The sequence below is a fragment of the Adhaeribacter pallidiroseus genome, assembly GCF_003340495.1.
GTDB classification, from domain to species: domain Bacteria; phylum Bacteroidota; class Bacteroidia; order Cytophagales; family Hymenobacteraceae; genus Adhaeribacter; species Adhaeribacter pallidiroseus.
In genome coordinates, this window is the sequence record NZ_QASA01000001.1 from 2,708,514 (window position 1) to 2,766,184 (window position 57,671).

Below are 57,671 nucleotides of genomic sequence, written 5' to 3' on the forward strand. Positions count from 1 at the left end.
CCACCATTAAATGAATATCATTATTGTAGATGTCTATGGCTACCGCTTTTTGCGCGGAGTCTGGAGTACCGTAGGTAGATACCGTAATGGCATCGTGAAAGTAGGCTACCGCGTTATGGCAGATAACATGACCAGAACCATACACTTTTACCGCAAAATAACTTTTTAGCGGGGTAGGTGCGTACAAACCTGGGTTCGCCCATCCTACTAAATAATGCCGGTCATCACGGCCCAGAATAATATTATCGGCTATGTAAAAGTTTTTGGAACCGGCGTATTCGGTGGTGAGTGCTATACCTACATCTTCTATCCGGCAATTTCGCACGGTTAGGTCGGTAGCACCCAGCACTTCTTTCTGGCCGGCGGCAAAAGCCACATCGGTGTTCCGGATTGTTAAATTTTCAAAAATATGATAAGCGGTGGCCATTACATCGAAAAGTTGGTGCGCCCCTGCCCCATCGAAAATAGCCGCGCCATCACCGGCTCCCCGAATCACAATGGGTTTATCGGCAGTTCCTTTGGCGGTTAAAACGTAGGTGCCATCAAACGGAATCCCATGCGGCTCCACGTAATTTAATCGATCGGCTTTATACAAACCGGCGTGCACCAGTATAATATCGCCAGGTTGTACTTTGCGCTCACTCACTACCGACCAATCTCCAAGTCCGGAACCGTAGTAGGCGGCTTTCAGTCCCAGAAAAGAAGGTTCTTGTTTTGGCCCTTTCCAGTCCGGTGGGTACACGTGCAGCACCCGTCCGACTGTGGCAGCTTTAGGCTCAATTCGGGTTCTTACTTTTACCACCTGCACTGCGGTGCCTTGCACGCCATCAGGGTCCAGCATGGTTAAACGGCATTCGTACTCCGTACCTGGCTCCAGGTCCAGGATACTTCCGGCAAATCCATTAGGTACCGTATAATCCAGAAACTCCGTTTCGCGAATAACGCGTTCCCCACCTATGCGCAACAGCGGCAGCGCGTCCAGCCAAATATTAGTGCCGGTTTTTCGAAAAGCTACCTGAACGGTTGCATTCCGGTTATTATCGCCATTAATAGACCAATCAAAACCTAGATTTAGTAAAGTAGGAGGTTCTACGGTTAACTGACCCGGAACTACGGCGTTTTCCGCTTTTAAAAGTACCGGAAACAAAAGCAAACCGAACAAACAAACAATGTAATGGCCAAACCAAAGGTTGGGTCGGATTAAGAAAACGTAAAATTTCTGCATGACAAGTGGGCGCGAATAATTATTGCGGTGAAAGCAGGCTAAATACGTAATGGTTCGTATTAACTGCCTCTAACGAATATAAGAATCCGTGTAATTTAAGAAAATGTCCGATTTTAATGCTTTGCCAAATCAAAAATTAGAAATTATGAATTTGAAATTCAGGCCTAAATAGATTTCAAGCGACGAGCAATATTCATCCTATTTTTACAAAGTAAATTTGGCGATGCACTGGCAAGTATGTTAAAACGATTTTATGAAGCTTCATTCGGTTTATTAAAGTTATTTTGTACAAATCATATCAGTAAGTAACCGATAAGATGCTAGCGGCATGACTGAATAAAGTGAAATAGCATCATCCAAATAACACCACAACTAATCTCAATTTAATGGAAAATAGAAAGCCGCTGCTGGGCAATCCTGCTGCGGCTTTTTTTAAAATTATTGTTTATTAGCTTCTATTTCCTTTTACTTACCGGTTAGCTGTAAGCGATTTATAACCGATCATTTTGTTGGCCCACGGAATAAAATACTTAATGTTAGGCGCATCGGTATGGCCACCATCGTGCTGACGCCAAGCGAGTTCCCCCTCCAGCATATCCACGTTTACGCCCGGCATTTTGGCCGTTTTGTAGCTTTCCGTTACTCCTAAATCTCTTGCTCCTAACAACTTAAAAACGGGTCCGGCGGCTACGGTGGCCATGTAGCTGCCTTGCTGATCGAGCCATTTAGAATCGCCTTTTTCCGGGATACCGTAACTAATAAAGGTTGGCCGCGGCGCGCATAAAGCTATTAATTGGTGGGCGTCCACGGGAATATCGTGGGCGTTTTTACTCCCGAAAGTAGCCTGGGAAGCCCCGTATTTTAAAAAATTACCGGCCATCCAGTGGTACTCGCCGCTGCCGGTTAAACTTTCTACCGCCTCGCCAAAATTACGTCGGTGTAACTTGGTGCCGCCCTCACCCGCCGAACCAATTAAACCTAAAGCAAAGCGCTGGTCAAATGCTTGGGTCACCAAAGCTGCTTTCCCGTACCGCGAAACTCCTTCAATTCCTACGCGTTTAGCATCTACAGCAGGATCCGTTTCTAAATAATCTAAGCCCCGCGATGCTCCCCAGGCCCAAGCGCGTAAGGCTCCCCAATCATCGGGTTTGCGCGGCTGTCCTTTGTTTACCAATCCAATGATCCCCTTCGTTAAACCCGCCCCATTATCGGCCTGAATACTGCCGGGTTCTATTAACACGTAACCCCAACCAGCCGCTAATAACTGATTAGGCGTAGGTGGATCGCCAACAGGCGCACCCATCGGGAAGGTTGTTGGCGCAGCCGGAATGGGTGTATAAGCCGGAAATTGCTCGAAAATAGCTTTTAAAGATGGATCATTTTTAACAAGTAAATCCTTTAAAGCATTATTAATTTTTTCTAGGCTTTCCTTGGAAGGTTGCGCTGGAGCCGGCAAAGCACTGCGGCTAAACATCATGAGAACCGGTACCGGTCCTTTGGCATTGGCGGGTGTTACTACCGTCATGGCCATATTAACTTCTAACTGCGGGTACTCGCTATTATCTACCTGGCCCACTAACTGCTTGGCTATTACGGGTGTCCACCCTACCATTTCCCGTTCGTTGATCAACACTTTCCAGTTTACTTTCGGCACTTGCTTCGGTACCCGCCCCACTACTTCTTTTTCAAAATCCTCGATAATTTCGGGGCGCCGTTGCTTCCACCATTGCTCAGGCGTGGTTACTTTTTTGCCGTTTTTTAAGGTTAATACTTCTGGTAAGTTTGGGTACGGATTTGCCAATGCCTCATCGTAGTTTGCGTGGTTTGGAGCTGTTTCATCCCCGCTTGGTCCGGGCCGCAAAGATTTAATGCCTAACTGCTGCATCATGTTCTGATGATCCTGCTCCGTGGTAAAACTTACTGGTGCAGGATTTTTTTTGTCAGCCGAAGGTGTATGCTGGGCCAAAGCCGTGGAAATAGTTAAAACGAAAAGTAAAAAACCGACTTTTTTCATAAACTTATTTTATATGTAAAGCACCTGATTCGTGTAAAAACAAGACTTTCGGTAATAATTATGCCTTTTCTAATTTAGCGTTTGGCCTTGGATTACAAAACAGTTCAAACAAGCATTAAAGGCTTCTTAGAAATTAAAATTTTTAAAATCTTCTTTTATTTGTTTGAATTAGCGGGCTTGCTTATAGAAGCTTAGGTTCCAAAACGAAAGACTGTGAAGATAATTTAATTCTGAAGATTTTCAGAGGTTTTAACTTTTTATAAAGCCGCTGATTCGTAAACAAAAGTTATAGAAAAGTAACTAATGTGCGCTGTTCAACTTTTTTAAATTTTAGACTTGATAGCAACAAAAAAAGCCCTGAATAAATCTCCAGGACTTTTTTGTTAATTAGAATTTTAAATTTTTCACCTATTCCGTACCACCATCCCACCAAACTTTGGTAGTGTAAGTATCGGGTTTAGTTGCGCCGGTTAAGTAATTTTGATTACCAGCAGCTTCTGTAGCCGGGTATTTCAACCGTACCGGAATAGTACCATTCGTTACATTGCCTTGGTAATTAACCGGGGTTAACTGCGGCGTGTCGGTTCTTCTCCAATCCGACCAGGCTTCCCACCAGTTAAAGAATTTGTTTACCCATAGTTGCTCGTAAATCATAGGCAAGGCTGCTTTGGCTACGCCGTAGGGGTAAGTAGTTAAGTAAGTAGCCACTGCTGCGTCCGAAACAGTGAGGGAAGCATCGTAGGGTGTATACATTTGCATAGAGGCTTTAACCCCGGCATTGTAATGATCTGCGGCTGTACCGGTAATTCCTGTGCCAATGCCTCTTTCCAGTGCTTCGGCTAATAACAGTTCAACCTCGCCGTAGTTCATCACCATGTAAGGCTCGTCCAGTTGCAGCATCAGGAAATTGATCCGGGAGTACGTTTTGCTTTGATCAACTGGTTTACCTTCCAGAGCATCCAAGCCACTCTGATCGAAACCATTGGGCATGCCTTTTTGAGCTAACGGATCGATGTTTATTGGTTTCCATTCTGCCGCGGACCAATCAGCAATACCGCCACTTAAAATCATTAAGCGAGGATCGTCGTCGGTGCTTATGCCGGAGTTAGCGCCTTTCAGAAAATCAACCAAGGTTTTACTCAAGTAAGAAGGCTGTCCACCATCACCAGGATAAAATGCCCGGGAAATACCGTTTTGGTTAGTCCATTGACTAGGACCGGCCGCCATTTTTACCCAAACGTTATCGGCGTTGCTGGTAAATACGCCACCGGCCACTGCTTTGGTAACATATTGCTTCGCTAAGTCGGGGTTTACATTAGAAACCCGCATGGCTAAGCGCAGCATAAGCGAATAACCCCATGTTTTCCATTTAGCTACATCACCGTTGTAGATAAAGTCCGATTTAGAAAAGCCTTCGTCCGGATTGGCAGCGTTTAAAGCCGCTGAAGCTTCATCTAATTCTTTCAATAAATCAGCATATATGGCTGATTGCTTATCGTATTTTGGAAAGAAAATAGTTTCCATACCTTGATTCGCTTCAAAGTAAGGCACATTCCCGTAAAAGTCCGTTAACCGGTGAAAGCTGAAAGCCTTTATAATCCGGGAGGCATTGCGCAAATTCTGGTACTTGCCTTCGGCAAATCCGCCGGGGTTGGTTTGTTTTAAAATCTCGGCAATGTTTTTTAACTGGTCGTTGTAGGTAAATTCAAAAGGCGCGGCTGCCGTTTCAAAGTTATCCTGATACTTATCGCCCGGTGCAATACCGCCGCCCGCATTCGCCAAGTGCTGAATAGCATAAGCGGTCATACCAATGTTGGTTCGCCAATCAATAAACCGGTTATCACCAGCTGAACCGTTCGAACCAATGCCTAACTCGGCGGCCGTAAAGAGGTAATTTAAATCGATTTGATTAACGGCCTGCGGGTTTACATTTAAATTATGAAGTTCATCCGTATCGCAGCCGGCCAGGGGAAGTGCCATCCCGAAGGCCCCTAATAGTATTTTATGTATGTATTTCATTTTCGTGTTTACATTTAAATAGATCAAAATCCTACCCGTAAGTTAAAACCATAACTGCGTGTACGCGGCATACCAAAGTAATCCAAACCCTGGCCATTACCGCTGGAATAGCTTGATTCCGGATCGATGTTATCGGTATTTTTCCAAAGAATGGCTAGGTTACGGCCGACAAAAGACAAGCTCAAAGTTTGGAAAGGAGTCTTTTTCAGGAAGCTTTGCGGAACGTTATAGCCGAAAGTAAGTTGGCGCAGTTTCGCAAAAGAAGCATCGTACACAAAGCGATCTTGGGCTCTTTCGCCTAGTTGGTTCCAGTAGTTTTGGGCTTCCTGGGGGGTTAAGGTTTTATTGAATTCCGCATAGATTGGATTTCCACTGGCATCTTTGCCATTTTGGGTTACGCCGGATACTGTTAAGGGCTCTTGACCTTCGCGCCCAATTAAAGATTGCTTGTGCAAGCCCCACTGGGTTAGGCGTACGTTGGTACCGGAGTAAATTTCACCGCCTAATTTAAAATCAACCAAGAAATTCAAATTGAAGTTTTTAAAAGAGAAAGAGTTAGTTAAACCACCAGTCCAATCGGCTAAGCCATTGCCAATAATCTCCATTTTATCGGATTGTACGGGTGCCCCATTGGCTTCAAACACTAACCGTCCATCAGGAGCTTTTTTCTGTACCCAACCGGTTAATTCGCCGTAAGGATGACCTTCAATGTGTTTTACAAACACGGTCCGGGTGCGTGGCTCTTCCACAATAAGTTCCGGATTACCTTCAATCAGTTTAATTACCTTATTGCGGTTGCGGGCTACGTTTAAAGAAGCATCCCAAGTAAAGGCCCCTCTTACCGGCGTAGCAGTTAATAAAATTTCTATCCCTTTATTTTCCAGTTCGCCAATATTTACCAAAGTTGTGCCGAAGCCAGAGGCCCGGGAAATAGTAGCATTGAGAATATCATCAGTAGTTTTCTGGTGATAATAAGTAAATTCTAAGCCCAAGCGATCTTCCAAAAACCGCAACTCGGTTCCAAATTCAAGCTCTGTAGAAGTTAAAGGAATTAAATTTGTATTGGGGATTAAGCCGTTATTACCACCCGCCGTCGAGAAAGAGGCCATGGGGCGACCCAGATGAGTAGCTCCTAAAAGCGAATAGGTGTTATTCGTTTGGTAGGAATCTACTGAGTTGGCATCTCCTACTTGTGCCCAGGAGGCCCGCACTTTACCAAAGCTTAACCATTCCGGCATCGTACTAAACGACTCTGTAAATACATAGCTAGCCCCAATCGAAGGATATACAATATCGTTAATTGCTGGGTTTAAAACAGAAAACCAGTCTTTACGCAATGTTCCGGTTAAAAACAAATAATCATTATAACTAACCTCAGCCGAGGCAAATACGGAATTAATTCCTCTTTCCCCGTAAGCATAGTCGAAAGTACGGGTAGCGGCATTATTAATAAATTGCTCGAAAGGTACGTTAAAACCATTGCCATTTAAATTAAGGCGCTCATTGCTCCGGCGCATGCGGTTAGCCCCCACAAAAGCATTTACCCCAATTTTACCGAAGGTTTTATCAATTCCCAGAATAGATTCCATGTTTATTTCCCGAACGCGGTCTTCACCTTCGTTCATAGAACCGCTTCGGGTATGGCCGGTTCCTTGAGGAGTAACTTGCTGGTCGCGCCGCGTGAACCAATCCATACCCATCCGGCCGGAAAGGTATAAGTAATCGGTGATGTTGTACCGCAATTGTGCCGATGGTATAATTCGATCCCGCACGTCATCAACCGAAGTTTGATAGGCTACCCAATACGGGTTTTGCCCCCAGGGATTGTTGGATTGCTGGAATTCTTCGCCCACGGTTTTACCCCAAATACTTAAGAGAGCCGGATCGGTATTAGCCGCAATGGCCCCTGGCTTATTCGGATCGCCTTTATAATCCAGTACATTATAATTACCCGGCATCCGGTAAATAGATTGAAAAGCGTTGTTAGGAGAATCGGATAAGAAAGGACGGTTTTTGGCATCTTCGTGGGAGTACAATATTTTGGCATTGAAAGTAACTTTTTTGCCAAATCTACCATCAGTAGCTAGAGACATGTTCATCCGGTCGAAGCCAGAATTTGGCATAATGGATTTACTGCGTAAATCAGAAACAGAAAAACGGAAGGTCTGATTTTCGCCGCCACCCGTTAAAGCTAGCGTATTGGTAAAAGCGGTACCCGTTTCGTAAAAACGTTTCCAGTTATCACCGGTGTAGGAATATGGCCGCGTTACGCCATCGAACTGAATAACCGGGCTGCCATCAAAACGGGGTCCCCAGGATACATCGCCCCAGTTATACGCTTGTAAAGGACTAGTTGGTTTAGCCGCTACAAACGGCGAAGTGGGATCGGTGGGATTAGAACGAACGTAGTTACCACTGCCGTAATCTTTTTGTAAATCAGTTTGATTATTCAAGGTTTCAAATACAAAATTAGAATTATACTCAACGCCTAGTCCTTTTCTTTTGGAACCTTTTTTGGTAGTAATGTTGATTACACCGTAAGCGGCGCGGGACCCGTAAAGTGCAGATGCTGCTCCTCCTTTTAAAACCGTAATAGATTCAATATCATCGGGATTGATACTGGCCATGCCATCACCTCTATCTACGCCACCCCATACGCCAGCCTGCCCAAAATTAGAGTTGTCCATCGGTATACCATCCACCACGTAGAGTGGTTGGTTAGAACCTTTTAGCGATTTGTTCCCTCTGATCACTACCCGCGAAGAACCAGCGGGTCCGGAAGCTACTCCGCTTACGTTTACCCCGGCTACTCTACCGGATAGTGCATTGGCTAAGTTATTTTCGCGCGCTTGGGTCAGATTCTCCCCTTTTACTTCGGATATAGTATAACCTAAAGACTTCTTCTCCCGCTGAATACCGAGAGCGGTTACTACTACCTCGTTTAACTGTTTGGTATCTGCGTCCAGGGTAACGTTAATAGTTGACTGGTTGTTGATGGCTACATTTTTGGCGGTATAGCCAATGTAAGAAAAAACCAAAGTGCCGGAAGCAGGAGCTTGTAAGGTATAGTTACCGTCTACATCGGTGGTGGTACCTTGGTTGGTGCCCTGAACTAGAATGCTAACTCCCGGTAAGGGCTCATTACCAGCAGCAACTACTTTTCCTTTTATAGATACCTGAGCCAGCACGTTTACCGTGAGCCAGCACATCATAAAGGAAATAAGAAGTAATTTTTTTCTCATTGCTTTAATTGTTTGGTGATTAAAATTTTAAAATGTGTTACAATAGTCGTGTTTGTTTCAACTTCCTGAAACTCTACCATTTTTAAAATGGTCGTAAGGGGCTCGTACAAAAAGGGAGATTAGCTATTATGGTTATAAATTTAACATTTAATTTGGCATGCCCTATTTAGTTTGAAAAATTTTAATAATTAGTTGAATTATACTCATAACCTTGAAAAAAATTTAAATATTCAGGTATATAGTTATATATTATCAAATTGTTTATAATAACTACTGGGTAATAGCAATCTACCCGGATTTTGCTTGTGCGCTTACTGCAATAAATTAAATAATAATTACAAAAAGCACCCCACAGTGCGCAACCCAATTTAAATGGCAACAAGGTAGATTTTCAGCTATTTAATAGAGCACATTTAGGATAAAAGATACTCTAAAATTTTAAATTTTTAATATTTTTTCCGCAGTAGCTTAATTATTCTTGCTTTAACTTTTGTAAGACATACTGCCCGATTTGCTGGCCCTGGCTAAAACCGTTATCAATGGCGTCACGGAAGTGAATGCCGCCGTACAAACGGGAGAGAGCCGCTTCCTGGGCTGCTTGCTGAAAAGAAGTAAAAGACCGCGCGGGTAGGCCAAATTCCACTTCTACCGTATCCGTATAAGAAAATTTATCGCCTAAAAGTGCAGTGAGTAAGGTAGCAACTGCCGCTGATACCACACTGTGGCCACTGGTATATTCCGGAAAAGGCGGCGTTTGCAGCAAAGCCCGCCAGTTGCGGTCGAGGTGGGTGTTAATAAACGTTTCGGGCCGGATGCGGTTACTCCGGTATTTCTCATTCCAGCAAGAAATAAAAGCATCGGCCATGGTAATACTCACCAAAGCATGACAGCGAATAGTTGCCGCCAGATTAAGTTGTTTTTGCATACAAGCAATACCGGTAATGCCCATCCAATGCCCGCCCGGCGAAATCTTTTTGGTACCATAACTCACGTGCCCTTGCTGCACCAGAAAAAAAGGATTGCAATCCCAGAAGTTAGCAATATTGCGCTGTTCGGGGCTCATAGTTTTGCCTATATTGTACACCTCGCGGGCTAAATTATAAAAAGGCGTACCGTCCTGTTCGTTATAAGCTACTGCTGGAGTTGGTTTAAACTGAGCGGCACTATCCAGCAAAAACGGCCGCAGCGTTCCCCAATGAGGTTCGTAAGCTTCCTGGTAAGCCGGCGGGGTGGGCTGCCAGTGGCTACTTTGTTTTAATGGTGTATACCGCAGATAACCCGTTGTTTTTAAATAGCCGTCTTTTGCAGCATACTGCAGTAAATGCTTAACGATTTGGTCGGCGTAAGCTACGGAACCGTCTAGTTGTGCTTTACTCAGGCGGTGCTTTTTAACGGCTTCCAGCAGTAATTGCCGGCGCGACTCTTCCAGTAAATAACCGGATGGCAATAATTCTTCGCCCATGCGGAGCAAGGCGTACAAACTGGCAAAGTTGGCATTAACAGCGGGATTTGCAGCAAGATTAAATTCCGGATAGTCGCGGATAATTCCCCGGAAAGACGTATACTGGACCGGAGGAGCCTGTTGGTTTTGTACTTCGTAGGCGGCCAGGTTGGCATAAGCATAATAACGGGCGGCGGCACAAGGCCCGGTTACATCCTGCACCATTACATCCGTTAATTTCTTTAAAATCTGAACATAGGTTTTTGCATCGGCGGGGTAACTGGCCGGCGTGGCATTGCTTGTAGCTCTTATACCCAGTACCAGTAGCACCAGCCAAATTGCTCTTTTCATAAACCAGGAATGTTAAGGATATAACCTTGCGTGCTTTGATTATTCCGGCCGAATAGCAACAAGGTAGAACTGCCTTTTTTAATAACCGCAATATCCCGGACATCGCCTTTTACCTGTAAGCCGCTCTGCCACTGGGGCACGTACGTAAATTTAAGTTTTCCCTGATTACGCAGCACCATGCCATAATTGGCATCCATTTTTCCAATTTTTAACCGGGTGTAAGATTGATTGCCGCCCAGAATAATATCCTTGAAACCATCGTGGTCTACGTCCACGAGGGCAATAGCATACACGGGTGCAAACTGGGCTTCCAGCGGTAATTCCTGCATCGCAAAAGTGCCGTCGCCTTTGTTTTCCAGGATAACCGATTGGAAAGTAGCGGCTTGCAGAGTTTGAGCCTGTTGCTGTTGCTCCGGGGTTAAAATATCAGTTATGGTGGCATTAGCGTACGCCCGGTAACTGGTAAACTTCTTGCGCAGCGGAATCATTTGATTTAAAGCTTCGTCGCGGCTAACTAATGGATACGATTTACCCTGGATATAATAACACAGAAAAGGATCAATGGCTTCGTTCTGATCAAAATCGCCGTAAACTATTGTAACCGGCTCTTTTTCGGTAGGTTTTAATTGCGTATTCTGCCCAAAGTTGCCCGCTACCAGATCCTGGTCGCCGTCTTTATCTAAATCTTCTAGGGCCAAACGGTTCCACCAGCCGGTAGTACCCGGGCCAAGCACCGCTTTTTCAGATTTTTTTAAAATTCCTTGCTGGTTCAAGATTACGGTGATGGGCATCCACTCACCCGCAATAATTAAATCGGGCCAGGTGTCTTTGTTTACGTCCAGCACTACGGCATCGGTTACTAAGCCTATTTTTGCTAAAAAAGGCGCCCGTTGTACGGTTTCTTCGGTAAACTTGCCTTTACCATCGTTGAGTAAAATGCGGCTACTGGCGGGCTCGGGGTATTTGCCCGGAATTACCCGCCCCCCACGAACAAGTCCAGGTCTCCGTCTTTATCTATATCCAAGGTTGTAACACAGGCATCGCTGCTGCTTTCGTAAGGAATATTACCGTGCGCCCGCGAAAAATTACCAGTGCCATCATTTAAGTACAACCGGTCTTGCAGCAGCATGTCTTTTTCCAGGTACGCATAGCCGCCGCTTACCACGTATAAATCCGGATCACCGTCCTGGTCCGCGTCAAAAAAGACGGCGCCGGTATCTTCAAACATAAAATCGTTTACAAAAGCCGGCGGGTTACTAGCTTTCCAGGACCCGTTTTTCTGCTGCAAAAGCAAGGTACCAGCCTGCCCTTTGGCACCAGCTGCGTATATATCCGTTAGCCCGTCTTTATCAACATCGGCCTGCGCGAGGCGAGGCCCCTGGTACGACAACATGTTGGGCATTAATAACTGCCGCTTAAAATCATTATATTCGTCTTCTTGATGCTCGTAGGGCAAAGTATCTTTACTTACCGCGGTTAAAAGCGTTTTGACCCGTGTTACCGGCAACCCATTTTTGATAGCTCCCGAAGGTTCTAAAATTATTTTCTGATCGGCTTTTACCTGCGTTAAAGTTTGCTGCTTACCATCGGGCCATACCACGCGCACGCTATCGGCAGCAGTGGCCGTACCTAAACCAAAATGTAACGGCTGGTACATACTCGACTGAAAGCCGCGCGAAGGGTAAAATTCCTGATATTGCTGGGTGCCTTTGCTGTACACCCAGACTTTGGTTCCTAAAGCTTTGGCCAAATATCCGGCCCCGCATTGTACTTGCAAATAATGTGCGGTAGCAGGGCGCGCTTCGTTGCGGTAAATAGCAACTTCCTGATTTACGTTGTTTGTAATTATTTCTAAATCGCCATCATTATCCAGGTCGGCGTAAACAGCACCATTTGAGAGAAAAGTTTGATCGAAGCCCCATTCTTTTACTTTATTCTCAAATCCTAACCGGCCGTTGTTACGAAAGATATAGTTTTGGGTAGCTGTGGCCGGCATTTGCTTCATAATATCCATTAAGGCCGTAGGACTGCCCTGGGCTTCCTTCATTTTCTGGTCGGCATAGAACTTCATAAAGTCCATGTTGGTGTAATCGCGCAGGTAACCATTGGTAATAAACAAATCTTTCCAGCCATCGTTGTCGAAATCCGCTACCAACGGTGCCCAGCTCCAATCGGTGTTGGAAATGCCCGCCAACTGGCCCACTTCGCTAAAAGTACCATCGCCGTTGTTTAATTGCAGCATATTCCGCATGAGCTGGTGATAGAACCCGTTCTGGAGCATGTTCTGGTAGGTCTCGTAGTTTTCGGGACCGTACAGTAATTTCTGCCGGTAATTATCGGCAGGCAACATGTCTAAAGTAAGAATATCCGGCAAGCCATCGTTGTTGATATCGGTAATTTCGTTGCCCATGGAAAAGTAACTTACATGCCCGATAGCCTGCTCCAACTTATCGGTGAAAGTACCATTCTTATTATTCAGGTAAAAATAATCCTGCTCAATGTAATCGTTGGATACGTAGATATCGGGCCAGCCATCCTGGTTTACATCCGCTATAGCCACGCCTAAACCAAAACCAATTGGGTTGCCTTTAATACCAGCCTGGGCGCTTACATCCACAAACTTACCATTGTCGTTGCGCAACAGCCGGTCGCCGGCAAACTCGTCGCGCATGGCTTTTACCGCCGCGGCATCAAAGCGTTTAAAATCTTTCACGTTATGGTTCAGGCTGAAGCAGTCCAGATCACCATCTCTGTCGTAATCAAAAAAGCAGCCTGGGTGCTGTGGGTATTTAAATCTAACCCATATTCGGCGGCCTTTTCACTGAAAGTGAGGTTTTTGTTATTCAGGTAAAGTTTGTTACGCCGGTTTTCCGGTTGGCCGTTGCCGGAATAGCACACGTAAATGTCCAGCCAGCCATCCTGGTTTAGATCTACCAGCGACACGCCCGTTTTCCAGCCTTTGGCGGCATTCAAACCCGACTTAAGCGTAACATCCTTAAATTGCAGGTTACCCTGATTGATATAAAGCCGGTCGGGAACCATGTTGCCCGTAAAAAACAAATCTGGTAAGCCGTCGTTGTTTAAATCGCCCACTGCCGCGCCGCCGCCGTTGTAAAAATATTCGTAAGCCAGCACATTGGCCGTCTCCGATTCGGTTAATTTGTTTACAAAACCAACGCCGGTTTGCTGGGCTGGCAATAATGTAAACTGAGCTAAGCCGCGCGGGGCGATTAACAGAAACAAACCCCAGAATAGCAAGTTTTGGCCAGTTAACCGCCATTTTAAACGTAGGTTACTCCGGACAGGACTGTTTTTTTTAAATTTTAACGTAATTGTTTTTGTTTTCAAGGCACCCAATTTCTGCAACTACTAAAGCTAACCCGGAAGAATGGCTTTTTCCACCGGAAAATGTGGTGGTTTTTGCGTTCTTCTCTACAATATACTTATCTATTTTATTTTAAGAAAATAATTATTTTTTCTTTGAAAGTTTATAGATGCTGGAGGTTGGCAAGAAAAGGATAAAACAAAGTTAACTTCTCGGTTTTACAAAGCCACTTCCCTAAAAATAAGCGCTGTGTTCAGCAGTGATAGATAAAAAAATACCTAATCATTATTCCAGTAGTTAGTTTGTCTGTTTTACTTTAAACAGCTTGGCGCTTTTTCTTTCTGGTACTTGTTAAAAGCGATATACCGACAACTTATGGCTCCATTACCAATCACCTTTAGTTATACCACAGCCCACTGGTAAGCCGCTCCTGAAAAATTATTTTATTCTACATAAGTTATATAGCTACTCCGCAAAAAGTTGAACCGGAATAGAAACAATTCGGCATCTGTTAAATTAAAAAATTCTCATTCTGATTCGCGCAACCTGAGGCGGTACTTGAAACATACTGCACCCGAAATTTTGGTTTTAGACCGCTGATTATTGAATGAAGTTGAAATTATTAAAAGACTAAACAATTACAATTTTAAGAAAAGCGGCTAATGTATATTGTTCTATTTACCAGAACTCTACACCGTATAATTTCTATTTTTAATCGTTTGTACGCCAATAAGTCTGGGATTTTCTACCTGAATCCGGATGCGCTGTTCCTGAATAAATTTTTAAATTTTCAGGCAGTTTAAATTCTAAAAAGTGCCATTTAGGATGCCGAACGTATCTTAAAAGTTATGCACTTACGGGTTTAATTGCAGGGGTTTTTAAGTTTTTTAATAAATATATCTTTCCCCCATTATTTCCAGTAAGTTCAGCATTAATTTTGCCTACTTCATTTATAAGCAGGTAGTAAAGTTTCATTAATTCATTAATCCATTCATCTTTTTAATACCTATAAGCTAGAGCTAAATATAACTGCTATAGATTTTGAAGCACCGGATTTAAAAATCAGAATTCCGTAAGTACAACTTACAAACCTTAAAATTTTAAAATACTTATGAATAAATTAATACTCCTGTTAACAATTGGTTTTCTAAACCTGCCATTGGTAGATCCGGTAAATGCAGCCGGAAAGTTTGAAGTGGCTCCCGCAGCCATAGTAGCCACCACACACCAAGAACCAGTTCAGGAAATAAAAATATATCCGAATCCAACTACCGGTAAACTATTTTTATCGCTCAAAGGCTTTCGGGAGAAGAATGTAGAGTTACAGGTAATAAACATAATAGGCAATGTGGTACTGCACGAAAAGTTTTACGAAACCGAAGATCAAACCACTAAAATACTGGAACTAAGCCGATTTAATAAAGGATTGTACTACATAAAACTACAAGCCGATAAATACAGCGAAATGCGAAAAGTATTCTTGAACTAAAAAACTAAGAGAGTAACGTAGCCGAACTAACACCAGCTCCTCGTTAAATAAATTTAATTTTTTTACTATTCTTCAAAAGGAGCTCATTTGCGCTCCTTTTTTGCTTTTTAATAAATCCCCCATTACGCAACCCACTAGCGGTTTAAGCTTCAGAAACGCAATTTTTTTTAAATTTTTAAAAAACAAGAGGTAAGACAATTGCTAGTAAATGTCCATGGGCACTTGCACAAAGAAAGTAGAGCCTTTATTTTCCTCGCTTTCGAACCAGATAGTACCGTGGTGTAATTCTACAATTAATTTAATAATAGACATTCCTAAACCGGTGGTTTTTTCTCCTCTAATGCCCCGGCGACGGGCTTTGGTAAATTTGTCGAACAAACATTTTTGGAAGCGTTCGGGTATACCAATACCGTTATCGGCTACCTGAATTATAACAAAACCGGCTTGTTCTTCGATGCTAACGGTTATCTGGCCGTTGTCGTTGGTAAATTTAATCGCATTAGAAATTAAGTTATTGATTGCCTGCATAAACTTCATCTCATCCAGGTACAGGTAAATGGGGTGGCCACTTGTTTTCAGGATAAAAACTTTGGCCAGTAAGTCGGCTTGCTGTTGGTAATTCTCCAACACGTTCGTTAATTTCTGCACAATATCAATGCGTTTTTTGCGCAGCACTACCTGCGATGATTCCAGAAATTCGTTGTCTACAAAATCATGAATCATATCGGAACCGACCTTGGCATTTTCCCGGATATAATGCAGCAACTTCGATAATTTCCCATCTTTGTCCGGAATTTGTTCTTCCAGTATATCTATTAAGCCCTGAATATTATTAAACGGACCGGCTAAATCGTGGGATAATATCTCGAGCGTAGCGTTCTTTTTGGCGTTAAATTCTAGAATGTTATGCAGGTATTCTTTTTGCTTCGAAATATCTTCGGCGTATCCGCTTACCAGCAGATGCTTGCCAGGCTCCGCGTGATTTGTGTAAATAGCTAAACTAAGGTGTTTTACAGCTTTATCCGGAAATAAAAGCCTAAATTCTATCTTCTTTTTACTTGCCCCTGCATCAGGTTTTGGTACTCGGCGTGTACATATTCCTGATCTTCGGGATGAAGGTAATCCAGCAGTATAGCTGGATTCTCGATTATAGCAACTGGCCTCCGGGCAAGTATATTTTCAACCGCCGGATTCAAATAAATAAATTGCTGCTTCTCCAGATCAAAAGTAAAATATACCTGACAAAAATAAGTAGCTATCTGCTCTTGGTGAGAACCTGAGAAAGAATCTTTTAATAACATATTTACAAGATAACACCTATCTCCTGCACTTACTTTATTTAAAAAACAAGAGGCTATAAAGATACTCATAAAATAATGAAAGAATTTATTTACCTGCGGGCAGAAGAATTACTACTTTTTATTCACAAATTTTTGCGCCGGTACTTTGGATTTTGCGTCTTGTACTTAATTGCTCTCGGCAAAGTTGGCACCGGTATGAAACGTGGAAGCTGGCAAACCCGCTTTGTTATACAAATTAGGTTCCGCAATATTATCCCAGGCAAACCGCACGGCCACCGGATTTTTAATTTCCGGGGCTTGCACAAGTACTGTTTTACCACTAATCTTGGCAGAAGCAGGCACAAACCGATTATCCGGTCCGGCTATTTCAAAGTGGGTTAGTTCTTTGCCGTTTTTTACTACTAATCCGGTTTCCACGTGATCAAAATTAATCCGGATTTTGTTACCTTCTACTTGCATGCTTTTGTACAAAGGGCCTGAATAAGTCACTTCTTTTTTGCCGTAGGTTTTCGCTAAAGCCAGATTAGCCAATCGTAAACCCACGTCTATCTTATTTCTGGGGTGAATATCGTCTTTATTACCAATATCACTGATAACCACCATGCCGGTACCAGGAGTAGTTAAAGTGCGTCGTTGAGCTTCGCGCAACATGGCGCCTTCGTGCGGTCGGCCGTACTTATAAGGTGCTAGTTGCACCAAATAAAAAGGAAAATCTTGCTGCCATTGTTGGCGCCAATTCTGTATTAAAGCCGGAAGCAACTGCGCATAATTGCCCGGATCACTCACGTTGGCTTCGCCCTGGTACCACAAAGCACCAGCCACCCGGTACGGAATAAGCGGGGCAATCATGGCGTTATAAGCTTTACCGGGTTTAACCGGCCCCCAGGGTACCTCCTCGAGTTTCGCCGCCGCCTGGGCTAAGCTTTGGTTTTGCGCAATAGCCTCAGGATTGATCCATACTTCGGCGGGCGTGCCTCCCCAACTACTATTAATTAGGCCAACCGGCTGATTTAGGGTTTGATGAATTTGCCGGCCAAAAAAGTAACCTACTGCGCTAAAATGCGGCATAGTTTGCGGCGTGCACACTACCCATTCGCCCGCGACATCAATTTGGGCGCCATCGGCGGATCTGTGAGGCACCGTAAAAAACCGGATGGACGGAAAATTAGCCTTGGGGATTTCCGGCGCTCCGTTATCAATACCGGCATTGGTGGTCCATTCCATGTTCGATTGCCCGGAGCACAGCCACACTTCTCCAATCAGTACATCTTCCAGGTTAATGGCGTTGTGCCCTTTTACTGTCATGGAAAAAGGACCTCCCGCCGCCGGCGTTTTGAGTTTTACTTGCCATTGCGCCAGATTACTCGCCTTTGTTTTAACGGCTTCCTGGTTCCAGCTGCCGGTAACCGTAACCTCTTCCCCGGGATTGCCCCAACCCCAAATAGTAACTTCGGCATTTTGTTGCAACACCATGTGGTTCCCGAATATCTTAGGCAAGGATACGGCCTTAGCCGGCACAATACTATGTATTAACGCCAAGCTAAGCGTAATGGTAAACAAGAAGAATCTAGACATGAAGTAAATTAAGTGGTTATTTCCTAACTACAATACTGATATTTATTTTTGAAGATAACAACGAGTGAGTTTCCGAATTTTTTAAATTTTTGCGTTGGTAGAGCCATGGCTTGGCCTAAATTTCTCGTTGACTGGTTTTTACTCACCAGCTCCGAACTTTTCTGCCCCAGGAGCCTCTTTTTTAACTTTAAAGAAGCGGCCCTGCCGTGCGCCAGGGTTCTACTCTGGCCGCAATGCATGTAACCCACCCACTTAAATTTTTAAAATTAGTACTTACCCTTTTGGTTACAATCCCCTTTATCGGTTCATGAAATCAGAAAAAATATGTGCGAATTTCCAAAACTTACCTGTAATTTACCGGTATTAACCAGCCTTATCCTGGGCCTAAACTCCATTCATCTGCTTTAATTATTGATTATGAACCACTTTACCCGCGGCAATTTTTTATCCGGCTGCTTTTTAAAAAGCAGTAGTTTGTTTCTTTTTTTTATTTGTAGTTCTATGGTACCGGTCCTAGCCCAAAAAGCCACCATTATTCCCATTGAAACGCAGCACTTTGGCATGGCCCTGCAGGTAGGAACCGACCAACGAGTCGGGATCATTCATTTTGGCACCAAACTAAATAATAGCGCCGAGTACCAGTACGCCCCGGCGATGAACCGGCGCGGCGACGATTATTCGGGCATTCTAAACGCCGCTTATACCCCCGGTGGGTCGCGCAACCTGGTAGAACCAGCTATACAGGTAACCCACGCCGACGGCAACACGTCGCTGGATTTACAGTACGTGCGCCACAATGTACAAAAAGCCGATAACAATGTTAGCACCACCAGTGTGGTGCTCCGCGACCCAGCCTATGGGCTGGAAGTTACCCTGTATTATAAAGTATACGCCGCCCAGGACGTAGTAGAACAATGGTCAGTAATTAAGAACAACGAAAAAGGCAACGTAACCCTTAATAAATACGCTTCAGCTAACCTGTACTTATCGGCAAATAATTATTGGCTGAAACACTACCATGGCGATTGGGCCAAAGAAATGCAACCCGAAGAAGTTCGCCTGACATCCGGTATTAAAGTACTCGACACGAAACTGGGTACCCGCGCCAACCTATACCAACCGCCTACCTTTATGGTTTCGCTGGACCGGCCGGCAACCGAAGACGAAGGCCGGGTGTTGTACGGCTCGGTAGAATGGACCGGTAATTTCCGGGTAGATTTAGAAGTAGATCCTTTAAATAATTTACGCCTGATTGCCGGCATTAACCCGCACGCCTCGGAATACACCTTAACCAAGGGCCAGGAATTTACTACACCGCTGTTTTTATATACCTATTCGGATAAAGGTAAAGGAGCCGCTAGCCGCAGCCTGCATCGCTGGGCCCGCCAATACCGCATCTTGCAAGGCAACGGCTCACGCCTGACTTTATTAAACAACTGGGAAGCTACTTTCTTTGATTTTAACGAACCCAAATTGGCCGAGTTAATTAAGGATACCAAAAAATTAGGCGTAGACTTGTTCTTACTCGACGACGGCTGGTTCGCCAACAAATATCCCCGCAACGCCGATAACGCCGGCCTCGGTGACTGGCAGGAAAACGTAAAAAAATTGCCGCACGGCATAGGTTATCTGGTAAAAGAAGCCCAGAACAACCAGGTAAAATTTGGTATTTGGGTAGAACCCGAAATGGTAAACCCCAAAAGTGAGCTGTACGAAAAGCACCCGGAATGGGTCATTAAAGAACCGAAGCGGCCCGAGCATTTGTACCGCAACCAATTGGTGCTGGATTTAAGTAACCCGAAAGTACAAGATTTTGTGTTCGGCGTACTGGATAATATTATGACCAAAAACCCAAATGTCGCTTTTTTTAAATGGGATTGCAATGCAGTTATATACAACGCGCACTCCGCGTATTTAAAAGATAAACAGTCGCATTTGTACGTCGATTATGTGCGGGGTTTATACCGGGTGCTGGAACGATTCCGGGCTAAATACCCCAACTTGCCCATGATGTTGTGTTCCGGTGGCGGTGGCCGCGTAGATTATGGGGCCTTAAAGTACTTTACCGAGTTCTGGGTAAGCGACAACACCGATCCGCTGGAGCGCATTTTTATGCAGTACGAGTATTCTTACTTTTTCCCGGCCATTGCCCACGACAACCACGTAACCGACTGGGGCAAGCAACCCATTAAATTCCGGACCGATGTTGCTATGATGGGGAAATTGGGTTTTGACATTGTAGTAAGCAAACTGGAACCGAATGATCTAAAATTCTGCCAGGACGCCGTAAGCACTTATAAATCGCTGAGTGACGTTATTTGGCACGGTGATTTATACCGTTTAGCCAGCCCGCGCGAAAACGATTTTGCCTCCGTGTTATACGTGAACGAGGCCCAAGACCGGGCCGTGATGTTTAACTATTTGGTATCGAGCCGTTACCAAGCTGGCACTACCTCTCCGATAAAACTCAGCGGTTTAAACCCAACTAAAAAGTATCAGGTAAAAGAAATTAATTTATATCCTGGCACAAAATCTAACATTACCGGCGAAACCAGCTTATCCGGCAATTACCTCATGACCATTGGCTTTAACCCCAACGTTAATGCCCGCCGGGCCAGCGTTATCCTCGAAGTAACGGAAATAAAGTAACGCCTAGAAGTTCCGGTTATCGGTTAATTTTGGGTGGATATATGGAATAGTTAAGGTAAATATAATGCAGATAACCGGAGTAACTCCGTTTATCTGATAGTTGTACCAAATTTAAAAAATGGAATATCCAGAAGAGTATGAGTTAATGGCGGTATTTGAGTCCGAACCAATTATGCTTGATCCAGATGTTCCATTTTATTATAACAAATCGACATATAAATACACAAACTCTGAAAAAGAGGAATTTACATTTTCGATTTTACCCTCATATAGTGAAATTTCCATTAATGTAACTATAGCTAATTTTGAAATTGCTAATTTGAGTTTGCAAAATATAAGAAACTTCAAAATACTAAGCGACAACAAATTAGAAAAAAGAATTATGTTATCTGGAGAAAACTACTTGCTGAAAATTCAATTGAAACCAAAATTCAGCATTCAGTTCAAAGAAGAAATAGAAAAATAGAAACTTGGTACAACACAATGTATACAAAACCCTTGCTTCGCTACAGGCTTTGCATACACGCAGCCCGTTGTGTTTAATTAAAATGAAAGAAGGATACAAATTCATAATACAACCTGACGGGAGTGAACGAGAAATCGACTGGCCTGAATTGAATCATTTAAAGAAGGATATTCTTTGGATTTTTGATGAGAATTATGGTGACCTTGGGAATGCCTTTGTTCCATCCTATTCATTTTCACAGAGATATTGGGAGTATTTAACTTTGGATGGTGATAAATGGTTTTATGAAGAAGATAAAGCCTTTTATCATCGGGGCTTGCTTATCATACTATTGTGTTGCTGTTCCGAATATATAGATATCCCAACAGGTAGCCAGGAAGTTTTTCCTCGTCAAGATTTACCAATAATTGCTAAATATGTAGAGGAATATAACTCTAAAAGTAAGGAAGAAATTCTTTTAAAGGACAAAATTCTATTAGGCTTAAACATTGCCCAGTCAATACCTGAGGACGACCTTAAAAACAAGGAGTATGTACATCCTAAAGTTGGGGAATACCATAAAGACATAAATGAAATTGGAAATCCAATAATAGAAAATTACTTTAAGTCTATTTTAGAAAAATAACTGAACACAACAAAAGCTAAAAACCATTAAAACGTTTTTTAGCCGCGGCCCGTTGGCGGAAGTTTTAAAAACAAAAAGTATTTTCTAACTTTAAAAGAAACTACTTATGCCAAAGCTTTACGAATATTTCGGGCTAATCATCTTGTTTTATTCCAATAAACATGAGCCTATACATGTCCACGGCAAGTATCAAGGACGGGAAAGCATAGCCGAGATAATATTCGAGAACGGTGAATTCAAAGAAGTAAGAGTTTCAGGTGTAAAAGGAAAAGAGTCCCTGCATAGTAAGAACGAGAGAAGATTAAGAAAATTGGTTGAGCATTTTAGAGAAGACATTGTGCAGAAATGGGTTGACTTTTTCATATACAACAAAGAAGTGAAATCAGAAGTAATTACTAAAAAGATTGATTAATTATGGTAGTTTCCATTGACAAGGCTGTTTATCTGGACGGTTATAAGATAAAATTCGACTTTTCAGACGGGGTCAGCCAAAGCATCGACTTCGAGGTATTTTTAAAAAATGCCAAGAACCCAATGACAAAAAAATACATGGACAAGGACAAATTTAAGAGCTTCAGCATTGAGTATGGTGACATTGTTTGGAATGATTATGAGATGTGCTTTCCTATTTGGAACTTGCATGAGGGAATAATATAAAAAAAATGTCCGCCAACATTGCGTAAACATGACGCTTGACGGGATTTGCGATCATACAGCGGGTATCCCCGATGAAGATTTACATCAACATTATGCCGAACTTCTGGACAAGGCAGGAGTTATACTATATAGACGGACAACTTACCAGCTTATGCAATTTTAGCAAACGTTGTTAAATAACCCTTTGGGTAAAAAATCAATGGACGACTTCGCTTTAGCAATAGAAAAAGTACCAAAGTCGTTTTTTCACAGACCTTGAAAATACCCAATGGAACAGTGCGAAACTTGCAACTAAAGAAATTGAAAAAAAAGTTTTTGAACTCAATCAACTATCTGGATCAGGCAAAGATATTTTAGTTGGCAGTAGGAATTTATTTATTCAGCTCATAAACCTTAATCTGATTGATGAGTTTCAGATTTGTATTCACCCATTGATCGAAGGAAAAGGTTTGCCGTTGTTTGACAAAATAAAAGACAGAACAATTTTTAGACTTTTAAAGACAAAAATCTTTATTTCAGGGGCTAATAACTCTCAACATTTCAAAAAATTTTAACACCAGACAAAGAACTTCTCAAGAAAATTGCTCGCATATTAATACCAAAAGGGAAGCGCAGTTGAACACGCTGGAAATCGCCTTATAAAACACACAGTAATAGATCCAACCGGACTAAGGGGAAATTTTTTCAGCAACGAATCGAATCCGGAAACTGGCCAGATTCCTTATTATAAAATAAATAAAAAACAATTAGTATGTTATCTTATTCTGTTCTTGTTTTAATTTTCAACACAACAAAGGTTACCTAAATAACGCTTTTCCCCAATAAAATGAAAAAAGTAACAGGTATTGGCGGCATCTTTTTTAAATGCAAAGACCCCCATAGAATGAGTGAATGGTACAAAACACATTTAGGTTTTGATGCAAACCAATACGGAACCAGTTTTGAGTGGCGACAAGCCACCGATCCCTCGAAAAAAGGAACTACGCAATGGAGTCCCTTTGCCGAAACAAGTAACTACTTTGAGCCTTCCACCAAAGACTTTATGATAAACTACCGGGTGGATAATTTAGCTGATCTGGTGGAGCAACTTAAAAAGGAAGGCGTAACCATTGTGGATGAAATAGAGGTTTTTGAATACGGTAAATTTGTTCATATTATAGATTTGGAAGGCAACAAGGTAGAGCTCTGGGAGCCCAGTGAATAGCGTAAATAGCTGGTTGCAACCTAGCTATCAAGCCACTGTATTTGCCATTGCCACAATCTCTATGGTACCATTCCGAAAACGAGCAAAAAATTCTTGCTTTTACTAGCCATCTAAAAAGGTTTAGCAAATGCTGAACCTTTTATAAAACGGGCTATTTGCCTATTCTACCTTCCCGGTTACATGTTGCCGCAGAAATAACTTACTTATAGAAGCATAGGTAACGCTGGCCGGCAGCGTAATACACAGCCAAAGCAAAAAATCACCGGTTAAGACTTTTATATCTTTTACAAAACCAAAATAAGCGGCCATACCTGCCGCAATGCCCACCAAGGCGCCCCCTAATAAAGCCAGCATTATTTGCCAGGCCCATTTTTTTTCATCGGTAAAGTACTTTTTTAATCGCCAGGCATTAATGCCACCAATTGCCAGGTACATAAACAAAATATCGAAAGGAATATAAAAGGCATAATAGCCAATCCAAAAGGCACTCGGAATACACACTAAAAAATAGCCTAAATCGGTAAAATTGCCCCGTTTAAACTGGAGCTGCAAAGCTTTATTTTGCAAAAAATTTAAGATAAAGGAAAATAAAAGCAGCGAAATGGTGTGGGCTACCCACTGCGGCGGGGTTAAACGAACGCCGTGGGGGCCCGTAAGGGTGTGCGAAATAGCAGTGTGTAGCAAACCCATGCCCAGCACATTGGCCAGGATATGGTGCGTTAGCCAGGTTTTCAGAAAAGTCTGGTGGCGGTTTACTACTGTTTTAGCGGGTGTGTAGAATAAGCTGGTTTCCATAATTTTTTAAATTTTAGGTAAGATTCAGTCGTGTACTGCTACCAGAACCGGCATAATAAACCAATCCATTTTTTATTGGCACCGCTGCTTGCCGGATACAGATAGCACTAATTACCTGACAAAATTAAGGTGCGCCAACCCGCTAAATTGTTGACTTAAGTTAAGATTTTACGGGAGTTAAAATTCTTTTCCGAATGCGGCTCAAGCTTTCGGGACTGATCCCCAGCATACTGGCAATGTATTTCTGCGGCACGCGCTGAAATAAAGTTGGGTTTTGTTCCAACAAAGTCAGGTAGCGTTCTTCAGGTTTGTTAGAAGCCAGCGAAGCAGCCCGGGCGGAGGCTGCCTGTACGGATCTCTCGGCCAGAATCCGGCCTAAAGATTCAAAAATCGGGCTTTCCCGGTAAAGTAAATCCAGCTGAGGCTTGGTAATTGTTAAAACCAACGAGTCTTATAAGGACTGCGCATTACTGATAGTGGGAAGATAGTTGTAAAAACTGTCATAATCGGTAAAGAATGCGTTTTCCAGCGAAATGCCGCAGGTTTTTTCTTCGCCTTCTTTACAGAAAAAGTGGTGGATAGCGCCTTTACTTACAAAGCCAATAAAACGGCAAATATCACCTTCTTTCCACAAACAAGCTTTTTTCCGGAGCTTAACCGGGGTAAAATAAATATCAATTAAGGCCAGGTCTCTTGCGGGCATGTTAACTGTTTTTTGGCAAAATTGCTTCAGAGCTTCGGTCATGGCGCGGGCGGTTAAAGATTAAAACTAACGGAATTGCGTATCTATAACAAAAAACAGATGCATACTAATGCCCAATAAGTTATAAGAAAAACAATTTAAATACAAGCTGATTAAACCTGCCTATTAATCAGTCTTGTCCTGCTAAAATTTAAAAAAATTAGCTGGTTAATGATAGCAGGGGGCTAAATAAAGCGAATTTCGGATCACAACTTTTGCTTGCTAGCTACCACTTAAAATAGCACGACTTAAACATAACTCAATTAATTCTGGCGGCGCAAAGGTGGCATCAGCTGCCATTTAAACAAGCATAAAAGTGTTTGATTTTGGTTGTAATTTTCGGGCAAAACATTGTTTTTGTTAGGTAACTTTAGCCGCATGACTTTTTAAAATTTGTTAAATAAAAGAGTAATATTTTTTACAATACTACTGGTGCTGTTACCCGGTAAGCCTAATTTTTTAAAAATTTGGGCGCGCGTGGCAGGTGCGTTTAACGATAAATTGGTAAATTAAAGCGAAGCAGATGCTGATGGTGGGAATGATCTTATTCTAATGAGAAAACGTTTACAAGTATTCATGCTATTTTTTATTATTCAGTTGAGCGCTCAGGGGCAACTGGTAAGTTTGCTGCAACCGCACCTCGAACCTTTTCGGGCTAGTAAAAAAATTAAAACCATCCGGCAGTTTGGTAGTGAGGGAATCCGGAAAAAAAACACAAAATTTAAATTATTAACAGAAGCAAACTTTAATGCGCAGGGTAAGTTGTTGCGTAATTGCCGGTACATCCCGGAGCTCGGCTCTTGGTACCACTACCATGGAAAAGAAACGCAGCTATACGAATACGATGATAAAGGTAGAGTAATCACGTACATTCAAAAAGTAGAATATCCTAATCCTAAAGTAAGTCGTACTCTTTATTATCTGCGTTATAAGTACCACGATCTGGAGAATACCACCACTATTTACTACTGCGACCCGGACGGTTCTTTTTACAGAAAAGCCGATGATTCCGGCGATTCTACCGCTACGCTGCAATATGCCGAGCAAGCTTCTTCGGCACTTACCTCGAACCAGAATTCTCAGGTAATACAAGATACTCTCCAGAATCAATATGTAATAAAAGAATACAGCCACAAGCAAAAACTTACTTACGAAAAAATTATTCAGTTAAACAAAGAAAACCAAATTACCCAGATCAAACATATTTACTACCCCGGTAAAATCACCGAAATTACGCATATCCGCTATGACCCGAATGGTAATGAAATAGAACGGATAGAATTAAATAGATCGGGTAAAATTCGGAACCGCTATTTTAATACTTTTAACCCAGAAGGTCTTCTCCTGCATACCACCTGGACGGGCCCGAAAGATGTTTTGATTCAAATTATTAAATATGAGTATGCGTTTTTTGAGTAATGCTCGGAAATAATAAACCCTAAATACTAACGAAGCTTAACTTAAACGCAGGGTTTCGCTTGCCCCGTACGAACTGCTTTTAAATTAATTTTTTTTAAATTTTACTCTCGGCCTGCCATAAGTATTGTTGCAGGCCAATTAATGTACGGGTAATTATTTGTTTTCTGGCGGGTGTAATGGCTCCAGGTCGTTCAGAATTTGCTGTAGTTGTGTAAGGGGTTGCTGGAACCGTTTCTTGTTTTCCGCCACAATGGCTGCTGCGCAAGAGGCCAGGGTAATCAGCATGCAAATAATAGCTCCTACCGGATGCGCCATAACTCCGCCTGGTAAATAAATCCGGAAGAAAACCCAGATCAGGATAGCCGAGCTGAGCGGTATAAGAACCAACTCATACCTTTTTTTAAACGTGTAAAAGCTTGATAAAAGCGCATGTTGCCGGTGGACGTATTCGTAAATGCTGAAGCCGGCGGTGTGCTTCTCGCCTAATTGTAATACGGCTAGCTGCTTAAACTTTCGCAGGAGCATAATGGTAAAGGGAACGTACAGCAGCGCACAACCAATCGCTACTCCCAGCAAGACCGTATCGGACCAATATTTTAGAGCAACGTGGGACAGCATCGCGTATACTATTATTTGTAAAACAAGCGAAGCCCAGAAGTATTGCATACTGTTGTATCGCTGCTTCCGGATGCGGGATACCATTATTTTTTGGAATGAAGCCGGATCATACGTTTCGGTTGCCGGCAGAGTCGTGTGGCTCTGGTTCCATTTATTTTTTAACTCTGTCATGTCTAACATTTTCTGTTTTGCTTAAATTATTAAGTTGTTTTTCCAATTCTTTTTTTGTTCTCACCAAACGTACACTCACATTCGAAACCGTTAATCCGGTAATCTGCGCCATTTCCTCATAACTCAAATCTTCCAGGTACAGGAGAATCAAAGCTTTATTCACGGCCGTTAAATTTCCGATGGCCCGATACAGGATTTCCAGGTGATCTTCTGAGGGCGCATAAGTGTAATCGGGTATTTGCAAATGCTTGCCCGTTAAAGCTTTTGCTTTGTTTTTCTGGTTTTTCCGCAGGCAAGTAATGGCGGTGTTCAAACAAACCTGGTACATCCAGGTAGAAAACCGGGCTTGGTGCTGAAACGAAGCGTAAGAGCGCCAAAGCTGATACATTATTTCCTGTAGTAAGTCTTCTTGCTCCTCTACAGCAGAAACATACATGCGGCAAACTTTATGGGCAATGCCTAAGTGTTGGTTAACCTCGGCCAGAAATAAAGCATCTAAGGGCGCAGTCATTGTTTAAATTTTTCTGTTTATTTCATCTATAAGTCGCAGACAGCGCTAAAAAACTACACGTAGGTATATTTTTGTATCATTTACTTATGTAATAAAAAGCCAAGGCCCTGCTTAATTGCCGTTAGAAGTTTAACGAAAGGTACACCAAATACACCGGGTGCAGGGCGTAGCGGTAGCTATGCATCTTACAGACAGAAAAGAAGCTATTTATTTAAAAAATTGTGCAGCCTTAGTCCGGGGTTGGCCGCCAACGATAGGCCTGGTCATTTACCGCACGCATGGTACATAAAATACCTTCCAGGTGATCATACTCGTGCTGAATAAGTTCCGCCAGCGCATCGGTGACAAACCACTCCTGTGGCCGGAAATTTTCGTCGAGGTATTTAAGGGTTAAGCTTTGGTGCCTTTTTACTTTCACTAATAAATTAGCAAAGCACATGCAATCGTCCCACAGTTCAAACAATTGCGGGCTTGGATCTATTATTTCGGGATTCAGAATAATGCAGGGTTTATCCAGGTTCAGGTAAATTAATCTTTTCATAATACCCAGCTGGGGAGCCGCAATGCCCCGGCCAAAATGGTATTTCGCCCGGATGGCTTCCATTACCTGGTGCAAATCGGCTACCCAGGTTTTTACAAAGGGCCGTTCGCTTTCCAGTACCGGTTCACATATTTGGTATAAGCGCGGATCGCCTAATAAAAGCAAATCCTGTAATCCTTTAGCCATATTTATATTGTGTTACGTGGGGAGTAACGAACTTTTAGTTAATTCTACGCACCATTTAATTTTAAATAACAGAGATGGAATAAACAACCCGGCATAGAATTACCGCCAGTAAAAATGCTTATTATAACCAGGATTTACACGAAAGGCTTTTAAAGCTGGTTGTAAAGACACAACCAGCGGCGCATGCCCGTTAGCAGTGTGCTCACGGATAACTTTTGCGTAAGTCTTGAAAAATGATTTTTTAAATTTATTCTATTGCCAGAAATCACCCCGGCAATTTTTATCTAATCCGGAATGGCAAAACCGGTAAACCAAACCAGAAGCTTTTTAAACAGGTTATTTACTTCAGACATTTTTAACGGGCTCTTTTCTAATTGCACCCTTTAACTTAATTTACTAATATATTTTTATAACTAGTTGTTAATTAAGTAGTTGTTCGTTAGTAGTTGTTGGTTGTTCGATTCATAAGACACTATTAGTCAATATTTTATTCTAAGTTATGCACTTAATTAATTTTGTCCGAGTACTTAATGCAATTCTGGCTCTTCTGTAAAAAACAAAGAAGTGCTTTCGTTATCTGGGATAAAAATGATAAAACGGAACGCCGAGCAGTTGTTAAAACGGGTGAACCAACTATTGAAATGGGTCAAAGCCGAAGTAGGTACGCTTACCCTGAGCTTAAAAAAGAACAATGTTATTGGATTCCCGCAGCACACAACCCACGCTGGTAAAGCTTGTAATTCTGGTAAAGAATTCCCGAAACAGGCGGCATAGGAACAGCCGCAACAGTAATTTATTTGGCTTTATGCAAATTATACTTTAGTCCAGTAGCGCGGCCATTCTTTCCCCAGGATCATAAAATTTTAAAAATTCAAAAAAAATCACTAGCATTAACTGAAAACCAGGAAGCTGCTGTTCCCGGATAAATGCCGATTTGTATATAAGCCTAGTAAGTTTTTATTAAAATGAAAAAATTGTTTTACGCCAGTGTAGTAGGTTTAATGTTGTTCGAAATTGCGAACGTATATTTTATAATGCCCATGCCGGGTAGTCAGCAAATAAACAGCATTGAACTGGCCTACCAACTTTATTCCGGGCGCTGGATCATCCGGGGCTTGTTTTTGTTAGGTATCCTGGTGAGTTTCCAAAAAGCTTGGTTCGCTTCCCGTGTTTTTACCGTACTGGCCTTGTTGGTAGTAGGCGGAATAGCCTACCTGGCTAATTTTAAGATGGCCGCCGATGCCATGTTCTTACAACCCACCCAGGTAACGATGGCACCGGCAGCTGCCAACATTGTAAAACCGGAAAGATTAGTATTGGGGGTTACAGTCGGGAACCAGGCCCGCGCTTATCCTATTCAATACCTAGGGTACCATCATCAAGTGTTGGATGCTATTCATAATAAACCCATTATGGTTACTTATTGTACCGTTTGCCGCACCGGCCGGGTATTTGAACCAACTGTAAACGGTAAACCCGAACAATTCCGGCTGGTGGGCATGGACCATTTTAACGCCATGTTCGAGGACAAAACGACCCGAAGTTGGTGGCGCCAAGCCACCGGCGAAGCTATTGCGGGCAGATTAAAAGGTCAAACGCTCCCGGAAGTTAATAGCGCGCAAGTATCCTTATCGGAATGGTTAAAGCTATACCCGCAAAGTTTAATCATGCAACCCGATAAAGCGTTTGTGGCCGAGTACGACAGTTTAAGTAATTATGAAACGGGGCGGCGCAAAGGCTCGCTTACCCGGCGCGATACGCTTTCCTGGCAACCAAAATCGTGGGTAGTGGGGGTAACTTTGGGGCCGGCAAGCAAAGCGTACGACTGGAATACCTTAATGAAAGAACGGATCATATACGACGAATTGAACCAGCAGCCCATTGTGGTTATTCTGGCACAGGATAATCAGAGCTTTACCGCACTGCAACGTACCGGCAAAAATCAAAAGTTTACTTTAACCCAAAATACGCTGACCGATGCTTTGAACCAATATAATTTACTCGGAACCGCCCTGAACCCCGTAGTACCCGCCTTGCCTAAACTTGCGGCCTACCAGGAATACTGGCACAGTTGGCAAACCTTTCACCCCAAAACTCAGAAGTATTAAAAGGCTTGACGCCCCGAGTCACATAACTTCCCGCAAGTTTTGCTTACCCGTTTTTTTTAAATTTTTATAATGCTATGCATCTGCGATTGGAAATGCTCCCGGAAAAGTACCTGCTGGGGAAGTCTTTACAAATGACTTTTGAAGAAAATAAAACCCAGGAATTATGGCGCTCCTTCTTGCCGCTTAGGCCCGAAATTAAAAATAAAGCCAACGCGGATTTATACGCTGTAGAAGAATTCGAACCTGATTTTTTTTATCGGTTTAACCCGCATCAGTTATTTACCCGGTGGGCTGCCCAGGAAGTTACCAGCTGGGAAATAATTCCTGCCGGTTTAGAAACCCTAGTGATTCCTGCCGGGCTTTATGCCGTTTTTCTTCACCGCGGCCCGGCTAGTTCCGGCGCGGCTACTTACGCGTATATATTTAACCAATGGCTCCCTCACGCTCCGTACAACCTCGATCAAAGGCCACATCTAGCTATAATGGGCGAAAAGTATAAGAACGAAGATTCTGACTCTGAAGAAGAAATCTGGATTCCCGTTAAGCCAAAATTTTGATTTAATTCCTTTTGAAAGAGTAAATCTAAAATTAAATAAATATTGGGTTTAACTTTTCTGGTTAAATAGAAAGAGAATTATAAATGCCAAACGTACCATTTAAAAATCTACCGATTAATTTGGTACGCTCCTACCCCACTGCTTTTTCTGTTACGGCTTCTACCGGAATGTTTTCTTTAGATTGGCCTACGATTAACCGGATACCCTTATCGTAGGTAAAATAACTACCCATCCAGTTTACCAGCACAAACAAGCGGTTCCGGAAACCCAGAATAGAAATCAAGTGAATAAAAGCCCAGATAAACCAAGCAATAAATCCTTGCGTTTTAAATTCTTTTTTAAAAATTTTTAAATCGGCTACGGCTTGGTTGCGGCCAATGGTAGCCATTGTGCCTTGATCGTGGTAATGGAACGGGCGCATTGCTTGGTTTTTCACCAGTTTTTTTAAATTTTGACCCAATAGCTTGCCCTGCTGCATGGCCGGTTGGGCCAGCATCGGGTGGCCTTCGGGGTGCTCCGGAGTAACTACCGCGGCAATATCACCAATGGCAAAAAGGTTTTGGTAACCCGCCACGCGATTGTACTCGTCGGTTTGCAGGCGATTGCCCCGCAAAATGCTTTCTTTCCGGATACCGGCCACGGGTGCGCCGGTTACGCCGGCCGCCCAGATTAACGTGCGGGTAATTAGTTTTTCGCCGTTATCCAAGGTTACGGTATAGCCATCGTACGCTTTCACTTTACGGTTGAATAAAATTTTAACGCCAAACTTTTCCAGATAATCCCGGGCTTTCTGCGACGCTTCCGCCGACATGCCTTTCAGCAGTATATCACCACTTTGGATTAAATAAATATCCATTTTTATAAAATCCAATTCTTTGTAATCGCGCGGAAAAACGTGTTTCCGCAATTCGCTTAAAGCCCCCGCCAGCTCTACTCCCGTAGGGCCTCCTCCTACGATCACGTAATCCATTAAACTATTGAGCTGCTCCTCGTCGTCGATCTGCAAAGCTTTTTCAAAATTGCTCAAAATTGTATTGCGTAAAGCTAAAGCATCCTGGATGTTTTTGATAGAAATGGCGTTTTTTTGCATAACCTCATCGCCATAAAAATTAGTGGTAGCGCCCGTGGCAATTACCAGGTAGTCGTAGCGCAGCAAGCCAATAGACGTTTCCACCAGTTGGTTTACCGTATCCACGGATTGCACTTCGGCTAACCGAAAGTAAAAGTTTTGCTGCTCGTCAAAAATCTTCCGGAACGGATAAATAATCGAATCGGCCTCTACCGCGGCGGTACCCACCTGGTACAGCAAAGGCTGAAAGGTATGGAAGTTTTGCTTATCGATTAAAATTACCTGTAAGTCGGCGCCCCGTAAGGCTTTCACTAACTCCATGCCGGCAAAGCCTCCCCCAATTATTATGACGCGGGCTTGACCCGTTTCTGCTATTTTGGCATTTTTAGTATTACTCGTGCTGGTAGCCATGCCATTCCATTTGTTTAAGGTGTATGAGGCCCCTTTGTTAAGCAAGGGCAACTTCTTTATTTTATCAATCTCTTTACTTCTTACGAAGAGCAAAAGTTTTAATGGCGGCAAAATCCCATATAAGCGTTTGCGGTAGTTGTTCGTTATAGGGTTAGTGCTTGCTCTGTAAAAAATTAAATGATACCAAAGTAGTAGTGGTTGTTCTTTAGAGCCAGTTCCCGGCTCCATGCTCTGGTGCTATCTGCCTAAATACGCTTATTTTGCTGCGGAATTTAGACAGCAGCTAAGCACAAAAAACAGCCGTTTGACTCAGAAGCACCTGCCCAGGTTCCAATACTACGCGACCGTATTCGGCAAATGGCATTGAGGAAAGAACGGCTAGCCAGAACGGAAGAATGAAACGAAGTTTGCTGGCTCTGGTGGTAAACATGAGGTAACCAATCCAAGAGGTAGCGCTGCTGCCCGGAAGCGGGAACCCAATCTAAAAAACCAAACTGATACCACTATCTCTAGGTACTAAGTAAGACCAGGCGTTCTGGTAGCACTATATACTCTAAGGAGTCGTTTTTTAAAATTTAAATTTAAACTGCTCACCCAACTCATTCTAAAAGTCATCGCGGTTATCCACCATTATTACCTCTAAGGTATCTAGATTTAAAGCTACGAGTTTGCCTAAGCCCGGGGGCCAGGAATACACACAACCGCCATCAATATTAATCACTGACTCGGCAGGTGGGCCAATACTGGCCATAATTTCGGAAGCCATGGTGGGCGTATGCCCGTGCACAATCCGCCGGCCTTGTGTAAATTTTTCTTTCACCTCAAAGTGCCGGATCCAAATCATTGCCTCGAAATCGGTAAACGGATTCGCCGCTTTAAAATTAAAACCGGCGTGTACCAGTAGGTAATCGGGCAACTCGTGGTAATAATCCAACTTAGCTATAAAATTTAGGTACTTTGCCGAAATATCCGCTACCTGCGGCGCATTAAAACTTTGCAAGGTGGTTTGTCCGCCGTTGCGCAGCCAGGTTGTTAAATACTGCGGGTTTTCCGGGGCTTGCAGCAATAAGTTTTCATGGTTGCCCATTAACGCCGTTATTTTAAAATTTTTGGCTTGCAATTCCATCATAAAATCCAGCACTCCCTTTGAATCCGGGCCACGATCAATGTAATCGCCCAGCAGGTAAAGCTGATCGGTAAGTTGCAGTTGCAAACGTTCTTCTACCAGAAACCGAAAAGTTTTAGCACAACCATGAATATCGGAAATAGCGTATCGATTCAATTTTAAGTTTGGTTACAGGTTAAAGGTTGCAAGTTACAGGTTGGAAAGTTTTAAGGTTACGGGTTGCAGATTGGAAGTTTTAGATTTTTTAATTCTGACTGGCGATTACTACAGGAATGTTAGCTGATAGATATCCGTTTGAGATATTGAAGAATTTTGTTCTGGATAAATCTTCTGTAAAATCAAATTTTAAACTTGCAACCTGCAACTTATAACCCCCACTCTGTAACCTAATTAAATCAGTTTTTGAATAAATTGCTCCATCCGGGTACGGGTAAGGGTATCGGGCAAGCGACCATAACCAGCTTGCATGTTATCAACCAGGTGTTTTATCTTAGAGGTAGCCGGAATAACACAGGTGATAGCGGGGTTACCTAATATATACTTCAGAAAAAACTGACCCCAACTAAAACAATCAAACTCCTGGGCCCACTCCGGTAAAGGTTTATCTTTAACTGCACTAAACAAACTGCCACTTTCAAAAGGCCGGTTTACAATTACGGCGATGTTTTTTTCTTGGGCCAAAGGCAATAACCGGTTAGCGGCTTCGCGGGTGGTAATATTGTAATTAAGCTGCACAAAGTCGATGGGCTCCGAGCGCATGATTTTTTCCAGGTTATCGTGTGCGCTAACCAAGTAGTGCGTTAGGCCAATGTACCGGATACGTTTAGCCTCTTTCCAGCCGCGCAAGGTTTTTAAATGGGTTTGCCAGTCTACCAGGTTATGAATTTGCATTAAGTCTAAGGGCTTGCTGCGCATTTCGCGCATCGAGGTTTCCATCTGGGTAATTCCGGCTTGTTGCCCCTGGGTCCAGACTTTAGTAGCCATAAATAGTTTTTTGGTAACGTTAAGTTCCGCCGCCAAGTCGCCCACCACCACTTCCGACTCTCCGTACATTGGTGACGAATCTATTAACTTGCCCCCTAAAGTTACAAACTGCTGCAATACTTCTTTTAACGGGGCCCGCATGGTTGCCGACGGGCTCACATCAAAAGTTTGCCAGGTACCTAATCCTACAGCAGGCAATAACTCACCGGTAGCGGGTATTTTGCGGAGCAGCATGGGAGCTGGTGTTGCTGCACTGTTAAGTGTTGGCGGTAAAAAGGCCGAAGCGCCCACCGCCGCGATCAGTTTAGTAGCTTCCCGGCGGGAGTATCCGGGTTTAGAGCGAGCATGGTTTTCCATAAAGCATTCCTAAAATTATACACATACTGCTACCCCTGTACGTAGTTTTTAAATAGCAGATCAGGTTTGTTTAAACGGGGCCACTACAAAATCCCAGAAGAAAGCGGCGCTTGCTTCCGGCCAAAACATAAACGCCTAAATCCCGAATAAGTTAGCTTATGTGGGATTTAGGCAAATTGATTTTAAAATGTATCATTCTGATTCTTAATATGGCAAAGAAGCCTTATAATGCGCCTAAAATTTTACGGGTTCTGTTATCTTTTAGAGCTAAAATTTAAAAAAATAGCTTGTTTATTCGCGCAGACTTTAAATGATGAACAAGGAAAAAGTCCTTTTATTTTGAAATAAGAAAAATACGATTATATTTGTTGCAAATAATTTAAATAAGCTTTTATGTTTCACGTCGCGACCCTGGCCATTATTAACCAAAATTGGAAGCTGAATCAGCTGGTCCGGGCCGTTTGTTGATATTTTTTTTATAGCATCATCAAAAAACCCGAACCGCCTTTGTTCGGGTTTTTTGTTTTATAACCGTATATATTTGAGAAATGAGTTCGCCAGTTTATGCCTCTAGTCGTGTGCCAAGCGCCTCAAACATGGTCAATAAAAAATTAACGGGACACGACCTGATGGAGTTAGGTTTTCCCGCCGGCAGATCTATTAATTTAGCTATCAGCCTCATGCAGAAACATTACGGTCACTTGTCTCCAGCGGCCCAGTTAGATGTACTCAGGCAAGCCTTACTGGCCCCAGATAAGTTTGTAACGCATACGGTACTGGGCGAAATTATTGCGGCTCTGGCCAAACAGCATCCAGAGCGGGGCGAAGTAACCTTGCACGTACAGCCAAAGCCTTACGCCGTATTTGGAGATAGCTTAATTGAAGCCGATGCTAAAGAACAAATGAATTTAGCGATGCGCTTGCCCGTAACGGTGCACGGCGCCTTAATGCCCGATACCCATAAAGGCCACGGTTTACCCATTGGCGGCGTTTTAGCTACCGCCGGTGTAGTTATTCCGTACGCCGTAGGCATGGACATTGCCTGCCGCATGCACTTTACGTTATATCCGGTGCCGGCAGCAGTGTTGGAGCAAAAAAAGCAACAATTCAAACAAATGCTGCAAGACCAAACCCGCTTTGGTGTAAATACCGGCTTTGAAAAACCCCGGGAGCACCGCGTTTTAGACCGGCCGGAGTTTAACCAAATTAAAATTTTACAGCAACTAAAAATGCGGGCCGCTCACCAACTGGGCAGCTCGGGTACCGGCAACCACTTTGTCGAGTTTGGGACTGTAACGCTAAACGCTAACCAAAACAGCTTTAACTTACCCGCCGGAGAATATGTCGGCATTTTGTCGCATTCGGGCGCGCGTAGTTTAGGTAAAAACATTGCGGCTTATTATACGCAAATTGCCATGGATACGTGCCGCTTACCCGTAGAAGCAAAATACCTGGCCTGGCTGGATTTGCAAACCCAGGCCGGTCAGGAATACTGGCTAGCCATGCAAATTGCCAACGAATACGCCTTGGCTTGCCACGAGCAAATTCACGAGCGGTTAAGCGCCAGTTTCGGAGAAAAGCCGGTGGCCCGCGTAGATAGCCCGCATAATTTTGCCTGGCAGGAACACTACCAAGGACAGGATGTAATTGTGCACCGGAAAGGGGCGGCTAAAGCCGCTGCCGGTATGGTTAACATCATACCGGGGTCCATGACCCAGCCCGGTTACCTCGTTCAGGGACTTGGCAACAAAGCCGCCATGGATTCCTCGTCGCACGGGGCCGGACGGGCCTTGTCGGCTAAACAAGCGGCGCAGGTGCTGTATCAAACCGAGATGAACGGCCTGGTAAAAGCTTTTGGCGTGGAACTGATTGGCGGCAGCTTACAAGAATCGCCGATGGCTTATAAAAATATGCATTACGTCATAGAAAGCCAGTTGCAGCAAGTAGAAGTATTAGGCACCTTTGCGCCCCGTATTGTGCGCATGGATCGTTAAAATAAATACGCGTTATTTACATGTAGTTAACCCCCGGCCATATGAAACAGGCCGCAAAACAGGGGTTTACAAAATTGGCAATTTTACCAACTTACAACTGGGCTTAATTAAGAAATTTTAAAATTTTAAGTATTTAGCTAAAATTTATTCGAACAAGTAGCAAAATAATTATTTTTTTGTCTAAAATTGAGTTTCCATGTATAACTCGGTGGTAACCTATCCGTTTTATAATTATAGTATAATAGTAATTTTAACGGGCGGAGGCATTTAGCTGCTGTTTAAAGAATATGAAAATCGTTACCTTAACTATAAACCCGGCTTTAGACAAAAGCACGCACGTCGAAAAGTTTGAGCCGGAACATAAATTGCGTTGTGCCGCCCCTATTTTTGAACCCGGTGGCGGCGGAATTAACGTTACCCGGGCCATTCGCAATTTGGGGGGTGACTCCCTGGCTTACTACTTATCGGGGGGCGCCACCGGCCAGGTACTGCAACAATTACTCGATGACGAAGGCATTACCCACATGCCTATTCCTTCGGTAAAATGGACCCGCGAAAATTTTTCGGTAACCGAAACCAGTACCGATAAACAATACCGCTTTGGGATGCCGGGCTCCGTTATTCCGGAATACGAGTGGCAATACAGCCTGATAAAATTAGAAAAAACGCTACCCAAACCCGAGTATATTGTGGCGAGCGGCTCGTTGCCCCGCGGCGTTCCCAACGATTTTTACGCCCGGGTAGCTACTATTGCCAAAAAAATCGGAGCGAAGTTAATACTAGATACCTCCGGCGAAGCTTTAATGCAGGCGGCTGGTATTGGCGTTTATTTACTAAAACCAAACCTGAACGAATTAGCCATGCTGGCCGGTAAAACCGATATCCAGGATGGTGAAATTGAACAATTTGGGAAACAATTGCTGGCGAATGGCATGTGCGAAGTATTGGTGGTTTCTATGGGTGGGGAAGGCGCGATGTTGATTACCAAAGACCAGGTGGAACATATTCCGGCCCCGAAGGTAAAAACCCGCAGCACGGTAGGTGCCGGCGATAGCATGGTAGCCGGCTTAGTTTACAAATTGTCTTTAGGCTGGTCTTTAAGCGATTCGGTGAAATACGGGGTGGCCGCCGGAGCCGCGGCGGTGATGTCGCCGGGTTCGGAGTTATGCCGCCGCGACGAAGTAGAAGAACTGTACAAATGGATTAAAGCGCAGAATCTGGTAGTAACGAATGCGTAGCTAACCGTAAAATTTAAAAAAAAGGCCGGAATCAAATCCGGCCTTTTTTATTGGCTACCCAGTCGGAAAAGGGCGTACCGCATACGCCCTTCCCCCAAATCCAGCAAAGATCAAATAAAATTTAAAAAACTGGAAGGCAAAAGAGTGCCTGAAGAAGAATCAGGCTATAATCCACTTGGATATCCCTGATTTATCCGATAGATTACAAAACAATACGCTTACCCGATTTTAGCATGACCGTAGAACAATACCTGCATATTATTACCCAACGCTACCAACAAGGCAACGCCACCGAACATACTTTTCGGGGCGATTTACAACAACTGATCGAAAGTTTGGTACCGGAAATACGGGCCACCAACGAACCCAAACGGCAAACCTGCGGCGCGCCCGATTACATTCTCACCCGAAAAGATATTCCGGTGGGTTTTATCGAAGCCAAAGACATCGGCGACAAAGATTTGAATGGCCAAAAGAAAACCGGCAACAAAGAACAGTTCGACCGCTACAAAGCTTCGCTGAACAACTTGCTGTTTACCGATTATTTAGATTTTCATTTGTACCGCGACGGGCAGTTTATTACCAAAATGGCCATTGCCGAAATCCAGCACGGCGTTATTGTGCCTTTACCCCAGAACTTTGCCGCTTTCATTAACTTACTCAAAGATTTTTGCACGCACATCGGGCAAACCATTAAAAGCTCCCGTAGGCTGGCCGAAATGATGGCCGGCAAAGCCCGTTTACTGGCCGAAGTAATTGAAAAAGCGTTGACCAGCGACCAAAACTACGACCAGGACAGCACGCTGAAGGACCAGATGCAGGCGTTTAAGCAAATTTTGATTCATGATATTACCCCGCGGGGTTTTGCCGACGTGTACGCCCAAACCATTGCGTACGGCATGTTTGCCGCCCGTTTGCACGATCCTACCTTGCCCACGTTCAGTCGCCAGGAAGCGGCCGAGTTGATACCGCGCTCGAACCCGTTTTTGCGCAAATTGTTTGGCTACATTGCCGGCCCCGACCTCGACGACCGCATTAAATGGATTGTGGATAGTTTGGTAGAAATATTTCTGGCCTGTAACGTCGAAGAATTGCTGCAAAACTACGGCAAAGCCACTAAAACCGAAGACCCGATAATTCATTTTTACGAGACGTTTCTGAGCGAGTACGACCCGGCTTTGCGCAAAGCGCGGGGCGTTTGGTACACGCCGCAGCCCGTGGTAAATTTTATTGTGCGGGCTGTAGACGATATTCTCAAAACCGAATTTAATTTACCGCAAGGCTTAGCCGACACCAGCAAGCTAAAAATAAAAAAAACCGTCGAAACCAAAGCCACCGCCGACCGCCGCTCGAAAGTAAAGCAGGAAACCATAGAGCAGGAAATACACCGGGTACAAATTCTGGACCCGGCCACCGGCACCGGCACTTTTCTGGCCGAAGTAGTAAAGCACATTCATAAAAAGTTTGCCGGGCAGCAAGGCATCTGGAGCAATTACGTGGAGAACCATTTGCTGCCCCGTTTGAACGGTTTTGAGTTGCTGATGGCCAGTTACGCCATGGCGCATTTAAAACTGGATTTGTTGTTAACCGAAACCCATTACAAACCCACCCGCGACCAGCGTTTGCGGGTATACCTCACCAACAGCTTAGAAGAACACCACCCCGACACCGGCACCTTGTTCGCCAACTGGCTCAGCACCGAAGCCAACGAAGCCAACCACCTTAAACGCGATACGCCCGTCATGTGCGTCATCGGCAATCCGCCTTATAGCGGCGAAAGCGCGAACAAAGGCGATTGGATTATGAGTTTGATGGAAGATTATAAAAAAGAACCGGGCGGAAAAGAAAAATTAAAAGAGCAAAACTCAAAATTTATTAATGATGATTATGTTAAATTTTTGCGTTTTGGACAACATTTAATTGAAAAAAACGGTAGCGGAATTTTAGCATTTATTAACCCGCATGGTTTTTTAGATAATCCAACTTTTAGAGGAATGCGCTGGAATTTGCTAAAAACTTATGATAAAATATATACCATTGATTTACATGGAAATGCAAAGAAAAAGAAAGTTGCACCCGATGGTACAGCGGACATAAACGTCTTTGATATTGAACAGGGTGTTTCAATTAATTTCTTTATTAAAACTGGAAAAAAAAAGGCAGATGAGCTAGGCCAAGTTTTTCATTTCGATTTGTTCGGAAGGCGCGAATTAAAATACAATTTCTTGTTAAACAATTCAATTAAATCAATTACGTTTAACAATTTCACACCTTTTCAAAACAATTACCTTTTCAAAAAAGTTGATAACACTTCTTTAAACAAATATAATGAAGGAATAAACCCAGTTACTTTATTTCAAATTAATGTTATGGGTTTTCAAACTCATAGAGACGACTTTGCAATTGATTTTAATAAAACTGAAATTCAAAAGAGAGCATCTGATCTACTAAACAAGAGTTTATCTAATGAAGAACTCTACAAAAAATACAAAATAAATGATAATAGAGATTGGAAACTATTTAAGGCACGAGCCGAAATTCAAAGTGATGTAAATTGGAATGAGAAAATTATTAATTGTGGCTACAGACCTTTTGATAACCGGCCTTGTTACTTTAGTTATGTTATGATGGATTATCCACGTAAAGAGTTAATTCAAAATGTTTTAAATAAAGACAATTTATTACTTGGCATTGGAAGACAGGGTATGGCTGTAGGTGATATAGAATGGTGTCTTAGCATAGTATCAATATATCCAGTTGATGCAAATGTGTTTAGAAGAGGTGGTGTAAATCTTTTCCCTCTCTACCTCTATCCCAAATCCGACGGCCAGCAAAGCATCGAGCCATCCGCGGCCAGAAAGCCCAACTTAAACCCAACCCTAGTGCAGCAAATTGCCGATAACTTAGGTTTAACCTTTACGCCCGAAAAAGAAACGGAAGGGGAAGTTTGTTTTGCCAACAGTTCCGACGTGCGGACGGAGTTTAAAAACAGCTTCGCCCCGATTGATTTGCTGGATTATATTTACGCCGTCCTGCACAGCCCCACGTACCGCGAGAAATACAAAGAATTTTTAAAAATTGACTTTCCGCGCGTCCCTTATCCCAAAAATCCAGACGTATTCTGGCAACTGGTAAAACTCGGCGGCGAGCTCCGGCAAATCCATTTACTCGAAAGTCCCGCGGTCGAAAATTATATCACCCAATACCCCGCCGATGGCAGCAACGTAGTCGATAAAGTCCGGTTTATACCTTACGCTTACGCCGAAACGCCTCCGGGCGAGGAACACCCGGATTATTTGGGCGATGTGTACATCAACGAAACCCAATACTTTGCCGGTGTGCCCACTTCGGCCTGGGAGTTTTACATTGGCGGCTACCAGCCCGCTCAAAAATGGCTCAAAGACCGCAAAGGCCGCTCCTTAGATTTCGACGATATTCTGCATTATCAAAAAATAATCGTGGCCTTAGCTGAAACGAACCGCCTGATGGCCGAAATCGAAAAAATAAGCTTTGAATAACTGTAAACATACTTTAATAAGTTATAAGTGCCGGATAATGTATAATGCTAGAAATAAGAAGAATTTTATTTGTAAGTACGCTTTTATGTATTCTCTCCTGTAATTCAGAAAAGAAAGAGGTAAAAGAGTCTGATACAGAAATCCAATCAAATTCCAATGCTCAACAAAGTAATTACCAATTAGGCGTAAATACAACGGATAAAAAGGCATTAGAAAGAAAACAGCTATTTAACCTTTTTCTTAAAAAGTTTAACAGGGTTTCCCTTCCATATAAATATAAGTGGACGAGCGATACGGAAAGAATTAGCTTTTCGGAAAACGCAAAGCTGAACAAGAATTCAGCCGACACCTTGTTTGCAAGAACTGATTATTTTAGTGAAACGTATTGTTACGGTTTTCTTTCCGATACCTCTAAATTTTATGCACTCCTTTACTTCTTTCCAGCTGACGATTATTACCCTGTTTTAGCTACTTATACCAAATCAGGAGATTTCATAAACCAAGAGCCTCTTACTGTTAATGGGTGCGGTTCTGATTGCGGCCTTCGTTATTGTTCCCAAACGGTGGTACTCGATAAAAACCTGTTTATCAAAAGTACAGACTCTATAAGATATGATTTCCATTGCGATGATGAAGGGAATCCTATGAAAGACAGCGGTTTATCAATTGTCGAATTGAAATCCGGACAATTAAATAAAAATGGCAAGATTGATATGGGAAAAGAAATACGGTCAGAAAAAAGACTTCTTACAACACTATCTAAAGATCAATAAATTGTTTTTTAGATAGTATTTTTTGCGTAAGTCCGATACTTTTTATATCTAAATTCTGGGGTCTCTGGTATAGCACAAAGCCGGAGTTTGTGTTTTCACAAACGACTTTAAGCGTTTCTGGCCTAAGCCCCATACTTATTACGTCTAAATTCTGGAGTCTCCTGTAGTGCTGCTAGTGTTTATTTAGTTATAACCCCGAGTAAAAATAAAACCCGGCAAGCCCAAAAGCCTACCGGGTTTTATTTTTTAAATTTTTATTTTTTTATAAACCGCATTGTTTGTTGTTTGTCCTTACCGGTTACCCGCATTGCGTATAAACCCGGCAAAAGCTGGCCCACGGAAAATTCCAGTTTGCCCGGAGCTAATACCCGGTGGGAGTTGTGGCTTACCGGTCTGCCGTTGGCATCCACAATAGTAGTAGTTATCCCGGTTGCGGGTATTTTTAAAGCTACGGTAAATTTATCTGTTACCGGATTGGGGTATAAGCTGGTAATCACCTCCTGCTCTGCTTCGGCCGGCAAAGGGCTTAATTGCTGTTCAGTGCCGGCGGCTGGCAATACTTCTATGGCGGCCACATTGGCCTTATCTACCACCGAAATAAAGTTTAAATTTAAAAATCCGTCGGTTACGGTTATGTTTTTAGAGGCAATCACGGCGGTTTGCGCTCCGCCGGCGACAGCGTAAATATCAAAATCAGTCAGCCAGATATTCTCTTCGACGGTTACGTTAAACTTTCTTTTTCCGGGGGCGGTGAAGAACAATTCCGCGAAATGCAGCTTTACCTGGTACGTACCGTTATTTACCGGAATCTGGTAGCTGAACTGGCCTCCGGTATTCGTGGCCCTACGGTTATTCTGGTACAGCAGATCGTCGGTAGTATTCGCCACCGGCACCAAGGCGGTAGATACACTGGTAGCTCCCTTAAAATAAGCATCGGCGCTAAAGTTACCCGGCGTAGCCGCTACAGCTTCTCCCCCGGCGTTCAGGCGTACCGTACTGGCCACCGCCGGACCCACGGTAATCGCAACGGTTTGGGGCGCTGAGGTTTGACAGCCCCAGGTAACGGTAAAAGTAAAAGCATCGGTACCGGTATAATTGGCTTCGGGCGTATACGTCCGCTGGGCGCCCGAACCGGTTACAGTACCGTGTTTGGGCAGGGTCACTAGTTGGTACGATAGAGGCGCAGCGCCCGAACCGGTTAAAGTTATTTGTTTGGCTGTATTCAGGGCCGTAGTTAAACTTTGACTATTGGCCACCGGGGTATTTTTTTGAAAAATTAAACTGCCCAGCGGCGTTCTACCCTCCGTAGGTCCGTTTAAATGGTGCAGAATAGTATGTTTTCCTTGCGGGGTAATTTTAAAAATCGTACCGTTAAAGTGTTGGCCTCCACCACTGGTTAAACCGTAAAAGTTGCCTTGCTTATCCATGATCAAGCTGCCGTGCGGATTAGCGCCATCGTTGTACTGGTCCGTCATATATTTAAGAATGCTTATCTGGCCGGTAGGCGTAAACCGGAAAATAGTACCAAAGCCGTTTTTACCTCCGCGGGCGGTCATGCCGTAAAAATTACCATCCTTGCCTAATACCAGGCTGCCGGTAGGTAAATCACCGTGGTCAAACTGGTAAAAAGAATGCAATTTTGTAAACTGGCCTTTTGATGTTACCCGAAAGAAAGTACCGGTATTGTAATCACCCCCTACGTTCGTCAGGCCATAAAAATTACCATCGCGGCCTTTTACCAAATTACCGCGCGGTGAAGAACCATCGGCGTAGTTATCCAGGCTGTGCACTACTTCGTACGAGCCCGCGGGCGTAACCCGGAAAATAACCCCGGCTAGGAGGTGGCCGCCGGCGTTGGTCATGCCGTAATAATAACCATCTTGGCCGTCTACTAAACTGCCCCAGGGCGAGTAACCCGTATCGTCGTTTTGGAAAGAATACAATACTGTAAAGTTTCCTTTAGGCGTCATCCGGAAATAAGTGCCGCTGCCATTTGCCCCGCCGTGGCGGGCCAGGCCGTAAAAGTTGCCGTCTTTTCCCAGCAATAAGTCGCCGACCGGATGCCCGCCATCGTTAACGTCATCTAAAGACCGTAAAATCTTATAAGAGCCATCCGCGCACAACCGGAAAATAGTACCGAAATTATAAGTGCCGCCCCATTCGGTCATGCCGTAAAAAAAGCCATCGGGGCCTTGCACCAAACTACCCTGGGGAGCTACGCCTCCAAAAGTACCCGGCAAGGCTACTAAAATTTTAAAATTTTTACCGTTGGGGAGTATTCGGTAAATGGTACCATCATTTTGCGGGCCACCTATCTCGTTCATGCCGTACAGATAACCGTCGGCTCCTTGCACCAAACCACTCGCCCTGCCGCCCTCTTCCGCCGGCGAAAAAGCGTGCAAAGCCCGCACGGTGCCACGCGGCGTTACCTGATAAATCGTTCCGTTAAACCAATCGCCCCCGTTCATGGTGGTGCCGTACAAGTTCCCGTCTTTGCCCAGCATTAAACTTCTTTTGGGCGTATTGCCAACCGCATCGAAACCATAATGATGGATTACCTGATACTTGCCGGTGGATGTTATGCGGTAAATGGTACCGCTGTAATTATCGCCCCCGTACGATGTAACCCCGTAAAAATTGCCATCCGGGTGTTTTACCAGGCTACCAATTGGCGTGCCGCCGGTAGCCCTTTCGAAAGAATGTAAAAGCGTGAAGGTGCCAGATGGTGTTATTTTAAAAATGGTACCCAGTTCGTAGGCGCCGTAACTAGTAGTTACGCCGTAAAAGTTACCGTCATTACCCAGCACCAAATTGCCACTCGGCCAACCTCCCCGCGACGTACCGTTAAAATGGTGCAGCACCGTATAAGTGCCCGTTGGGGTAAGTTTAAATATTGTACCTTTATCAAAAGTACCGCCGTAGTGCGTCATCCCGTAAAAGTTGCCATCCGGCGCTTGCAGTAAATCACCATAAGGCCGGTAGCCATCGTTCCGCGTAAAGTTGTAAATAACGGAATACTCGCCCGCCGGAGTCATTTTAAAAGCTACGCCGGGTACAGCCCCATTACTCATCAGTCCACCCGAAGAAGTCAGGCCGTAAAAACTACCATCAGCCGCTTGAATCAGATTGTTTCCATCGGCGGGGGTACCGTCGTAACCAGCAAAATCATGCAAGATAGTAATTTTACCAGCTGGGGTCATTTTAAATATAGTACCGAAAGTAGCCGCACCTCCGCCGGAGGTCATTCCGTAAAAGTTGCCGTCTTTGGCTTGTATTAACTCTCCTTGGGGCTTTGAACCCAGTTTGGTAAAAGTTTTGTGCACACTGAAATGGCTACCGTTGGTTTTTAAAGAAAATGCCGTGCCGCCCCCCTGCGGACCGTAGTCGGAAGTTAAGCCCCAAAGCACCTCTACTTGCGCCTGGGCATTAAAAGTGGTCAATAAAAAGCTTAGTGCTACTAATAAGCTCCTACGCCGATTAAGTAGAGGAATTAACCAGCGGAAGCCGTTTAGAATGACGATTAGAATCAGCTTTATTTCCCGAAGCCAGCCTTTCCGGACGATTAATGGGAGGTATGATTGCATCATATTGGATTGAATTAGTTTAGAATTAAGGTTAAAGTTTTTTTAACTGGAATCTCAGATTAAGAATTTACGGCGCTGGTTGGCCTTCATTTTAAAAATTAAGTTTATTCCATTTTTGCTCAACTTTCGTAAAAAGGTACTCTTGGTTTTAAGTTTCCCTTGAGCAGGATGTACACTGCCCCTTTTAGTGCAAGTCCTAGTTCTGTAACAGATATCTTCTCAGAATTCAGGACCATTGTTTTCATACCCCTACAGCCCGGTCTATGGATGTCTTCTAATTATTTAGGCGATTAGCTTATTTTCTTAAAAATCAGCTAATCGCCTCTTCCGGAAAATGGCAGGACTAGTTTCTTGTTTCAAGCAACAATTTTAAAAGAAAAAACTTGGTTACGAAATACGTAGTTCCCGGTAATTTTCAAGAGTTTTCGTAGTAATAGCTCTTGTTTGTTATTAATTTCCAGCTGTTTACGCTTTTATTGATCGGCGGAGAACCGTTTTTTTAAATTTTCGGCCAGCTCGAAGAACCCAACGTAAAACTTACAGAAATACGGTTATAATTTAATCAGTACTTCTTTCGAGTTCTAAGAAATAAGCGTTTTTATTACCCTTTAAGATTACGCGCAAGCAGGAGCATAAACGCTAGCTATACAGCCACAAGAGTTGCCTTTTTAAATCATTAATTGCATTATATTTTATTCTGAACAGGACAAAACGGAGGCGTTGTTTTAGAAAATGGAAAGACTTCTAATTAGCTCAGATCAGGTATAGTATTTACTAATTAACCCTCGTATAAGCCTAAAAAACATCAGGTTTAGAAACAAACAAAAGAAATGAAGCGCACCTGGGAGCCTGTAGAAGAATTAAATAAATATCAGATTGAAATGGCAATTAACTATCTGGATAAACGCATTGACGAGGAGCCAGACAAAGCTAAAGTTATGGAATACTGCGTTATGAAAATTGATTTAATGAATGAATTAATGCTTCTGGATAATAATAGCCACTGGATTATTTAACCAGGAAGAAGCAAAACCTTGCTAATTTCTTCAAAAATTCGCAGCAACTATTTATTTCCTATCCAAATCTCGGAAAAGTATTATATAATTGGGCATGGATCGCGTATAGTTGTACTTGGTATCTACCAAAATTTAAAAGCCCTATTATGATATTAATCGTTGACGACGATGATACCACTCGTTTTTTAATTAAACGGGTAATTAGAAGTGTGGACTATAAAAACCAAATTTTAACGGCTAATAACGGGGAGGAAGCATTATCTGTATTAAACCAGGCTTGTTCAGCCAATAATTGCCCGGAGCTGGTATTACTCGATATTAATATGCCCGTTATGAATGGCTTTGAATTTTTGCAGGAATTACAAAACTCAACCATAGCAGCATGTTGCCTCAAAATAGCTATTCTAACTTCGTCTGATAATCCAATTGATTATTTAATGGCGCATGAGTACCCAGTAATAGCTTTTTTAGAAAAACCTTTAACCCAGGATAATTTTAAGCGTGTAATGGCGGCCTAACAGGAAACTGCCCGGAGGAAACTTCATTAAATTTAAATAAACAGTAATTAGTGAGTCTTGGTTTGTTTACTTGAAGAAAGGTTTTAACCGTAATTAATAAAATTAACGGTGGAGTAACCCCCAAAAAGCCACCCTAAACAGAGTGGCTTTCACAAGTAATTGGTACAGGTAATGTATAGATTGATTAACGGATGAACTTTTTATTTATTTATTGTTAAATGTTTTGAAGCGGTCGACTTGCCGTTTACCACTAATGAGTAAATATAAGTACCCGCTTTTAAGTCTGAACGGTTCATTTCTACTTGTCCGCTGGTCGATGCCGACAATGTTTTTACATTTTTACCAGTATTGCTGTCAAACACCAAAATCTGGACGGTGCTACCCGCCGGAATGCTATACCGGAAAGTGGTAGTGTGATTCACCGGATTTGGTTGATTTTGCTCCAGGCTTGCTGCCTGCCAAGGCAGGCTGTTAAGGTCCAAGTTACTGCCTGTTCTATTTTCAGTTTTTAGTTTATTTACTTCGGCGGATAACACATTAATTGTTTGCTGTTGCTCCTGCACGGCTTTCACCAGAATCGGAATCCGTTCGGTATAATAAAGTTAAAGCAGCATATACAGTTAAGTGCGGTGGAATAAAAATCAGGAATTAACCCGTACAAGCACCCCAGTGGTTACAAGTGGCAGGAAAACGAGTACCAAAAACAGGTAAGTTTGTCATTAGATCGGGAATTGTTCAACGTCTGTTAACGGAGAAGTAAAATTGTTTTTGTCAGCTGTATTCTGTCGAAATTGTAGCTGTAAAACTTCAAAAAGAGGCATAAAAAAGCAATACTCATTTTTCAGTATTTTTTCTCAAATCCTTAGGAGAATTAATTTTCACTGGGTAAATGCTGCAAGAAGAGGCATGCAGGACATACTTTCCCCGTTTTATTTTTCTTTGAGGAACTCAAGTGGTGGTACCACCTGCAAAGCGCCTGCGGATGCTTCCTTAACAAGCTTTTTTTATAAATCATAAAACGAGTAGATCGCTTGCTTTTTAGAAAAAAGTTTAGGCTTATAATACCCAACAAAATATTAAAGCTGGTGAGAAAGGTTAATCCAAAATAGAGAAGTTGTGTTTTGAGCATACCTGTTGTTTTTTAATACTATTTTGAAAGCTGTTGTATTTACCAGTAAAGCGAGGATTAAAGCATTTTCGTACCAGTCCGGCTTAGCAGCAATAATCTACTAGCGGCATGTTGATAAATTGCGAATTCCGCATATAGGCCAGGAGTACTAAAAGTCTCTTTTTTAAAGTGCATACTGGTTCGATTTACATGCAATTGTAAAATGAAGAAATAAGATAATCTAAATTTATCCCAATTATATTAGCAATAACGGAAATTTAAAAATATTAGCTAATAAATTTAGAAATAAATTATCATTATCAGGTAATTACTATTAATTTTAGTAAACACATCATGTTTTATATTGCTGCATAAAGAGCTATTACCCTGACTATATTTCTTAGTTTGCCTGTAATTGGGGAAGGCTGCAACTAAAATGGGTCGTTAACCTGGGCTAGTATCTCAATTGAAGCGCTTGGGAAGCACCCGAACAAACATCAAGATTGTTCTCTCGAATAAAGAAGATAGTCTGCAAAAGAATAACTCTTTTTTAGCAGGCAGCAGGGAATCTGCAAAAAGAGCGGCCCTAGAATACAGCAAATTTTTGATGATTTAGTTGCCCCATATGCAAAAAGGCAGGCAAACAAAAAAGCACTTACAAGATTTAACCTCCTAAGTGCCTAATTTTTTAAGTGATCCCGTTTGGATTCGAACCAAAGACCTACTGCTTAGAAGGCAGTTGCTCTATCCAGCTGAGCTACGAGACCGGTATAAAAAAATACGAATTATAAATTAGAATTAATAATCGCTCTCTCATAAAGCTTTATCATTCATAATTCATAATTCGTAAATTAAAAGTCGGGGTGGCAGGATTCGAACCTACGACCTCCACATCCCAAATGTGGCGCGATACCGGGCTACGCTACACCCCGAACAAATAGTTGCTTTTGCGAAAAGACACAACATGCTTTTCCCAATTGCGGTGCAAACTTAATGCTTTTTTTGAAATAACTAACCTTATGTCAAAAAAAAATTTGCGGAGTAAGGGGGATTCGAACCCCCGGTACCCTTTAGAGGTACGGCAGTTTAGCAAACTGCTGGTTTCAGCCACTCACCCATCACTCCGGCTCTTTCGTTTAAAGAGATTGCAAATATACCAGAATATTTTTTACAAATACCAAACTGATTTAAAAACTACTAAAAAATTTTAAAAGACCCAATAGAGTGCTACAGTAAAGCTTTTTAAAGTTATTCCATAATTAAATTGCGTTATTAGCCGTTCAGTAAATGCCCCTACCGCAGAGGCTCCTGTTATCTGGATAGTAGCTTTTGAATACTTATCTTTGCTTTACATGGCAACACCGTTGTTTTTTTAATTTTAATATCAAAAGAGGCCCTATGAAGTGCTTACTTTACCCGAACGCTAGCTAGATAAACCGTTTCTGATTACACCGCATGAATTGGTATCAATCTTTTACCTCCCTGGAAATTATAGTAAGCATCTTATTTTTAGTGCTATACGTTGGTTATATGTACAAAATACACCGTTTAGCGGCGCATTTTAAGCAAAGTGCCGGTATATTATGGGTTAAATTTGGCTTTCGTTCTTTTTACTTTATATTAATCCTGATTGCTATTCTCGGGCCTTCGTTTGGGGCCATGAAAAAAGAAATTAAAACGATCGGAAAAGATATGTTTATTCTCGTAGATGTAACTACTTCCATGAATGCCCGCGATGTTCCCCCTTCGCGCCTGGCAAAAGTGAAATACGAACTCCGGCAATTAATTCAAAAATTTAATTCCGATCGCATTGGTCTGATTGTATTCTCGTCGGAAGCAGTGGTTCAGTGTCCGCTTACATACGACCAAAGCGCTTTACTTTTATTTACCGAAACCTTAAATACGAACTTACTGCCTCGGGCGGGCGCTAATTATGTGCCTGCTTTGCAGTTAGCTTTAGCCAAATTCAAAGCCAATAATCAACCAAATCTTCCCGAAAAACGAGCCGAAATTATTCTGCTTATTAGCGATGGGGAAGATTTTAGTGCCAATCTTAATCCGGTTTACCGGCAATTAAATCAGGAGAATATCCGGGTAATTAGTTTAGGAGTGGGATCAGAAAAAGGCGTACCTATTCCGCTAAACCAAGGATTTGTAGTGGATTCCAAAGGAAAGCGGGTAATTAGTAAATTAAATGCCGAGCGTTTAGCCGAAATTGCGGGCAATACCAATGGGCAGTACTTTGAAATTGGAGCTCGTACTTCCGAAATTCCGCGTCTGATCAGCGCTATTAATGCCATCGAGGGCGAAAAGCAAGAAACCCGGACGGTAGATGTACGCGCTAACAAATACTATTATCCGTTATTTTTAGCATTTATATTTATCATACTCGATATAATAGTTACTTTAAACGTTGTCAGGATATGAAATTAGTGGTTGCTTTTACCATTTTTTTAGCTTTTTTCAGTCAAACGTTAACGAAAGTAGCGCGGATTAATCACTATCTGGAAGAGGCTCAAGCGGCTTATACCCGGAAAGATTTTGCCACGGCCATTTACTTTTACCGGTATTTAAATGATTCTTTACAGGTGCGCGACCGGGAAGTAAAAGTAAATTTGGCGCACGCTTATTTTCAAAGGAAAAATACGCAGCAAGCGCTAAAGTATTACCAGCCTTTACTTACCCGAACGCCGCCCCGAATTTCTTCGTTAATAAATTTGCAGCTGGGGGTAATGATGGTTCCGAATGATAAAACCCGGGCCTTGGACTATTTTAAAAAAGCCTTAATCTTAAATTCGCAGAACGAAGAAGCCCGCTACAATTACGAATTATTAAAAAAATACTTGCTTCAGCACCCCGAAGAAAAACAATCCATCCCACCCCCATCGCGTCCAGAACAAGCAAAAGCCGAAAACTTAAAACCTAAAGAAAACTCTTCTTCGGGCCACAAAGAAGATACGCAGGGCAGCAACCAAGCCGAAATACCGGATTTAAATAACTCCGACCCATTAAACTTACCGCAACCAAACTTAAATGCGCGTAATTTAGAAAATGATGCAAACAACCCAACAACAAAGAAAGAATGGAGGGAAGAATCAAAACGTAATTCCCAGCAAAAAGAGCTTACCGGCACCTTAGCCGGTAACACCCGCGGAATAAATAATACCGGCCATGAAAATAATAATCGAGGCTCCGGTAATAACAGAACCGAAGAAAACACTGCTCCTGGTGGCAGCCAAACTACTTACAATGCATTAAAGGAAGCCAGTATAACGCCGGAAAAAGCCCGCATGCTGCTCGAAGCCATGCGTGAAGCCGAAGTCCAGTATTTACAACAAATTCCAAGGAAGGGCACAAAAAAAACTAATTCTGATAAACCTAATTGGTAAAAACTTAATTTTGCCTGATACTCTAGGACTCTAGGACAATTTTTTTAAAAATTTCTTCGGAATAGAAATTTAGCCCTAAATAAAACAGCATATATATATGGCCTTAAAAGAAGTATACATTATTGCGGCGGTTCGCACTCCAATTGGTTCTTTTATGGGCAGCTTAGCTGCTTTATCCGCTACCCAGCTAGGGGCCGCAGCCATTAAAGGCGCTTTACAAAAAGCCGGCGTGGCCCCCTCCGAAGTGCAGGAAGTAATTATGGGTAATGTGTTATCGGCTAATTTGGGCCAGGCTCCGGCCCGGCAAGCGGCTTTGTACGCTGGTTTAGGGTACGAAGTAGAATGTACTACCGTTAATAAAGTGTGCGCCTCTGGTTCCAAAGCTATTATGTTTGCGGCGCAGGCCATTATGCTGGGCCACAAAGAGGTAATTGTAGCGGGCGGAATGGAAAGCATGAGCAACGTACCTTATTACCTGGATAAAGTACGGTCGGGCACCAAATTAGGCCATGGGCAAATGATTGATGGTTTGTTGAAGGATGGCCTCTGGGACGTATACAACGATTTTCATATGGGTAACGCCGCCGAACATACGGCTCGGGAAATGGGCATTACCCGCCAGATGCAAGATGAATTCGCGATAGAATCGTACCGCCGCTCAGCCGCCGCCGCGCAAGCGGGCCAGTTACAAGACGAAATGGTACCTGTGGAAATCCCCCAACGCGGTAAAGAACCCATAATTGTAAACACCGACGAAGAATACACGAAAGTAAATTTTGATAAAATTGCCAGCCTCAAACCAGTTTTTGATAAAGAAGGTACCATTACTGCCGCCAACGCCTCTACTTTAAACGATGGAGCAGCGGCTGTGCTCCTGATGAGCAAAGAAAAAGCTGAAGCGTTAGGAGTTAAACCTATTGCCCGGATATTAGGCTTTGCCGACGCCGAACAGGAACCCAAATGGTTTACTACATCCCCGGCATTAGCCATTCCCAAAGCCTTAAAAGTATCCGGAATTAAACCCGAAGAAGTTGATTTTTACGAGATCAACGAAGCTTTTGCGGTAGTATCTCTTGCCAATAACCAGAAGCTGAATTTAAAAAACAGTAACGTTAATGTTTTTGGCGGAGCCGTGTCACTGGGCCACCCTTTAGGAGCTTCGGGAGCGCGCATTGTTACCACCTTAATCAACGTACTGAATAAGAAAAATGGCAAAATTGGGGTAACCGGCATTTGCAATGGCGGCGGTGGGGCCTCGGCCATTGTTCTGGAAAAATTGTAAAATCCTGGCAAACCAGTCCGCTAGATTTCAAATTTTTAAATTTTTAATTTCGTAAACCGCTCACAAACGCAGCAACCATTCTTTTTGGTAAACCGAAAGATGGGAAAGAAATAAGTATCACTTTCTGGCTTTTAGCAATCAACTGTTTTCGAGTAAAGTGCGAACTGGGCTTAATAAGTATTTGTTAACTCCAGATTACTGCCATTAACAATGACATAAGGTAGTCGCATTCGTATCATTCTGGATAAAGGGTAGCCGGGCCGGAAGAACCTGATTCTGATTTTATTCCAACAAGTAAAACTATATTATTTGTGTGCGCCTTACGTTTATTAACCAGCAGGCCATAATACCCTACGTTTTCCCATGAACTATTCTTTGCGCTATATTTTACTTATTTGGTTTATCTACCTGGCTACCGTTTCGGCTTTTGCTCAAAAGCGAAAAAGAGTGGTTAGTTACCACGATTCGTTACGAACTGCCATTAAACAAATTTACTACATTGTACCGCCCGATACTGTACCGGAAGGCACGTACAAACGTTTTTACCGAAGCGGCAAACTAGAAGCTATTACTAGTTTTGTGAACGGCAAACAAGATAGTGCTTACCAGGAGTTTTATGAAAACGGCGCCAAACGGGTCACGGTAAATTATAAACACGGACTGCGGCAAGGTTTATTCGAATCGTATTATCCCAACGGGAAGCCTTTGCAACAAGCTAACTATACCGACGACCAGCAAACCGGCCCGATCAAAACGTTTTTTGAAAACGGCCATCCAAAAATGGAGGCCACCTTTGTCAACGGTGCGCCGGATGGGGAAGTAAAAGAATATTATCCGGAGGGCAGTTTGCAGTCGGTGATTACTTACGTGAAAAGCCAACAAAGCGGCCCAGCTAAAACCTATTACCCTAACGGAAAAGTTAAATCCGAAGCCAATTATAAAAACGGCGTGCTCGATGGCTTTTTCAAAACTTATTACGATAACGGCCAGCCCGAATCGGAAGCCACCAACGAAGGCGGCAAACGCAGTGGCGTGATGCGTACATTTTACCGATCCGGCAAGTTAAAGTCAGAGACCAACTATAAAACCAGCACCCTGGTAAAACCTAAAGTACTAACTCCCGATGGCCAGATCAATAAAGAACGCGTACTGACAAAATTTAAAAATACCACTAGTCAACCCGACGGCCCGGCCCGCACATTCTACGAAACCGGGCAAAAAATGAGTGAAATAAACTATGCGAACGGTAAGGCAACTGGTACGGCCCAGTATTTTTACCCGAGTGGCCAGTTAAAACAAGAAATCCGGTATTCGAACGATGAACAAGACCGGAAGATTACCTCCTATTTTGAATCCGGTAACGTACAGGAAGAGCAATTTTTTAAAATAAGGTAAAATCCGGCGATTGGAAAGCTTTTTACGATAGCAAACAAATCAGCCTGCAAGAAACTTATGCTAATGGCAAGTTAACTGGCGAACGTTTAGCTTATTACCCAAACGGTCAGGTGAAGGAAAAAGCTACTTACGAAAACGGCAAAATTGTAAGTAAAGTCATTACTTACCACGAAAACGGCAAAGTGCAATCCGAAACGGAATATAAAAACGGCTTGAAAAATGGCGCTTTCAAACAATTTTACACTTCCGGCCAACCCGAAATAACGGGTAATTACCGATATAACCGGCAAATTGGCACCTGGAAATATTTTGATGAATCGGGTAAAATAATAAAGAACACTGTATATAGAAACGGAATAGCAGTAGCGGAGTAGTAATTATATTAAAAGATAATGAAAAGGTGAAACTTTGGTTTCACCTTTTTTTATGTTCAAATTTTAAAAAATGCATCAAAACTTATGCAGAAATATGAACAATGGCATCTTTGTAATATACATCAGAAAATATGAAGCCGTATTTAATCCACCATCGGTCGTACCTAAAGCCCTGTTTTAACTTATTCTATACCATTGCGCACGGAGTAACGGTGTTGCTGATAGTAAGTGCCTTTTACCTCATTAATCTGCCTTCCGGTAAGTTGGCTCCTAAGCCTCTGGCATCGAAGAAAACTACCCTGGAAACTGCCAAATCACCTAATTCTAGAATCCCTCCTGGATAAAATTTAAGAATTCACCCTACTCCTATTCTAAACCCAAAAATAGATATTGAATATTTAAACTTAATTATACCAATATGAAGAAGACTCTCCTTAGTGTAAAATATATTACGGTACTTTTAATTTGGGTCGTAACTATAAGCTGCGAAAGCCAAACCATCGGTAAAGTAGAACAATCGGAAGGGCCGGTAGTTTCGTCCCCAGCCATGGATACTTCTTACGGGAATGCTAAATTAGAGGCGGTTCAAGTGATGCAGGAACAAGCTGCACCTCCCACCAACCTGGATCAAAAAATTATCCGGAAGGCTACGCTGCGCTTTCAGGTAGCAGATTTTAGGAAAAGCGCGGAGGTCATCAACCAGATAATTCCTCAGTTCCAGGGTCAACTTCTTAGTGCCAACGAAAACCGCACCGAAAACACCCTGGAGAGCAACTCGGTTATCAAAGTATTACCGCAACAGTTTGAGCCTTTAATCGCCAAATTAGCGGAACAAAGTATTTACCTGGATTCTAAGAATATTACTTCCGAAGATGTAACTACCGAATACATTGATATTGCTGCCCGTCTGAAAACAAAGAAAGCCGTAGAATTACGGTACCTGGATTTATTACAGCAGGCGCGAACGGTGAAAGATATTATTGCGGTAGAAAACCAACTGCGCCAAATACAAGAAGAAATTGAAAGCACCGAAGCCCGTATTACTTACCTCAGCCGGCAAACGAGTTATAATACCATTGAGTTAACGTACTACCAAAAATTAGGGGCTACATCTTCGCCGGATACCAGCTTTGCTGTACGGGTGCGCAATGCGCTACAGGGTGGCTGGGATGTTTTACTTGGTCTCTTAATTGGTCTAATCCATCTGTGGCCATTGCTGCTTATCTTCCCGGTACTGTTCATTTATCTTCGCTGGTTCCTTCGCAAGTATTCTACAAGTCGGTCTGTATGATAAAAATTTAAAAAAAAGGTAGTTGTTCAATTCAACTAAGTATTACCTATTTTAAAAGATTAACCAGAACTTAATTGCAAGTTAATGGCAGAAAGTGGTATTATATCACATCTAACTTTGGCTCTTCTTTTATCTTGCGCGTACCCCGGTATAACTCGTATTTTAGCAGGCGGCATTCTATGGGGCCGTTGTACAAAGGAATCCGGCGCGACGTTTTCAGGCCGATATGTTTGGCAGCTTCCAGGTTACCGGTAAAAACAAAGGCATCGTAACCCGAAAAATTAGTTTTAAAAGTATCTCCTATTGTTTTATACAATTGGTTTAGATTATCCTGTATAATGCGCTCACCATAAGGTGGATTAACCAGTACAATTCCTTTTTCACCTATGCCTTGCACTTCTTTTATATCGCGCACGCGTATTCGAATATAATCATCTAAATCGGCATTCGTGATATTACTCCGGGCAGCTTCGATGTAATCTTTATCAATGTCGGAGCCCATAATGGTAACTTCTTGTTCGGGCAAACGGGCGGCTTCCGCTTCGGCTACCAGGCGCCGGTAAAAGGGTTCGTCAAAATCCGGCCAGTTCATAAAACCAAATGAATGCCGCCGGTACAAGCCAGGCGCTATGTTGTGCGCCAATAGAGCCGCTTCCGTTAAGAAAGTGCCGGAGCCGCACATGGGGTCAATAAACGGCGATTTCTTATCCCAAGCCGTTAGTAAAATAATGCCGGCGGCCAGCACCTCACTCAAAGGAGCCACGTTGGTTTGCAAACGGTAACCGCGGCGGTGCAGCGAATCGCCGGAAGCATCCAGGGCCAAAGTCACAAAATTTTCGTGCATGTGCAGGTTCAAGCGCACATCCGGTCGTTCTACGTCCACCGAAGGCCGTTGCCCCGTACGTTGCCGAAACTGGTCCACAATGGCATCCTTAGTTAACTGCGACACGAACAACGAGTGTTCAAAGGAAGACTGGTTCACCACGCTCTGAATCGCAAAAGTCTGATCGGCT

At 43.0% G+C, this 57,671-nt stretch carries 46 protein-coding genes and 3 tRNA genes (2 of these 49 cut by a window edge); 23 read left to right on the plus strand and 26 right to left on the minus strand.

Going from position 1 to position 57,671, the window contains the following annotated elements; all coding sequences use genetic code 11:
- From AHMF7616_RS10770 to AHMF7616_RS10805, 8 genes are all read right to left on the minus strand, one after another.
- Positions 1-1,225, minus strand: partial view of a right-handed parallel beta-helix repeat-containing protein gene (locus AHMF7616_RS10770; RefSeq protein ID WP_115372891.1) — the 5' portion only. 749 nt of this gene lie to the left of the window's left edge; only the first 1,225 of its 1,974 coding nucleotides appear in the window; it begins with the start codon at positions 1,223-1,225; the stop codon falls past the left edge of the window.
- Positions 1,226-1,694: 469 nt separating this feature from the next.
- Positions 1,695-3,239: a glucuronyl esterase domain-containing protein gene (locus tag AHMF7616_RS10775; RefSeq protein WP_115372892.1), complete on the minus strand. Its 1,545-nt coding sequence runs from the start codon at positions 3,237-3,239 to the stop codon at positions 1,695-1,697.
- 408 nt (positions 3,240-3,647) lie between these two features.
- Positions 3,648-5,258, minus strand: coding sequence for a SusD/RagB family nutrient-binding outer membrane lipoprotein (locus AHMF7616_RS10780; protein WP_115375560.1), 1,611 nt, complete (start codon positions 5,256-5,258; stop codon positions 3,648-3,650).
- Positions 5,259-5,281: 23 nt separating this feature from the next.
- Complete coding sequence (locus AHMF7616_RS10785) at positions 5,282-8,500, minus strand: SusC/RagA family TonB-linked outer membrane protein (RefSeq protein ID WP_115372893.1); 3,219 nt, start codon at positions 8,498-8,500, stop codon at positions 5,282-5,284.
- A gap of 472 nt (positions 8,501-8,972) precedes the next feature.
- Positions 8,973-10,292, minus strand: coding sequence for a vanadium-dependent haloperoxidase (locus tag AHMF7616_RS10790; RefSeq protein ID WP_115372894.1), 1,320 nt, complete (start codon positions 10,290-10,292; stop codon positions 8,973-8,975).
- Positions 10,289-11,137, minus strand: a complete 849-nt coding sequence (locus tag AHMF7616_RS10795) for an FG-GAP repeat domain-containing protein (protein WP_158546143.1) — start codon at positions 11,135-11,137, stop codon at positions 10,289-10,291. The genes AHMF7616_RS10790 and AHMF7616_RS10795 overlap by 4 nt, the downstream gene beginning before the upstream one ends.
- Positions 11,138-11,265: 128 nt before the next feature.
- Positions 11,266-13,005 carry a VCBS repeat-containing protein gene (locus AHMF7616_RS10800; RefSeq protein WP_115372896.1) on the minus strand — a complete coding sequence of 580 codons (1,740 nt, stop codon included), beginning with the start codon at positions 13,003-13,005 and terminating at the stop codon, positions 11,266-11,268.
- An 8-nt stretch (positions 13,006-13,013) separates the two neighbouring features.
- On the minus strand, positions 13,014-13,640 hold the full coding sequence (locus AHMF7616_RS10805; protein ID WP_147275661.1) for an FG-GAP repeat domain-containing protein: 627 nt from the start codon (positions 13,638-13,640) through the stop codon (positions 13,014-13,016).
- 1,088 nt (positions 13,641-14,728) lie between these two features.
- Here AHMF7616_RS10805 and AHMF7616_RS10810 point away from each other — a divergent pair.
- Entirely contained in the window at positions 14,729-15,106 is a 378-nt protein-coding gene (locus tag AHMF7616_RS10810; RefSeq protein WP_115372898.1) for a T9SS type A sorting domain-containing protein, read from the plus strand.
- Positions 15,107-15,307: 201 nt separating this feature from the next.
- On the opposite strand, the gene AHMF7616_RS10815 is transcribed toward AHMF7616_RS10810, so the two are convergent.
- The 3 genes from AHMF7616_RS10815 to AHMF7616_RS10825 form a co-directional block, all read right to left on the minus strand.
- On the minus strand, positions 15,308-15,871 hold the full coding sequence (locus AHMF7616_RS10815; protein WP_115372899.1) for a sensor histidine kinase: 564 nt from the start codon (positions 15,869-15,871) through the stop codon (positions 15,308-15,310).
- A gap of 278 nt (positions 15,872-16,149) precedes the next feature.
- Entirely contained in the window at positions 16,150-16,407 is a 258-nt protein-coding gene (locus tag AHMF7616_RS10820; protein WP_158546144.1) for a PAS domain-containing protein, read from the minus strand.
- Between the two features lie 165 nt (positions 16,408-16,572).
- A complete protein-coding gene (locus AHMF7616_RS10825; RefSeq protein ID WP_115372901.1) occupies positions 16,573-17,982 on the minus strand; it encodes a sialate O-acetylesterase in 1,410 nt (469 codons plus the stop codon).
- Positions 17,983-18,483: 501 nt separating this feature from the next.
- On the opposite strand from AHMF7616_RS10825, the gene AHMF7616_RS10835 reads away from it, so the two are divergent.
- The 6 genes from AHMF7616_RS10835 (at position 18,484) to AHMF7616_RS10865 (ending at position 23,583) form a co-directional block, all read left to right on the plus strand.
- Complete coding sequence (locus tag AHMF7616_RS10835; protein ID WP_199474178.1) at positions 18,484-20,631, plus strand: alpha-galactosidase; 2,148 nt, start codon at positions 18,484-18,486, stop codon at positions 20,629-20,631.
- Between the two features lie 118 nt (positions 20,632-20,749).
- A complete protein-coding gene (locus AHMF7616_RS10840; RefSeq protein ID WP_115372904.1) occupies positions 20,750-21,097 on the plus strand; it encodes a hypothetical protein in 348 nt (115 codons plus the stop codon).
- A gap of 82 nt (positions 21,098-21,179) precedes the next feature.
- Positions 21,180-21,722 carry a hypothetical protein gene (locus AHMF7616_RS10845; protein WP_115371963.1) on the plus strand — a complete coding sequence of 181 codons (543 nt, stop codon included), beginning with the start codon at positions 21,180-21,182 and terminating at the stop codon, positions 21,720-21,722.
- A 106-nt stretch (positions 21,723-21,828) separates the two neighbouring features.
- On the plus strand, positions 21,829-22,134 hold the full coding sequence (locus AHMF7616_RS10850) for a DUF4160 domain-containing protein (protein ID WP_115372905.1): 306 nt from the start codon (positions 21,829-21,831) through the stop codon (positions 22,132-22,134).
- A gap of 595 nt (positions 22,135-22,729) precedes the next feature.
- Positions 22,730-22,933, plus strand: a complete 204-nt coding sequence (locus tag AHMF7616_RS27105) for a dihydrofolate reductase family protein (RefSeq protein WP_233507764.1) — start codon at positions 22,730-22,732, stop codon at positions 22,931-22,933.
- Positions 22,934-23,205: 272 nt separating this feature from the next.
- Complete coding sequence (locus tag AHMF7616_RS10865) at positions 23,206-23,583, plus strand: VOC family protein (RefSeq protein ID WP_115372907.1); 378 nt, start codon at positions 23,206-23,208, stop codon at positions 23,581-23,583.
- Between the two features lie 159 nt (positions 23,584-23,742).
- On the opposite strand, the gene AHMF7616_RS10870 is transcribed toward AHMF7616_RS10865, so the two are convergent.
- The 3 genes from AHMF7616_RS10870 to AHMF7616_RS10880 form a co-directional block, all read right to left on the minus strand.
- Complete coding sequence (locus tag AHMF7616_RS10870; protein ID WP_115372908.1) at positions 23,743-24,378, minus strand: hypothetical protein; 636 nt, start codon at positions 24,376-24,378, stop codon at positions 23,743-23,745.
- Between the two features lie 160 nt (positions 24,379-24,538).
- A complete protein-coding gene (locus AHMF7616_RS10875) occupies positions 24,539-24,823 on the minus strand; it encodes a cyclic nucleotide-binding domain-containing protein (protein WP_115372909.1) in 285 nt (94 codons plus the stop codon).
- Between the two features lie 6 nt (positions 24,824-24,829).
- On the minus strand, positions 24,830-25,081 hold the full coding sequence (locus tag AHMF7616_RS10880; protein ID WP_147275662.1) for a cyclic nucleotide-binding domain-containing protein: 252 nt from the start codon (positions 25,079-25,081) through the stop codon (positions 24,830-24,832).
- 591 nt (positions 25,082-25,672) lie between these two features.
- On the opposite strand from AHMF7616_RS10880, the gene AHMF7616_RS10885 reads away from it, so the two are divergent.
- On the plus strand, positions 25,673-26,539 hold the full coding sequence (locus tag AHMF7616_RS10885; protein WP_147275663.1) for a hypothetical protein: 867 nt from the start codon (positions 25,673-25,675) through the stop codon (positions 26,537-26,539).
- A 153-nt stretch (positions 26,540-26,692) separates the two neighbouring features.
- Here AHMF7616_RS10885 and AHMF7616_RS10890 read toward each other — a convergent pair whose 3' ends face one another.
- The 3 genes from AHMF7616_RS10890 to AHMF7616_RS10900 form a co-directional block, all read right to left on the minus strand.
- Complete coding sequence (locus AHMF7616_RS10890) at positions 26,693-27,337, minus strand: hypothetical protein (RefSeq protein ID WP_147275664.1); 645 nt, start codon at positions 27,335-27,337, stop codon at positions 26,693-26,695.
- Positions 27,309-27,839 carry an RNA polymerase sigma factor gene (locus AHMF7616_RS10895; protein ID WP_115372913.1) on the minus strand — a complete coding sequence of 177 codons (531 nt, stop codon included), beginning with the start codon at positions 27,837-27,839 and terminating at the stop codon, positions 27,309-27,311. The genes AHMF7616_RS10890 and AHMF7616_RS10895 overlap by 29 nt, the downstream gene beginning before the upstream one ends.
- A gap of 229 nt (positions 27,840-28,068) precedes the next feature.
- Positions 28,069-28,566: a peptide deformylase gene (locus AHMF7616_RS10900; protein WP_115372914.1), complete on the minus strand. Its 498-nt coding sequence runs from the start codon at positions 28,564-28,566 to the stop codon at positions 28,069-28,071.
- 588 nt (positions 28,567-29,154) lie between these two features.
- On the opposite strand from AHMF7616_RS10900, the gene AHMF7616_RS10905 reads away from it, so the two are divergent.
- The 3 genes from AHMF7616_RS10905 to AHMF7616_RS10915 all read left to right on the plus strand — a co-directional run bounded on the left by AHMF7616_RS10905 (position 29,155) and on the right by AHMF7616_RS10915 (position 31,231).
- Positions 29,155-29,340, plus strand: coding sequence for a hypothetical protein (locus tag AHMF7616_RS10905; RefSeq protein ID WP_115372915.1), 186 nt, complete (start codon positions 29,155-29,157; stop codon positions 29,338-29,340).
- 191 nt (positions 29,341-29,531) lie between these two features.
- Positions 29,532-30,674, plus strand: coding sequence for a DUF3179 domain-containing (seleno)protein (locus AHMF7616_RS10910; RefSeq protein ID WP_115372916.1), 1,143 nt, complete (start codon positions 29,532-29,534; stop codon positions 30,672-30,674).
- A 74-nt stretch (positions 30,675-30,748) separates the two neighbouring features.
- Positions 30,749-31,231 (plus strand): GyrI-like domain-containing protein, encoded by a 483-nt coding sequence (locus AHMF7616_RS10915; protein ID WP_115372917.1) that lies wholly within the window; start codon positions 30,749-30,751, stop codon positions 31,229-31,231.
- 130 nt (positions 31,232-31,361) lie between these two features.
- Here the strand turns inward: AHMF7616_RS10915 and AHMF7616_RS10920 are convergent, their stop codons facing one another.
- From AHMF7616_RS10920 to AHMF7616_RS10930, 3 genes are all read right to left on the minus strand, one after another.
- Positions 31,362-32,804, minus strand: coding sequence for an NAD(P)/FAD-dependent oxidoreductase (locus AHMF7616_RS10920; protein WP_233507482.1), 1,443 nt, complete (start codon positions 32,802-32,804; stop codon positions 31,362-31,364).
- Positions 32,805-33,315: 511 nt separating this feature from the next.
- A complete protein-coding gene (locus tag AHMF7616_RS10925; protein ID WP_115372918.1) occupies positions 33,316-33,993 on the minus strand; it encodes a metallophosphoesterase family protein in 678 nt (225 codons plus the stop codon).
- Between the two features lie 234 nt (positions 33,994-34,227).
- Positions 34,228-35,178 (minus strand): aldo/keto reductase, encoded by a 951-nt coding sequence (locus AHMF7616_RS10930; protein WP_115372919.1) that lies wholly within the window; start codon positions 35,176-35,178, stop codon positions 34,228-34,230.
- A 596-nt stretch (positions 35,179-35,774) separates the two neighbouring features.
- Here AHMF7616_RS10930 and AHMF7616_RS10935 point away from each other — a divergent pair.
- The 4 genes from AHMF7616_RS10935 (at position 35,775) to AHMF7616_RS10950 (ending at position 42,701) form a co-directional block, all read left to right on the plus strand.
- Entirely contained in the window at positions 35,775-37,172 is a 1,398-nt protein-coding gene (locus tag AHMF7616_RS10935; protein ID WP_115372920.1) for an RtcB family protein, read from the plus strand.
- A 287-nt stretch (positions 37,173-37,459) separates the two neighbouring features.
- Positions 37,460-38,410: a 1-phosphofructokinase family hexose kinase gene (locus AHMF7616_RS10940; RefSeq protein ID WP_115372921.1), complete on the plus strand. Its 951-nt coding sequence runs from the start codon at positions 37,460-37,462 to the stop codon at positions 38,408-38,410.
- A 233-nt stretch (positions 38,411-38,643) separates the two neighbouring features.
- A complete protein-coding gene (locus tag AHMF7616_RS10945) occupies positions 38,644-41,928 on the plus strand; it encodes a type ISP restriction/modification enzyme (protein WP_115372922.1) in 3,285 nt (1,094 codons plus the stop codon).
- A gap of 44 nt (positions 41,929-41,972) precedes the next feature.
- On the plus strand, positions 41,973-42,701 hold the full coding sequence (locus AHMF7616_RS10950) for a hypothetical protein (protein ID WP_115372923.1): 729 nt from the start codon (positions 41,973-41,975) through the stop codon (positions 42,699-42,701).
- A gap of 254 nt (positions 42,702-42,955) precedes the next feature.
- Here the strand turns inward: AHMF7616_RS10950 and AHMF7616_RS10955 are convergent, their stop codons facing one another.
- Positions 42,956-46,288, minus strand: coding sequence for a choice-of-anchor tandem repeat GloVer-containing protein (locus tag AHMF7616_RS10955; RefSeq protein ID WP_115372924.1), 3,333 nt, complete (start codon positions 46,286-46,288; stop codon positions 42,956-42,958).
- A gap of 827 nt (positions 46,289-47,115) precedes the next feature.
- On the opposite strand from AHMF7616_RS10955, the gene AHMF7616_RS10960 reads away from it, so the two are divergent.
- Both AHMF7616_RS10960 and AHMF7616_RS10965 read left to right on the plus strand, forming a co-directional pair.
- Positions 47,116-47,301, plus strand: a complete 186-nt coding sequence (locus AHMF7616_RS10960) for a hypothetical protein (RefSeq protein WP_115372925.1) — start codon at positions 47,116-47,118, stop codon at positions 47,299-47,301.
- Between the two features lie 146 nt (positions 47,302-47,447).
- Positions 47,448-47,819: a response regulator gene (locus tag AHMF7616_RS10965; protein ID WP_115372926.1), complete on the plus strand. Its 372-nt coding sequence runs from the start codon at positions 47,448-47,450 to the stop codon at positions 47,817-47,819.
- A 200-nt stretch (positions 47,820-48,019) separates the two neighbouring features.
- Here AHMF7616_RS10965 and AHMF7616_RS10970 read toward each other — a convergent pair whose 3' ends face one another.
- The 4 genes from AHMF7616_RS10970 to AHMF7616_RS10985 all read right to left on the minus strand — a co-directional run bounded on the left by AHMF7616_RS10970 (position 48,020) and on the right by AHMF7616_RS10985 (position 50,052).
- Positions 48,020-48,391, minus strand: a complete 372-nt coding sequence (locus AHMF7616_RS10970) for a T9SS type A sorting domain-containing protein (protein WP_158546145.1) — start codon at positions 48,389-48,391, stop codon at positions 48,020-48,022.
- A gap of 1,229 nt (positions 48,392-49,620) precedes the next feature.
- Positions 49,621-49,694, minus strand: a tRNA-Arg gene (locus AHMF7616_RS10975).
- 91 nt (positions 49,695-49,785) lie between these two features.
- Positions 49,786-49,859 (minus strand) — tRNA-Pro (locus AHMF7616_RS10980).
- Positions 49,860-49,964: 105 nt separating this feature from the next.
- Positions 49,965-50,052, minus strand: a tRNA-Ser gene (locus tag AHMF7616_RS10985).
- 330 nt (positions 50,053-50,382) lie between these two features.
- Between AHMF7616_RS10985 and AHMF7616_RS10990 the strand changes: the two genes are divergently transcribed.
- From AHMF7616_RS10990 to AHMF7616_RS11020, 6 genes are all read left to right on the plus strand, one after another.
- Positions 50,383-51,354 carry a VWA domain-containing protein gene (locus AHMF7616_RS10990; protein WP_115372928.1) on the plus strand — a complete coding sequence of 324 codons (972 nt, stop codon included), beginning with the start codon at positions 50,383-50,385 and terminating at the stop codon, positions 51,352-51,354.
- Positions 51,351-52,316 (plus strand): tetratricopeptide repeat protein, encoded by a 966-nt coding sequence (locus tag AHMF7616_RS10995; RefSeq protein WP_115372929.1) that lies wholly within the window; start codon positions 51,351-51,353, stop codon positions 52,314-52,316. Before AHMF7616_RS10990 ends, AHMF7616_RS10995 begins: the two co-directional genes overlap by 4 nt.
- 97 nt (positions 52,317-52,413) lie before the next feature.
- Complete coding sequence (locus AHMF7616_RS11000; RefSeq protein ID WP_115372930.1) at positions 52,414-53,598, plus strand: acetyl-CoA C-acyltransferase; 1,185 nt, start codon at positions 52,414-52,416, stop codon at positions 53,596-53,598.
- 363 nt (positions 53,599-53,961) lie between these two features.
- On the plus strand, positions 53,962-54,993 hold the full coding sequence (locus tag AHMF7616_RS11005) for a toxin-antitoxin system YwqK family antitoxin (RefSeq protein ID WP_115372931.1): 1,032 nt from the start codon (positions 53,962-53,964) through the stop codon (positions 54,991-54,993).
- A 44-nt stretch (positions 54,994-55,037) separates the two neighbouring features.
- Positions 55,038-55,367, plus strand: a complete 330-nt coding sequence (locus AHMF7616_RS11015; protein WP_262511746.1) for a toxin-antitoxin system YwqK family antitoxin — start codon at positions 55,038-55,040, stop codon at positions 55,365-55,367.
- Positions 55,368-55,785: 418 nt separating this feature from the next.
- Positions 55,786-56,658, plus strand: a complete 873-nt coding sequence (locus AHMF7616_RS11020; RefSeq protein ID WP_115372933.1) for a DUF4349 domain-containing protein — start codon at positions 55,786-55,788, stop codon at positions 56,656-56,658.
- Between the two features lie 100 nt (positions 56,659-56,758).
- Here the strand turns inward: AHMF7616_RS11020 and AHMF7616_RS11025 are convergent, their stop codons facing one another.
- Positions 56,759-57,671 carry the 3' portion of a THUMP domain-containing class I SAM-dependent RNA methyltransferase gene (locus AHMF7616_RS11025; RefSeq protein WP_115372934.1) on the minus strand. Its footprint extends 287 nt past the window's final position, so 913 of the gene's 1,200 nt are visible here — the last part of the coding sequence; its start codon lies off the right edge, out of view; the stop codon is at positions 56,759-56,761.

Bases quoted from the DNA above. Each gene is read 5' to 3' on its own strand.
- AHMF7616_RS10775 (WP_115372892.1), bottom strand. From the start codon at position 3,239: ATGAAAAAAGTCGGTTTTTTACTTTTCGTTTTAACTATTTCCACGGCT.
- AHMF7616_RS10780 (WP_115375560.1), bottom strand. From the start codon at position 5,258: ATGAAATACATACATAAAATACTATTAGGGGCCTTCGGGATGGCACTT.
- AHMF7616_RS10785 (WP_115372893.1), bottom strand. From the start codon at position 8,500: ATGAGAAAAAAATTACTTCTTATTTCCTTTATGATGTGCTGGCTCACG.
- AHMF7616_RS10790 (WP_115372894.1), bottom strand. From the start codon at position 10,292: ATGAAAAGAGCAATTTGGCTGGTGCTACTGGTACTGGGTATAAGAGCT.
- AHMF7616_RS10810 (WP_115372898.1), top strand. From the start codon at position 14,729: ATGAATAAATTAATACTCCTGTTAACAATTGGTTTTCTAAACCTGCCA.
- AHMF7616_RS10820 (WP_158546144.1), bottom strand. From the start codon at position 16,407: ATGTTATTAAAAGATTCTTTCTCAGGTTCTCACCAAGAGCAGATAGCT.
- AHMF7616_RS10825 (WP_115372901.1), bottom strand. From the start codon at position 17,982: ATGTCTAGATTCTTCTTGTTTACCATTACGCTTAGCTTGGCGTTAATA.
- AHMF7616_RS10835 (WP_199474178.1), top strand. From the start codon at position 18,484: ATGGTACCGGTCCTAGCCCAAAAAGCCACCATTATTCCCATTGAAACG.
- AHMF7616_RS10840 (WP_115372904.1), top strand. From the start codon at position 20,750: ATGGAATATCCAGAAGAGTATGAGTTAATGGCGGTATTTGAGTCCGAA.
- AHMF7616_RS10845 (WP_115371963.1), top strand. From the start codon at position 21,180: ATGAAAGAAGGATACAAATTCATAATACAACCTGACGGGAGTGAACGA.
- AHMF7616_RS10850 (WP_115372905.1), top strand. From the start codon at position 21,829: ATGCCAAAGCTTTACGAATATTTCGGGCTAATCATCTTGTTTTATTCC.
- AHMF7616_RS10865 (WP_115372907.1), top strand. From the start codon at position 23,206: ATGAAAAAAGTAACAGGTATTGGCGGCATCTTTTTTAAATGCAAAGAC.
- AHMF7616_RS10870 (WP_115372908.1), bottom strand. From the start codon at position 24,378: ATGGAAACCAGCTTATTCTACACACCCGCTAAAACAGTAGTAAACCGC.
- AHMF7616_RS10880 (WP_147275662.1), bottom strand. From the start codon at position 25,081: ATGCCCGCAAGAGACCTGGCCTTAATTGATATTTATTTTACCCCGGTT.
- AHMF7616_RS10885 (WP_147275663.1), top strand. From the start codon at position 25,673: ATGAGAAAACGTTTACAAGTATTCATGCTATTTTTTATTATTCAGTTG.
- AHMF7616_RS10890 (WP_147275664.1), bottom strand. From the start codon at position 27,337: ATGTTAGACATGACAGAGTTAAAAAATAAATGGAACCAGAGCCACACG.
- AHMF7616_RS10895 (WP_115372913.1), bottom strand. From the start codon at position 27,839: ATGACTGCGCCCTTAGATGCTTTATTTCTGGCCGAGGTTAACCAACAC.
- AHMF7616_RS10900 (WP_115372914.1), bottom strand. From the start codon at position 28,566: ATGGCTAAAGGATTACAGGATTTGCTTTTATTAGGCGATCCGCGCTTA.
- AHMF7616_RS10905 (WP_115372915.1), top strand. From the start codon at position 29,155: ATGATAAAACGGAACGCCGAGCAGTTGTTAAAACGGGTGAACCAACTA.
- AHMF7616_RS10910 (WP_115372916.1), top strand. From the start codon at position 29,532: ATGAAAAAATTGTTTTACGCCAGTGTAGTAGGTTTAATGTTGTTCGAA.
- AHMF7616_RS10915 (WP_115372917.1), top strand. From the start codon at position 30,749: ATGCATCTGCGATTGGAAATGCTCCCGGAAAAGTACCTGCTGGGGAAG.
- AHMF7616_RS10930 (WP_115372919.1), bottom strand. From the start codon at position 35,178: ATGGAAAACCATGCTCGCTCTAAACCCGGATACTCCCGCCGGGAAGCT.
- AHMF7616_RS10935 (WP_115372920.1), top strand. From the start codon at position 35,775: ATGGTCAATAAAAAATTAACGGGACACGACCTGATGGAGTTAGGTTTT.
- AHMF7616_RS10940 (WP_115372921.1), top strand. From the start codon at position 37,460: ATGAAAATCGTTACCTTAACTATAAACCCGGCTTTAGACAAAAGCACG.
- AHMF7616_RS10945 (WP_115372922.1), top strand. From the start codon at position 38,644: ATGACCGTAGAACAATACCTGCATATTATTACCCAACGCTACCAACAA.
- AHMF7616_RS10950 (WP_115372923.1), top strand. From the start codon at position 41,973: ATGCTAGAAATAAGAAGAATTTTATTTGTAAGTACGCTTTTATGTATT.
- AHMF7616_RS10955 (WP_115372924.1), bottom strand. From the start codon at position 46,288: ATGATGCAATCATACCTCCCATTAATCGTCCGGAAAGGCTGGCTTCGG.
- AHMF7616_RS10960 (WP_115372925.1), top strand. From the start codon at position 47,116: ATGAAGCGCACCTGGGAGCCTGTAGAAGAATTAAATAAATATCAGATT.
- AHMF7616_RS10965 (WP_115372926.1), top strand. From the start codon at position 47,448: ATGATATTAATCGTTGACGACGATGATACCACTCGTTTTTTAATTAAA.
- AHMF7616_RS10990 (WP_115372928.1), top strand. From the start codon at position 50,383: ATGAATTGGTATCAATCTTTTACCTCCCTGGAAATTATAGTAAGCATC.
- AHMF7616_RS10995 (WP_115372929.1), top strand. From the start codon at position 51,351: ATGAAATTAGTGGTTGCTTTTACCATTTTTTTAGCTTTTTTCAGTCAA.
- AHMF7616_RS11000 (WP_115372930.1), top strand. From the start codon at position 52,414: ATGGCCTTAAAAGAAGTATACATTATTGCGGCGGTTCGCACTCCAATT.
- AHMF7616_RS11005 (WP_115372931.1), top strand. From the start codon at position 53,962: ATGAACTATTCTTTGCGCTATATTTTACTTATTTGGTTTATCTACCTG.
- AHMF7616_RS11020 (WP_115372933.1), top strand. From the start codon at position 55,786: ATGAAGAAGACTCTCCTTAGTGTAAAATATATTACGGTACTTTTAATT.